The sequence below is a fragment of the Nocardia sp. NPDC055002 genome (assembly GCF_053608825.1).
This window is the reverse complement of sequence record NZ_JBSGWE010000003.1, coordinates 508,506-566,176: the sequence shown is the minus strand read 5'-3', so window position 1 is coordinate 566,176 and position 57,671 is coordinate 508,506. Positions and strand designations below refer to the sequence as shown.

At 68.5% G+C, this 57,671-nt stretch carries 43 protein-coding genes, 1 tRNA gene and 1 pseudogene (2 of these 45 cut by a window edge); 21 read left to right on the top strand and 24 right to left on the bottom strand.

The features are described from left to right. Positions 1–95 carry the 3' end of an aldo/keto reductase gene (locus tag ACWF99_RS14760; RefSeq protein WP_452536279.1) on the top strand. It extends 760 nt beyond the left edge of the window, so the window shows 95 of its 855 coding nt (coding positions 761–855); its start codon lies beyond the left edge, outside the window; the stop codon is at positions 93–95. Here the strand turns inward: ACWF99_RS14760 and ACWF99_RS14755 are convergent. Further along, positions 76–1,257 (bottom strand): NAD(P)-binding domain-containing protein, encoded by a 1,182-nt coding sequence (locus tag ACWF99_RS14755; protein ID WP_452536277.1) that lies wholly within the window; start codon positions 1,255–1,257, stop codon positions 76–78. The two genes, ACWF99_RS14760 and ACWF99_RS14755, sit on opposite strands and share 20 nt — an antisense overlap. Before the next feature lie 32 nt (positions 1,258–1,289). Between ACWF99_RS14755 and ACWF99_RS14750 the strand changes: the two genes are divergently transcribed. Next, positions 1,290–2,018, top strand: a complete 729-nt coding sequence (locus ACWF99_RS14750) for an enoyl-CoA hydratase (RefSeq protein WP_378632040.1) — start codon at positions 1,290–1,292, stop codon at positions 2,016–2,018. Then, a complete protein-coding gene (locus tag ACWF99_RS14745; RefSeq protein ID WP_452536274.1) occupies positions 2,018–3,151 on the top strand; it encodes an MBL fold metallo-hydrolase in 1,134 nt (377 codons plus the stop codon). The genes ACWF99_RS14750 and ACWF99_RS14745 overlap by 1 nt, the downstream gene beginning before the upstream one ends. Before the next feature lie 34 nt (positions 3,152–3,185). Here the strand turns inward: ACWF99_RS14745 and tnpB are convergent, their stop codons facing one another. Further along, a complete protein-coding gene (tnpB, locus tag ACWF99_RS14740; RefSeq protein ID WP_452536272.1) occupies positions 3,186–4,655 on the bottom strand; it encodes an IS607 family element RNA-guided endonuclease TnpB in 1,470 nt (489 codons plus the stop codon). Positions 4,656–4,810: 155 nt separating this feature from the next. Here tnpB and ACWF99_RS14735 point away from each other — a divergent pair, with 155 nt between their 5' ends. The 3 genes from ACWF99_RS14735 to ACWF99_RS14725 all read left to right on the top strand — a co-directional run bounded on the left by ACWF99_RS14735 (position 4,811) and on the right by ACWF99_RS14725 (position 7,638). Further along, positions 4,811–5,056, top strand: a complete 246-nt coding sequence (locus ACWF99_RS14735) for an antitoxin (RefSeq protein ID WP_301904870.1) — start codon at positions 4,811–4,813, stop codon at positions 5,054–5,056. A 48-nt stretch (positions 5,057–5,104) separates the two neighbouring features. After that, positions 5,105–7,390 (top strand): ATP-dependent DNA ligase, encoded by a 2,286-nt coding sequence (locus tag ACWF99_RS14730; RefSeq protein ID WP_452536270.1) that lies wholly within the window; start codon positions 5,105–5,107, stop codon positions 7,388–7,390. 74 nt (positions 7,391–7,464) lie between these two features. Continuing rightward, entirely contained in the window at positions 7,465–7,638 is a 174-nt protein-coding gene (locus ACWF99_RS14725; protein WP_101464487.1) for an antitoxin, read from the top strand. Between the two features lie 139 nt (positions 7,639–7,777). Here ACWF99_RS14725 and ACWF99_RS14720 read toward each other — a convergent pair whose 3' ends face one another. From ACWF99_RS14720 to ACWF99_RS14700, 5 genes are all read right to left on the bottom strand, one after another. After that, positions 7,778–8,419, bottom strand: coding sequence for an isochorismatase family cysteine hydrolase (locus tag ACWF99_RS14720; protein WP_452536268.1), 642 nt, complete (start codon positions 8,417–8,419; stop codon positions 7,778–7,780). A gap of 51 nt (positions 8,420–8,470) precedes the next feature. After that, positions 8,471–9,112: an ammonium transporter gene (locus ACWF99_RS14715; RefSeq protein WP_378632050.1), complete on the bottom strand. Its 642-nt coding sequence runs from the start codon at positions 9,110–9,112 to the stop codon at positions 8,471–8,473. A gap of 173 nt (positions 9,113–9,285) precedes the next feature. Continuing rightward, entirely contained in the window at positions 9,286–10,026 is a 741-nt protein-coding gene (locus tag ACWF99_RS14710; RefSeq protein ID WP_452536265.1) for an energy-coupling factor transporter transmembrane component T family protein, read from the bottom strand. Next, positions 10,023–12,152: an ATP-binding cassette domain-containing protein gene (locus ACWF99_RS14705; protein ID WP_452536263.1), complete on the bottom strand. Its 2,130-nt coding sequence runs from the start codon at positions 12,150–12,152 to the stop codon at positions 10,023–10,025. Before ACWF99_RS14705 ends, ACWF99_RS14710 begins: the two co-directional genes overlap by 4 nt. A gap of 80 nt (positions 12,153–12,232) precedes the next feature. Then, entirely contained in the window at positions 12,233–13,153 is a 921-nt protein-coding gene (locus tag ACWF99_RS14700; protein ID WP_452536261.1) for a DMT family transporter, read from the bottom strand. Between the two features lie 84 nt (positions 13,154–13,237). On the opposite strand from ACWF99_RS14700, the gene ACWF99_RS14695 reads away from it, so the two are divergent. Then, positions 13,238–14,185, top strand: a complete 948-nt coding sequence (locus tag ACWF99_RS14695; protein ID WP_452536259.1) for a LysR family transcriptional regulator — start codon at positions 13,238–13,240, stop codon at positions 14,183–14,185. Here the strand turns inward: ACWF99_RS14695 and ACWF99_RS14690 are convergent. Continuing rightward, the gene (locus ACWF99_RS14690) at positions 14,131–14,910 is read right to left on the bottom strand and encodes a metallophosphoesterase (protein WP_452536257.1); all 780 of its coding nucleotides are present in this window, start codon (positions 14,908–14,910) and stop codon (positions 14,131–14,133) included. The two genes, ACWF99_RS14695 and ACWF99_RS14690, sit on opposite strands and share 55 nt — an antisense overlap. A 151-nt stretch (positions 14,911–15,061) precedes the next feature. After that, a complete protein-coding gene (locus tag ACWF99_RS14685) occupies positions 15,062–15,505 on the bottom strand; it encodes a MarR family winged helix-turn-helix transcriptional regulator (protein WP_452536255.1) in 444 nt (147 codons plus the stop codon). Positions 15,506–15,578: 73 nt separating this feature from the next. On the opposite strand from ACWF99_RS14685, the gene ACWF99_RS14680 reads away from it, so the two are divergent. After that, the gene (locus ACWF99_RS14680) at positions 15,579–16,187 is read left to right on the top strand and encodes a TIGR03086 family metal-binding protein (RefSeq protein ID WP_452536253.1); all 609 of its coding nucleotides are present in this window, start codon (positions 15,579–15,581) and stop codon (positions 16,185–16,187) included. A 9-nt stretch (positions 16,188–16,196) separates the two neighbouring features. On the opposite strand, the gene ACWF99_RS14675 is transcribed toward ACWF99_RS14680, so the two are convergent. Together ACWF99_RS14675 and ACWF99_RS14670 are read right to left on the bottom strand one after the other, a co-directional pair. Further along, complete coding sequence (locus tag ACWF99_RS14675; RefSeq protein WP_378632069.1) at positions 16,197–16,964, bottom strand: RluA family pseudouridine synthase; 768 nt, start codon at positions 16,962–16,964, stop codon at positions 16,197–16,199. 97 nt (positions 16,965–17,061) lie between these two features. After that, positions 17,062–18,048, bottom strand: a complete 987-nt coding sequence (locus tag ACWF99_RS14670) for an adenylate/guanylate cyclase domain-containing protein (protein ID WP_452536250.1) — start codon at positions 18,046–18,048, stop codon at positions 17,062–17,064. Positions 18,049–18,126: 78 nt separating this feature from the next. On the opposite strand from ACWF99_RS14670, the gene ACWF99_RS14665 reads away from it, so the two are divergent. Next, a complete protein-coding gene (locus ACWF99_RS14665; protein WP_452536248.1) occupies positions 18,127–19,170 on the top strand; it encodes an NAD(P)-dependent oxidoreductase in 1,044 nt (347 codons plus the stop codon). On the opposite strand, the gene ACWF99_RS14660 is transcribed toward ACWF99_RS14665, so the two are convergent. Further along, entirely contained in the window at positions 19,152–19,616 is a 465-nt protein-coding gene (locus tag ACWF99_RS14660) for a hypothetical protein (protein ID WP_378632076.1), read from the bottom strand. The genes ACWF99_RS14665 and ACWF99_RS14660 overlap by 19 nt on opposite strands. Before the next feature lie 128 nt (positions 19,617–19,744). On the opposite strand from ACWF99_RS14660, the gene ACWF99_RS14655 reads away from it, so the two are divergent. From ACWF99_RS14655 to ACWF99_RS14640, 4 genes are all read left to right on the top strand, one after another. Beyond that, on the top strand, positions 19,745–20,569 hold the full coding sequence (locus ACWF99_RS14655) for a helix-turn-helix transcriptional regulator (RefSeq protein WP_452536246.1): 825 nt from the start codon (positions 19,745–19,747) through the stop codon (positions 20,567–20,569). A gap of 56 nt (positions 20,570–20,625) precedes the next feature. Further along, positions 20,626–21,063 (top strand): DUF6194 family protein, encoded by a 438-nt coding sequence (locus ACWF99_RS14650; RefSeq protein ID WP_452536244.1) that lies wholly within the window; start codon positions 20,626–20,628, stop codon positions 21,061–21,063. Between the two features lie 138 nt (positions 21,064–21,201). Continuing rightward, a complete protein-coding gene (locus tag ACWF99_RS14645; protein WP_452536242.1) occupies positions 21,202–21,450 on the top strand; it encodes a hypothetical protein in 249 nt (82 codons plus the stop codon). Positions 21,451–21,516: 66 nt separating this feature from the next. Then, on the top strand, positions 21,517–21,684 hold the full coding sequence (locus ACWF99_RS14640; RefSeq protein WP_084472559.1) for a DUF4236 domain-containing protein: 168 nt from the start codon (positions 21,517–21,519) through the stop codon (positions 21,682–21,684). An 87-nt stretch (positions 21,685–21,771) separates the two neighbouring features. Here the strand turns inward: ACWF99_RS14640 and ACWF99_RS14635 are convergent, their stop codons facing one another. Further along, complete coding sequence (locus tag ACWF99_RS14635; protein WP_452536240.1) at positions 21,772–22,311, bottom strand: chloramphenicol phosphotransferase CPT family protein; 540 nt, start codon at positions 22,309–22,311, stop codon at positions 21,772–21,774. 181 nt (positions 22,312–22,492) lie between these two features. Here ACWF99_RS14635 and ACWF99_RS14630 point away from each other — a divergent pair, with 181 nt between their 5' ends. Continuing rightward, on the top strand, positions 22,493–23,068 hold the full coding sequence (locus tag ACWF99_RS14630; protein ID WP_378990454.1) for a dihydrofolate reductase family protein: 576 nt from the start codon (positions 22,493–22,495) through the stop codon (positions 23,066–23,068). Here ACWF99_RS14630 and ACWF99_RS14625 read toward each other — a convergent pair. Genes ACWF99_RS14625 through ACWF99_RS14615 form a run of 3 tightly spaced genes read right to left on the bottom strand, consistent with a single transcriptional unit; the run spans position 23,050 to position 24,751 of the window. Then, positions 23,050–23,760: a helix-turn-helix domain-containing protein gene (locus ACWF99_RS14625; RefSeq protein ID WP_452536238.1), complete on the bottom strand. Its 711-nt coding sequence runs from the start codon at positions 23,758–23,760 to the stop codon at positions 23,050–23,052. The genes ACWF99_RS14630 and ACWF99_RS14625 overlap by 19 nt on opposite strands. A gap of 59 nt (positions 23,761–23,819) precedes the next feature. Further along, on the bottom strand, positions 23,820–24,245 hold the full coding sequence (locus ACWF99_RS14620; RefSeq protein ID WP_452536236.1) for a hypothetical protein: 426 nt from the start codon (positions 24,243–24,245) through the stop codon (positions 23,820–23,822). A gap of 38 nt (positions 24,246–24,283) precedes the next feature. After that, the gene (locus ACWF99_RS14615; protein ID WP_378632098.1) at positions 24,284–24,751 is read right to left on the bottom strand and encodes a DUF4232 domain-containing protein; all 468 of its coding nucleotides are present in this window, start codon (positions 24,749–24,751) and stop codon (positions 24,284–24,286) included. 374 nt (positions 24,752–25,125) lie between these two features. On the opposite strand from ACWF99_RS14615, the gene ACWF99_RS14610 reads away from it, so the two are divergent. Continuing rightward, on the top strand, positions 25,126–26,268 hold the full coding sequence (locus tag ACWF99_RS14610; protein ID WP_452536234.1) for a serine hydrolase domain-containing protein: 1,143 nt from the start codon (positions 25,126–25,128) through the stop codon (positions 26,266–26,268). Between the two features lie 20 nt (positions 26,269–26,288). Here ACWF99_RS14610 and ACWF99_RS14605 read toward each other — a convergent pair whose 3' ends face one another. From ACWF99_RS14605 to ACWF99_RS14580, 6 genes are all read right to left on the bottom strand, one after another. Continuing rightward, on the bottom strand, positions 26,289–26,573 hold the full coding sequence (locus tag ACWF99_RS14605) for a hypothetical protein (RefSeq protein WP_452536232.1): 285 nt from the start codon (positions 26,571–26,573) through the stop codon (positions 26,289–26,291). Then, positions 26,570–30,196, bottom strand: a complete 3,627-nt coding sequence (locus tag ACWF99_RS14600) for an nSTAND1 domain-containing NTPase (protein ID WP_452536230.1) — start codon at positions 30,194–30,196, stop codon at positions 26,570–26,572. The genes ACWF99_RS14605 and ACWF99_RS14600 overlap by 4 nt, the downstream gene beginning before the upstream one ends. Further along, positions 30,193–31,563 (bottom strand): toll/interleukin-1 receptor domain-containing protein, encoded by a 1,371-nt coding sequence (locus tag ACWF99_RS14595; RefSeq protein ID WP_378632110.1) that lies wholly within the window; start codon positions 31,561–31,563, stop codon positions 30,193–30,195. Before ACWF99_RS14595 ends, ACWF99_RS14600 begins: the two co-directional genes overlap by 4 nt. 258 nt (positions 31,564–31,821) lie before the next feature. Further along, positions 31,822–31,897 (bottom strand) — tRNA-Arg (locus tag ACWF99_RS14590). A gap of 73 nt (positions 31,898–31,970) precedes the next feature. Continuing rightward, the gene (locus ACWF99_RS14585; RefSeq protein WP_378632113.1) at positions 31,971–32,747 is read right to left on the bottom strand and encodes a DUF1542 domain-containing protein; all 777 of its coding nucleotides are present in this window, start codon (positions 32,745–32,747) and stop codon (positions 31,971–31,973) included. 94 nt (positions 32,748–32,841) lie between these two features. Further along, complete coding sequence (locus ACWF99_RS14580; RefSeq protein WP_452536227.1) at positions 32,842–33,984, bottom strand: acyl-CoA dehydrogenase family protein; 1,143 nt, start codon at positions 33,982–33,984, stop codon at positions 32,842–32,844. A 72-nt stretch (positions 33,985–34,056) separates the two neighbouring features. Here ACWF99_RS14580 and ACWF99_RS14575 point away from each other — a divergent pair, with 72 nt between their 5' ends. Then, positions 34,057–34,434, top strand: coding sequence for an ArsR/SmtB family transcription factor (locus ACWF99_RS14575; RefSeq protein ID WP_378632118.1), 378 nt, complete (start codon positions 34,057–34,059; stop codon positions 34,432–34,434). 114 nt (positions 34,435–34,548) lie between these two features. Next, entirely contained in the window at positions 34,549–36,183 is a 1,635-nt protein-coding gene (locus ACWF99_RS14570) for a long-chain fatty acid--CoA ligase (protein ID WP_378632120.1), read from the top strand. Positions 36,184–36,235: 52 nt separating this feature from the next. On the opposite strand, the gene ACWF99_RS14565 is transcribed toward ACWF99_RS14570, so the two are convergent. After that, positions 36,236–36,628 (bottom strand): SCO5389 family protein, encoded by a 393-nt coding sequence (locus ACWF99_RS14565; RefSeq protein ID WP_378632123.1) that lies wholly within the window; start codon positions 36,626–36,628, stop codon positions 36,236–36,238. A 69-nt stretch (positions 36,629–36,697) separates the two neighbouring features. Then, positions 36,698–37,744 (bottom strand): NAD(P)H-dependent flavin oxidoreductase, encoded by a 1,047-nt coding sequence (locus tag ACWF99_RS14560; protein ID WP_379316103.1) that lies wholly within the window; start codon positions 37,742–37,744, stop codon positions 36,698–36,700. Positions 37,745–38,010: 266 nt separating this feature from the next. On the opposite strand from ACWF99_RS14560, the gene ACWF99_RS14555 reads away from it, so the two are divergent. From ACWF99_RS14555 to ACWF99_RS14540, 4 genes and pseudogenes are all read left to right on the top strand, one after another. Beyond that, on the top strand, positions 38,011–38,877 hold the full coding sequence (locus ACWF99_RS14555) for a M23 family metallopeptidase (protein ID WP_378632128.1): 867 nt from the start codon (positions 38,011–38,013) through the stop codon (positions 38,875–38,877). A gap of 269 nt (positions 38,878–39,146) precedes the next feature. Further along, positions 39,147–46,439, top strand: coding sequence for an amino acid adenylation domain-containing protein (locus tag ACWF99_RS14550; RefSeq protein ID WP_452536224.1), 7,293 nt, complete (start codon positions 39,147–39,149; stop codon positions 46,437–46,439). Positions 46,440–46,534: 95 nt separating this feature from the next. Beyond that, positions 46,535–52,351, top strand: a pseudogene (locus ACWF99_RS14545) (amino acid adenylation domain-containing protein); the annotation flags it as partial. A gap of 141 nt (positions 52,352–52,492) precedes the next feature. Further along, on the top strand, positions 52,493–57,671 hold the 5' portion of the coding sequence (locus ACWF99_RS14540) for an amino acid adenylation domain-containing protein (RefSeq protein ID WP_452536222.1). It continues 2,336 nt past the right edge of the window; the window shows 5,179 of its 7,515 coding nt (coding positions 1–5,179); it begins with the start codon at positions 52,493–52,495; the stop codon falls past the right edge of the window.

The window sequence follows — 57,671 nt, the reverse complement described above, 5'->3', positions numbered from 1 at the left end:
AACTCGACGCCGATGCGATGGAGTCGATCAGCCGCCTCGACTCGGGCAAGCGGGTCGGCGCCGATCCGTCGACGTTCAGTGCCGGTCTGGACTGAGCCCTAGGAAGCCGGTCAGCTCGCGGGCTGCCGCCCGGCCCGCCCGGTTGGCGCCGATCGTGCTGGCCGAGGGCCCGTAGCCGATGAGATGGATGCGCGGGTCGACGGCCACCTGCGTCGCCAACCGCCCGGTCATGGTGATCCCGCCGCCGGGTCCGCGCAGCCGCAAGGGCGCCAGGTGATCCAGTGAGCTTCGGAAACCGGTGGCCCACAGGATCACGTCGGCCGCCTGGAAACTGCCGTCGGCCCAGCGCACACCGGTGGGCTCGATCCGCTCGAACATCGGCAGCCGTCGCAGCACACCCCGCTCGCGGGCGGCTCGCAAGCGGTTGTCGAGCGGCAGTCCGGTCACCGAGACGACCGATCCCGGCGGCAGGCCCGCCCGGACGCGGTCCTCCACCAGTGCCACCGCGTCGCGCCCGTCCTGCTCGGCGAACGGCGTTTCCCGCCAGCGCGGCTCCGACCTGGTGACCCATGTGGTGGAGGTCACGAGCGAGATTTCGTCGAGTAACTGCACCGCCGAGATGCCCCCGCCGACGATGACGACATGTTTGCCCGCGAACTCGTCGGCCGTGCGGTAGTCGCGGGTGTGCAACTGTCGGCCCGCGAAGGTGCCGGCGCCCGGATATCGGGGGACGAACGGGTGCTCCCAGGTGCCGGTGCCGTTGATCAGACCTCGCGTGCGAAGAGTGCCCGCGCCCTCGGTTTCGACCTGTAGTACCTCGCCTCGGCCCGCGCAGCTCTGCCCGTCGGCGGTCCGATCGCAGACGACTTTCACCGTCACCTGCCGTTGAACCTGCAGTTCGAAGCGCTTTTCGTAGAGCTCGTAGTAGTGCGGCACCGCGCTGGCGGCTCGCGCCGACTCCGATCCCGCCGGCAGTGTCTCGGCGAAGGACATCCCCGGCAGGTCGTGCACCCGGTTCACGGTGGTCAGGGTCAGCGACGGCCACCGGAACTGCCAGGCGCCACCGGGGCCCGGTGCGTGGTCGACGATGCGGAAATCGCGTTCGGGCACCAGCCCGAGCTTGCGCAGGTGATAACCGGCGGAAAGCCCAGCCTGACCCGCGCCGATCACCAGGATGCCGAAATCCGTCCTCGCCACAGCCGTCGATGCTATCGCCTTGCCCGGCGTTGCCGACGGGCTGTGGCAGAGTGTGAACATCCACGAAATCTGGGAGATTCTGGGGAGGATGCATGCTCGGCGTGACCCGCGATGGTGATGTGATCACCATCGAATTGCAGCGCGAGGAACGGCGCAACGCGCTCAACGAGGACCTGGTCGGGCAACTGCGCGCCGCCGTGCTCGACGCGGTGGCACAGGGTGCGCGTGCCATCGTGCTCACCGGCCGCGGGCCGATCTTCAGCGCGGGCGCCGATCTGTCGGGGGTGTACTCCGAGTCGTTCCTGAGCGGTCTGCTCGACATGCTGCACACGATCGAATCCGTGCCGGTCCCGGTGATCTCGGCGATCAACGGTGGTGCGCTCGGTGCGGGCGTGCAGCTGGCGCTGGCCTCGGACCTGCGGGTGATCGAGCCCGACGCCTACATCGCGGTGCCGGCCGCCAAGCTCGGCATCTCAGTCGATCGCTGGACGGTGTCGCGGCTGGCGGCCCTGATCGGTGGCGGCCCGGCCCGGACGATCCTGCTCGGCGCCGAATCCGTCTCCGCCGCAGACGCGTACGCCTACGGCTTCGCCAACAAGCTCGGCACCCTCGCCGACGCCAAGGACTGGGCCAAGTCCATCGCCGCGCTGGCGCCGCTGTCGCTGCAAGCGATGAAACTGATGCTCAACGACGACGGCACCGGCGATCCGGCGAGCGCGCAGCAGCAGGCCGCGCTGGCGGCCGCGTGGAGCAGCGACGACGCGAAAGAGGGCCGCCTGGCCCGGCAGGAGAAGCGCCCGGCGAAGTTCGTGGGGCGCTGATGCGGATCACACGTCTGGCAGGTTCGCTGGCGAGCACCTTCGGTCTCGCCTGGATGGCCCGCGCGGTGTGGGGCCTGCCCACCTCGATCGGTGCGGGCCCGTCGGCGATCGCGCCGACCGCGATCGGCAAGTCCTCCTATCGCGACGGCCGTTTCCACAACACCGAGCCGAGCTCGATGCTCGCCGCCGGTGCCGCGCCGTCGCTGATCTGGTCGGGGCTCACCAAGGGACGCCTCGGCCGCCCTGCCAATCCCGTCCCGCTGGTCACCCCCGCGGTTCCCGAGCAGGCCGCCGAGCTCGCGGTGACCTGGTACGGGCACGCCAGCGCGCTGGTGGAACTCGACGGTTACCGAGTGCTGGCAGACCCGGTGTGGAGCGAACGGGTCTCCCCGTCCCCGGTGGTCGGCCCGGCCCGCCTGCACCCGGTCCCCGGCGAGCTGGCGCAGGTGCCGCAGGTCGACGCCGTAATCATCTCCCACGATCACTACGACCACCTCGACAAGGCCACCGTCGACGGACTCGTCCGCACCCAGCTCGCGCCGTTCGTCGTGCCCACCGGCATCGGCGCGCACCTGCGCCAGTGGGGCGTGCCCGAATACCGGATCATCGAGCTCGACTGGGGTGGCTCGGTCTCGCTCGGACGCGACGCCGAGGACCGCGGCCTCACCATCACCTGCGCCGAGGCCAGGCACTTCTCCGGCCGCGGGCTCGTCCGCAACACCACGCTGTGGGCGTCGTGGGCGCTGTCCGGCCCGACCAAGCGGGTCTACTTCGGCGGCGACACCGGCTACACCAAGGCGTTCTCCCAGGCGGGCGCGGTGCTCGGCCCCTTCGACCTCACGCTGCTGCCCATCGGCGCCTACGACGAGCGCTGGACCGATGTGCACATGAATCCCGAAGAGGCGGTGCGTGCCCACGCCGACCTGTGCCTCGGCGACGCAAGCTACGGCCTGCTGGTCCCGATCCACTGGGCAACGTTCAACCTGGCCTTCCACGGTTGGTCCGAACCCGTCCGGCGCCTGGTGTCGGCGGCCGCGGATGCGGGTACTCCGGTCGTAGTGCCCAAGCCGGGCCAGAGGGTGGTTCCGAATGACCTCCCACCACGGGATTCGTGGTGGGAAGATGTGGAGTGACCGTTGCCGTGGTGCGCGAATGTCAGACGCTCCATCAGGCAGCCTCACCTTGCGGTGATGCGGTCCCCGTCGAACCCAGCTCACGCTGCGACGGGGTAGACGTTTCACAGCCTCCTGCCTCGCCCGCTCGCGCGGGCTCGGACTTGCGGATGGCTCCACGTCCTGGCACCGACCCACTGTCGGCACAACCCTGTTCACCCACCTTGGACAGGCGGGTCTCGCCGAGTCGGGCGAGGTTGATCGCGGCATTACGGTCACGATCAATCGACAAACCACAGAACTCACAGCGATAGACGCGGTCGGCGAGGGTCAGGTTTGGCTTTCGCCCACCACACCCCGAACAGGTCTTCGAGCTCGGAAACCACCGATCAGCTTCCACCAACACCGACCCGTACCAGCGAGTTTTGTACGCCAGCAGTTGTCGGATTTGGGCCAGCGCCGCGTCAGCGAGCGCTCGGTTCAGCCCTTTCTTCCGGACGCCACCGGCAGACCGCATCCCGGCTGCGTTCAGTGTTTCCACTGTGATCACCTGGTACTGCTGGGCCAGGTGGGTGGTGGTCTTGTGTAAAACGTCACGGCGGATCGCGGCAGCCTGTCCGCGCGTTCGGCAGATCCGAGCGGTGGTGGTCTGCCACCGCTTCGACGGCCGCCGCCGGGCTTTCGCAACCGGGTCATACGGACCCTGCTGACGCGCCGCCCGCCGTTGCAATACCCGCAACCGGGCATGTGCGGCAGTCAAGGGTTTCGGTGCCTGAACACGGGCTACCTCACAGCCGTCGGGGGTCGCGATCACCAGAAGCGCGTCGGCTTTGACCCCGACATCGACCCCGGCCACCGGGCGCGGTGACCGGTGGACATGCCCGGGACGGGTTTTAGCGGCGACAAGTGTTTGGAATGAGACGTACCAGCGGTCACGCGAGTCCTGGGCGAGTGTCGCGGAGAGGATGCGAGCGGTTCCCGCCTCGACTCGGCGCGCGAGTTTGCGGGTCGACTCATGTGTCTTGATCCGCCCGACCCGCGGGAGGACGATGTGATGGCGATCGGGCTCGACCCGGATCGCCCCCGTCGTGAACCGAACGCACCGCCGAGCCCGACCCGCGGTTTTGAATCTCGGGAACCCGGCCGGTTTACCGGCTCTCAGACCGGTCCGGGATGTAGCCCAGTTTTCCAGCGACCGGGCGAGGGCATCGAGTCCGGAGTTGTAGGCCTCCTTCGAGTTCTGCGCCCACCACGGCGCGTGTTCGTGTTTGCGCTGGTTCCAGACCTTGCGGAGTCCGGGTAGCGACCAACCGACCGGCGGGGTCAGTTCGGTCTCGGAGATCTCGTAGCTGCGTTCCGCGGTGCGTTGATCCATCACAGCTTTGATCAAGGCGAGCATGTGATTGAACGCGAACCTGGATGCACCGCAATGCGATCGGAGCACCGGTTGTTGCTGCGAGGTGGGGTCGAGCGCGAATCGGTAGGCTTGCATCGTCCATCCGTCCGGGATGTCGAACCTCGCCATCCGCGATCAACTCCTTTCTTCTGGGTCTCGTTGCTGCTCGCCAACAGCGGTTACGATGCCATAGCGGTGAGACATATTTCGGTCCATGCCAGCGCTCGGGCCGCGACAGTGGTGATGTGTGCCCAGTACCTTCCTCTCGAAAGGAACACGGTCAGATGAGTCTCGTGGATACGCTCAAGGGCTTGCTCGGTAAGGGCAAGGTAGCGGTCGAACAGAACGCCGACAAGATCAATGAGGCGGTCGACAAGGCCGGCACCTTCATCGATGACAAGACCAAGGGCAAGTACAGCGACAAGATCGAGAAGGGCAAGGACGCGGCCAAGAAGGTCGTGCCCCCGCAGGCAGGCCCCGGCACTGCCCCCGGCGGCCCCGCTCCGACAGATCCGGGGCCCAAGGCCTGATTCGGTGCGCGGGGACCGGTAGACGGTCCCCGCCGTCCGATCGCGTCGATGGTCCGCCGGGAATTTCGGGGCGCGCCGGGTGAACCGGACATCGAGGTTGAGCTCAGCAACCTCGACAAAGTGCTGTACCCGGAGACCGGCACGACGAAAGGCGAAGTGATCGCCTACTATTCGGCGATCACCGAGGCGGCACTGCCCCATCTCGCCGGCCGCCCGGTCACCAGGAAGCGGTGGCCGAACGGGGTCGACCATTCCGATTTCTTCGAGAAGAACCTGCCCGAGCACGCGCCCGCGTGGATCCGCCGGTCCGCGATCGAGCATTCCAGCCGCCGGGTGGTCTACCCACTGATCGATTCCGAGGCCGGAATGGCCTGGCTCGCGCAGCAGGCGGCGCTGGAAATCCATGTGCCGCAATGGCGTTTCGACGCGGACGAGCGCGGCCCGGCCACCAGGATCGTGTTCGATCTCGACCCCGGCCCCGGCGCGGGTCTGGCGGACTGCGCGCGAGTGGCGCTCGCGGTGCGCGACATGGTCGCCGACATCGGCATGCGGGCATTCCCGGTCACCAGTGGCAGCAAGGGAATTCACGTCTATGTGCCGCTGGATCGGCCGGTGAGTTCACGGGGCGCGTCCACTGTCGCCAAGCAGGTGGCCACCAATCTCGAAGCGCTGCACCCGGATCTGGTGACGGCGACCATGGCGAAGGCGGCCCGCAAGGGCAAGGTGTTCCTGGACTGGAGTCAGAACAACGCCGCCAAGACCACCATCGCCCCCTATTCGCTGCGCGGTCGCGCCGAACCCAATGCCGCCGCCCCACGATCCTGGGCTGAGATCGAGGACTCGAACACGCTGCGCCAGTTACGTTTCGACGAGGTGCTCGCCCGCTGGAAGGCTGACGGCGACCTGCTGGCCGAACTCGATCCGCCGCTTCCCACCGACTCCGAGGCCGGTCGGCCGACTACCCGCCACGATTCCCTGACCAAGTACCGCAGCATGCGCGACCCGCAGCGGACCCCCGAGCCCGTCCCCGAGGCGACCCCTGAGCCCGGACCCGGCAACCGCTTCGTCATCCAGGAACATCACGCGCGCCGCCTGCACTGGGACGTGCGGCTCGAGCACGACGGCGTCCTCGCCTCCTGGGCGGTGCCCAAAGGTCCGCCGACCGAGCCGAAACACAATCGCCTGGCGGTGCGCACCGAGGATCATCCCCTCGAATACCTGCACTTCCACGGCACCATTCCCCAGGGCGAATACGGTGCGGGGGAGATGACGATCTGGGATTCGGGCACTTACGTCATCGAGAAATGGCGCTCCGACGAGGTGATCGTCGAACTCGACGGCGAGCGGGTGTCCGGCCGCTACGCCCTCATCCAGACCAAGGGCGACCAGTGGCTGATGCACTACATGCGCGACCAGACCCGTCGAGAACCCTTGGTGGACAGCGGTTTCCCGAGCGGACTGTCGCCCATGCTGGCCACCGCGGGCGAAGTCGAATCGCTGTCCCCCGTGGACTGGGGCTTCGAAACCAAGTGGGACGGCTTCCGGGTGATCGTCGAGATCCACGACGGCACCGTCACCGTCCGCAGCCGCGCCGGCAACACGGTGACCGCCCGCTATCCGCGCCTGGCCGCCCTCGGCGAAGAGCTGGCCGGGCATCAGGTGGTCCTGGACGGCGAAGCGGTGGTCCTCGACGACGCGGGGCTCTCGGATATCTCGGCGCTGCAGTCGGATTCGGCCCGCGCAGTGTTCATCGCCTTCGACGTGCTCTACCTCGACGGCACCTCGCTGCTGCGCAAGAAGTACACCGACCGCCGGGCGGTGCTCGAGGCGCTGGGCAGATTGTCGCCGTCGATGAATGTCACCGCGCTGCTGGATGGTTCGGGCGCCGAGGCGATGAAGGCCAGTCGCGAGCAGGGGCAGGAGGGGGTCGTGGCCAAGCGGCTGGAATCGGTGTATCAGCCGGGCAAACGCAGCCAGACCTGGCTCAAGCAGCGCAACTGGCGCTCGCGCGAAGTGGTGGTCGGCGGGTGGCGGCGCAGCGACAAACGACCGTTCAAGTCGCTGCTGCTCGGCATGCCGCACGAAGACGGCCTCATCTACGTCGGGCGGGTGGGTACCGGATTCGGAGACGAACAGTCGCGTCGGATCGCGGCCGAGCTCGACGGATTGCGGCGCGAGACGTCCCCGTTCACCAACGAGATGACCGCCGACGAACGCCACGACGCGCAATGGGTTACCCCGAAGCTCACCGGCACCGTCCGGTTCCAGGCGTGGACCGACACCGGACGGCTCTGGCATCCCGTGTGGGACGGTGTGACGAGCTCGCCACGATGATGCCCACCGTGAAAGCTGCGATGTTGCTACGGTAATCGCGTTGTACCCGGTGTCGAATCAACGAGGAGTGCGCGGTGGATTTCAAGAACCTGGCGGGCAAGGCGATGGACCTGGCTGCCCAGCATGCGGACAAGGTCGACGGCGTCATCGACAAGGCGGGTGACGTGGTCGACGAGAAGACCGGCGGCAAGTTCAGCGGCCAGGTCGACTCCGCCCAGGACGCCGCCAAGAACGCCATCCGAGACTGAGTCTTCTGGCGGCTGGCGCCGCGGGGTTTTCGGCCCTGTGGGCCTCGAATCCGAGGGACGATACTGCGCCTTCGGCGTTCCGTCTCGTCCCTCGGATCCGAGGCGGCCGAAAATCCAGTGCTGAGAGATTGCCGGGTTGTCAGTTTCCGGTCATCAGGGCGGAGATCGTCTCGACATCGGTGACCAGCGCATTGCCCTGGAACGCGAAGTCGTCGTAGGCGCGCGCCATCGCTTCCTTGTCGCGGCCGCCGCAGGCGTCACCGATCACCACGGGCACGAAACCCAGGTCGGTGGAGTGGGCCACGGTGGGCGCGATCCCGATTTCGAGTGCCACACCGGCGATGGCGTAGGAGCCGATCCGCAGATCACGCAGCAGAGTGGCGAGGGGTGTGCCCTCGAAGGCCGACATCGACATCTTGTCGAAGACCAACTCGTCTTCGCGTGGCACCAGTTCGGGCACCAGCTCGAACGAGGGCGTATCGCGTTGCAGAATGAAGGCCACGTCGTCGACGGATTCGGCGTTCTGCCAGCTCATCAGCAGCCGCATCCCGTACACACCGGTCAGTCGCCGTGGCGGGAAGAAGTGCCGGAGGAAGATCACCGGAAAGCCGCCGCGCCGGGCGGCGTCGACCACCCGCACGACGCGTTCGGTGATCTCCTGGCCGTCGGGCAGCTGGCCGAGAACCCCGACCTGCATGTCGTAGACGATCAGCGCCATCCGGTCGGGCGCGCACAGATCGCCGAGGCTATCGGGAATGTCGAGTCCGTTTCCTTGTCGCACCGACGCCAGTGTAGGCGCCGGCGCGAGGGAGGAATCGAACTGTGGCGCAGACTATTTGGTCTGCTGGGCCCACTGCGTGGTACCTGCCGGCGCCTGGAGGGTGTTGATCAGATCCATGCCCGCGATGACCAGCGCGGGTCCACCGACAATGATCGTGCCGATGATGCCGCCGACGCTGGCACCGGTGACGAAGCCCGGAATCGCGCCGACACCGGGAATGAGGACACCGCCGACGATCAGGCCGATCACCGCGCCGAGGCCCATGCCGACGAAGCTGCCGACGGCGGTGGCCAGGCCGAAGGTGGAAGCGAAGTTCGCCTGTGCCGCATAGTTTTCGGCGGGTGAGGCGACCGGCGTGAGGTTGGGCTTGGCCGCGGCGACGTCCTTGACCGCGGTCAGCTCGAGTACGTGGCCGTCGTCGCGAACCGCGTGCGGCAGCGGGTACTCGAACTTGCCGTCGCGGACCGAGAGTGGCATCGACACCAGGGTGGCGCCTGCTTCGTCGCGGATCTCGACCGCACCGCCGGTGACGGCGAAGGTGCCGTGGGTGAGGGTGGTGATGAGGGTGTTGCCGACGACCTCGGTGCGGTAATCGACATTCGGCGTCACCGGGTCGGCCCCGGCGACTCCGGTTCCCATCAGCGCGACGGCGAGCACCGGGACAGCGGCCGCGGCGATTTTGCGGATGATCATGTGAACATTTCCCATCTGGATTTCATCAGGTGTGAGTTGCTCGAACAGGCGCCGTGGTGATGACTTCCCCCGAGAAAGTTTCGTGACCGGCGCGTGAAGCTGCCTAGCTCGATTTCTGTGACGAACCATAGCTTGCACCAGGGTTTCGGGACAGTGAATTCGGGGTATTGCGCTCAGCCGATAAAGTTGCTCAGCGCCACGGCGCCCGCGCAGACCACGACGACCACGCCGAGTGCGATGGCGTCGCGGCGGTGCGGCGCGCTCGGATGCGCTGTGAGCATGCCGGTGCCGCCACGGGCGGTGATCGCCTCGCCGAGTTCGCCCGCGCGCCGCGACGATACCGCCATGCACGCGGTGAGGATGTCGATGAGCGGGTTGTCGGCGGCACGGTGCATCAGGTTGTCCTTGGGGCGCAGTCGGCGTGCGGCGCGCAGCACCCGGATCTCGTCGAACAGCAGCGGCAATCCGCGCAGGGTGAGCGCCACGACCACGGCCCATTCGTCGACCGGCAGACGCAACTTACGCAGCGGCGCACCGAGTTTCGCGAGGGCAGGGGCGATCTCGCCCATCGGCGTGGTGAAGGCGATCAGGAACGAGGCGGCCACCAGGACCATTCCGAAGACGAAGATCTGGGTGTAGCCGAGCACCGCCTTCATTCCGATCGGCGCGTTGATCAGGCCGCCGAGCACGACGAGTCCCCAGAACCACCACGGCAGCCGGGGGATCGCACCGAGTGGCAGCCGCGCGAGTACCCAGATCAGGACCAGAAAGGCGGTGATCACGCCGAGCACCGGCCAGGACGGCAGGAACATCAGCAGCAGGCTGATCAGGAACGCGGCGATCATCTTCGTGCCTGCCCACAGGCGGTGCACGACACTGTCGACCGGGACTTCACGCAGCAGCACTGTGCTCATGGGGTGGTGCCTTTCGGTGCGCTGGTGTGTGCCGTCGCGCCCTCGTCACCGCGACGGCCGAGGGGCAGGCCGGCGACGAAGGCCGGCTTGTCGAGTGCGCGTTCGGTTCTCGGGATCGCGTGGCCGTCGGCCGAGACCACCACACCGTCGTCCAGGTGCACCGTGCGGTCGCAGACCATCGCCATCTCCGCGACATCGTGGGAGATGATGATCAACGTCAGCCCCGAATCCCGCAGCCGGGCGAGCAGTTCCACGATCTCGGCGCGGCCCTGTGGATCCAGGCCCGCCAGCGGTTCGTCGAGGACGACAACCTGCGGCCTGCTCGCCACCATCGCGGCGAGGACCACCCGCTTGGCCTGTCCGCCACTGAGTTCCTCCACCGAACGGGCGGCGAGGCGGCGGTCGAGCCCCACCGCGTCCAGCGCTTGCCCGACCGCGCCGGACCCGGTCGCCCGCCCACCCCAGTCGGCGATCTCCGCGCCGACTGTCTGCTTCTGTAGTTGCAAGCGGGAATGCTGGAAGGCCAGCGCCACCCCGCCGACCTGCTTGTCGACCGCGGTGCCGCGCAGTTCGCAGCGTCCCGAGCTCGGCGCGATCAGTCCGGCGATGATCCAGGCGAGCGTCGATTTGCCCGATCCGTTGCCACCGACGATCAGCAGCGCCTCGCCCTTGCGGACCGACAGGTCGACACCGTGCAGGGCCGGTGCTTCCCACGGTGTGCCGCGGTTGTAGGTGTGGCGCACGTCGGCGAGTTCGAGGACGGGGGCGCCCATCGCCCTGCGGCGCTGGTCGCGGGCCGGGTGGGGCCAGCTCGCGAGGTGGTCGACCATCCGGCCGTCGGCGAGGTGGATCACCCGGTCGGCGGCGGTCGCGTCGGCTTCGTGGTGGGTCACCAGGACCACGGCGGTGCCGTGCCGGCGCGGGAGTTCGGCCAGGAGGGCGACGAGCTCGCGACGGCCGTCGGGGTCGATCATCGAGGTGGCTTCGTCGGCGATGAGCAGCGCCGGGCGGCGGGCGAGCGCGGCTGCCACGGCGAGGCGCTGTTGCTGGCCGCCGGAGAGGGTGGCGGTCTCACGGGCGCCCATGTCGGCGAGGCCGACCTCGGCGAGGAGCGCGTCGACGTCGACCGCGGCGGCGGATTCCGCCGACAGGCCCCACACCACATCGTCGGCGACCGAGACGCCGAGAGTTTGGCTCTCGGGTCGCTGCAGGACCAGCGCCGTCCCGCCGAGCGCGCCCAAGCCCGCGGAACCGGGACGGTCCACCGCACCCGTCGTCGGCGGCCTGCCTGCCAGGACCCGGGTGAGGGTCGACTTGCCGGAGCCGTTGTGGCCGACGACGGCGACGAACTCGCCCGGGCGAATGGTGAGGTCGATGTCGGCCAGCGCGTCGATATTCGTGCCCTCGTAGCGATAGCCGACTCCGTGCAGGGATACCGGCAGCGGCCCGACCGGCCGATCGTCGAGCGGCGCGTCGAGTCGATCGCTGCCCGGCAACCACGCGAGGCGATCGAGTACCGCCCCGAGCACGAACCAGGAGATCACCGTGCTGACCAGCACGCCGAGCGCCACCGTGCCGCCGACGTAGATCCACCACCAGCGCAGCACCACATCGACGGCGTCGGCGGCCATCCGGCCGAGCGGTTCCAGCGCGGGCAACCGGCCCGCCAGATTCTCGATGCCCTTCGCGGTATTGCGGATCGCGTCGAAGAACAGGTCGCGTGTTCGTGAGAAGACCAGCAGGCTGCCGACGGAGAACAGGCCCCAGCCCACGCCGGCGACGATTCCGAGCGCGAACACCGTGGGGAATCCGCCGCCTCGGCGCTTCACCGTCCCGATGATTCCCGCCAGGGTGGCCGCGCCCATGACGCCGAGTGCGGGCATCACACCGGCGGCCACGAAGGTGACCAGCGTGGCCGCGACAGTCGCCGTGACCAGTGCTCGTAACCGGTACCGCTGGGCGAGCAGGCCCAACGGCACTGCTGCGACGAGCTGCAACGCGGCCGCCATGGGAACCAGTGAGCCGACGGTGATGAGGCCGACGGTGAGTCCGGCCATCACCGCGCCGCTCGCCAGTTCGATCGGGCGCAGGGGACCGCTGGGCAGACCCGCGGGCTTGTCTCTCACGTGTCCAGTCTGCCAGGGGCCGGGTGTGTGGGTGTGGGGCTGATGTGGAGGTTGTGTGGGGTTGCCTGCGGGCGTGTCGGCTACCGGAGCGCCGGGGCGGCGCCGTCCTGGTGCACGGGGGCGGACTGTGGGCGTCGATGGAACATGCTCGGCCGCAAGCGCGCGATCGCGACGCCGGTCAGGCACAGGGTGCCGCCGAGGAGTGCGGTGGCGGTGGGGACCTCGGCGAGGAAGATCCAGGACATGACGATGGCGAGGGCTGGAACGGCGTAGCTCGAGGACGCGGTGACTCCCGCGGGGGTGTGGGCCAGGGCGTAGGCCCACAGCAGGAAGGCGAGTGCGGTCGAGACCACGCCCAGGTATACGACGCCGATAGTGGCGGAGAGCGGGGCTTCGGCCAGCTCGTGTGCCATTTTCGGTGCCCACGGCAGGAGGATGACGGCTCCGGCGACCGCGCCGAGGGCGGTCGCGGTCAGCGGGTCGGTGGACCGCAGCACCAGCTTTTGCGCCACCACGCTGATGCCGTAGAGCAGGGCGGCCGCCACTGCGAGCAGCACGCCGATGCGGTCGCGCTGTCCTGGTCCGGTGAACGCGATGATCGCGGCGCCGGTGAAGCTGACCGCGATGCCGGCGACCAGCAGCGGCGGGAAGCCCTCGTTCAGGAACAACCCGGCCAGCACGGCGACCACGATGGGCGCGATGTTCACCAGCAGGGCGGTGGTGCCCGCGTCGAGATGCTGTTCGGCGGCGTTCACCAGCACGGTGTAGAGCCCGAACCAGAGTGCGCCGTAGGCCATCGTGAGCCACAGCGCCGTGCCGCGCGGCATCCGGCCGCCGCGAAACGCCAGCACCAGCACCAGCACGACGGCGCCGACGAGCAGCCGCCCGGATGCCATCGCCGCGGGCGAGACGTAGGGCGCGATGCCGCGGATGATCACGAACGACGATGCCCAGGCGAGCATCACGGCGACCAGGGCGAGAGCGGGCAGACGTGACTTCATGCCTCTACGGTGGACCCGTGAAGAGGTAAGCACAAGCGGGTATTCGCCATCTAATATTCAGTAGAACTGAATCGAGGAGTTCGCATGATCGACACGCACCGCTTGATGATCTTCCGATCCGTGGTCGCCACCGGCTCGGTGGCCGCGGCGGCCTCGACCCTCGGCTACTCACCGTCGGCGATCTCCCAGCACCTGACCGCACTCCAGCGCGAGACCGGCTTGCAGCTGCTGGAACGGGTCGGTCGCGGCGTGGTGCCGACCCCGGCGGGCCGGGTGATCGCCGGGGAGGCCGCCAAGGTGCTCGACGAGTTGACCGCGCTCGGGTCGACGGTGTCGGACCTGCGCGCGGGCAAGGCCACCCGGATCACGATCAACTCGTTCAGCTCGGCGGGCACCAACTGGATGCCCGACGTGGTCGCCACCCTCACCCACGAATTCCCCGACACCAGGGTTCGCCTGCGCATCGTCGACGCACTGGCCGCGGTGTCGGGCAACCGTCCCGACATCGCCCTCACGGTGCGCTTGGGCAAACCGGCCCAGATCTCCGGCTACACCCACCGCGACCTGATGACCGAGCCCTACGTAGCCGTCGTCCCCGCCGACCACGAACTCGCGACACGCACCACCGTCGACGTCGCCGAACTCGAGCGATACCGCTGGATCGACAACGACACCAGCCACGGCCCCTGCCGGCAGGCAATGCTGAACGCTTGCACCGCAGCGGGTTTCACTCCCCGATTCGTGGTGGAGACCACCGACTACCCGTCGGCCCTGCGATTCGTGGCGCGCGGAGTCGGCATCACCGTCGTCCCCCGCCTCGGCGCGACGGACCTGCCGCCCGGTTCGCGGGCGCTGGAGCTGACCAACCCGACGCCGCGCCGCACGATCTGCGCGCACATCAAGGACTCCGAGTCGTACAACCCGGTCGTCACCCGGACGATGGAGTTGCTGCGGGCGGCCGCGGATCGGCCGGGCGGTCAGGCGGGTGGGGGTTCGGACAGCCAGCCGCCCATCGCGACTGTGCGGAAATGAGTTGTCAGGCCGAAGTTCTCGTCGATGACATGCAGCGCGATGGCCGGGTCGGGTGCGTAGTCCATGACGCGGTGGGGTGGCGTCACTTCCCATTCGCCGCCGAGGACGGAAGCCGTACTGGGACCGGTGATCATGGGTTTGCCCGCGAAGATCGTCGCGATGGGGGCGTGAGCGTGGCCGGTGAGAATGCCGACGATGCGTGGATCGCCCGCCACCACGGCGGCCAGCCGGCCGGGATCGGCGAGCGCGATGACATCGACCACGGGACTGAACACGTGCTTGGGCGGATGGTGCAGGGCCACCAGGATCGGTCCGTCCGGCGCCTCGGCGAGCGTCGCGCGCAGCCAGTCGAAGGTGTCCTCGCCCAGCAGGCCCGCGGGTTCACCGGGGATGCTCGAGTCGAGCATGACGACGGTGAGCGCCCCGACGCGGTGGACGCTGTTGACGGGAGTGGTCGAGGCCGGCTCGCCCAGCAGTGCGGTGCGGAAGTTCGCGCGGTCGTCGTGGTTACCGGGCAGCAGGTACACGGGGATGTCCGCTCGCAGGGCAAGGCGCGCTTGCGCGTACTGCTCCGGCGTACCGGAATCGGTGATGTCGCCGGTCACCAGGATGACGTCGGGCCTGCGTGGCAGGTCCGCCAGGTAGCCCATCACCGCCTCCACCCGTTCGGTGTTGCGCGCGCTGAGGTCGAAGTGGGTATCGCTGAGCTGAGCCGCCAGGATCATCGGCAGTCGCTTTCTTCTCTGGGATCGCTCCGTTGCGTCAGAGTGCGCCGGTATGACTCATCGGCACCTCTCCAGGCTAGATGACCTGCGCTTATTCGTCTTCATGAGCCGTGCCACGGACCGAAACCCACGAGGTGGTCTGTGTCGCCGCTCACCCGGGTGATTCCGCGGTTCGGGTGCGGTCGGCGAGCAGCTGTAGTACGCGCAGGAAGGCATGGCGATCGGCGGCGGGTAGGTCGGCCAGTAGTCGCTTCTCCTGTTCCTGGATGTCGTGCTGGGCGCGGTCGCGCAGCTTCGCGCCGTCGGCGGTGAGCCGGACCAGGTTGACGCGCCGGTCGGCCGGATCGGGCTCGCGCAGGATCAGGCCGCGCTGCTGGAGGTCGTCGAGGACCGGGATGATCCGGGTCTTGTCCGCCCGGATCGTCTTGGCGAGCGCGGCCTGGGTGTGGACGGGCCCTTCGTCGAGTCCGAGCAGTACCACGTAGGCCCACATGGTGAGCCCGTGCCGGTCGAGGACGGGCCGCTCCGCCTCCGTCAGCGCACGGCCGAGCGGGACGAGCATGGCCGCGAGATCCGGCCGGGTCGCTTTCGGCATGGTCGAAATCTACCGCCGGACGGTTCGGTCGATAACCCTTGGCATATCGTAAGCATGAGCGTACGGTCAGCATATGCGTACTATCTCCGAGGGAGATCGACTTCTCCTGGTCCGGCACGAGCGCGCGGTGCGGCTGAGCATCGACGCGGTCGAGGCGGCGTCCGATGCCGCACTGTCGAACGAAACACCTTGTGCGAGTTGGGATCTGCGCGCTCTGCTGGACCACATGGGCACCCAGAATCGTGGTTTCGCCGCAGCCGCTCGCGGTGCGAACGACCCGGCGGTCTGGGCGGTGCGCCCCGCAACCGATCCGATCGGCGACTATGTCCGGTCCGCCCACGACGTCGTCGCGGCCTTCGCCGCCTGCCAGGCCCGCACCCTGTTTCTGCCCGAAATCCCACCGGGCGAGTTCCCGGTCGCGACCGCCCTCGGCTTCCATCTCATCGACAGCGTCGTCCATGCCTGGGATGTCGCCCGGTCGGTAGGCCGAGCGATCGACCTGGACCCCGACCTGGCCCCGACCGCCCTGCGTATCGCCGAAGCGGTCCCCACCGGCACGGCTCGCCATCGTCCCGGCGCCGCGTTCGGCCCGTCGCTCGAGGTCACGGACACGACCGCGACTCTGGACCGCATCTTGCGCGTTCTCGGCCGCGCACCCGAGTGGTTGCCGAGCCGGGTATGAGGGTGACAGTCAGCCGGAAATCAGTTGTGCGGCGGTGTGGAGAAGTCGCGCGCTCTCGTCCGGGTCGGACGTGAACGGCTCCCAGAAATCGGGTCCGGGGGTGGCCTCCAGATCGAGGAGCGGCGGGGTGAGCCAGTCGGCGTCGAGGCCGAGTCGCCAGGAGTGCAGGTGGGTGCGGGGCAGCGCGGCGCTGCGGTCGAACAGCGGGTCGCCCAGGATCGGATGGCCGATCCAGGCCAGCTGCACGCGGATCTGATGGCGACGCCCGGTCACCGGCCGCAGGGCCAGCAGTGCGTGCTCGCCGTGCCTGGCGACCGTGCTGAACAAGGTGCGCGACGGATAGTTCTTCGCGGGCAGCAGATCCGCCTCGTCGACGAACCACCGGTCACCCTCGCGCTTGATCGCCTCGCGTGGCGCCGCGATCCGCACCCGATTCTTGCGTCCCACACTCAACGGCAGATCGAGCTCACCGCCATCGGGCAGGTCGGCGCCCGACACGATCGCCAGATACGCCTTACGTGCGGTTTGATTGTTGAACTGCCTGGTCAACGGTCCGTGCGCGGCCAGATCGGTAGCCAGCAGCACCAGTCCCGAGGTCACCTTGTCGATGCGGTGCACCGGATACAGCTGCGTCCCCGCCGCCTGTGCCAACTCCACCAGATCGGTGTCGTGTCGCTCCCCGGTCACCGAGATCCCCGACGGTTTGTTCAACGCGAGGACCGCGTCATCGGCGAACACGGTGTACTCCTCGCGCACGCTGCGCCAATCCAAGTCCACTACAACACCCTAGGCAACGGTGTGCCGACGCCGCTCGACGGCTGGTCAGCGGGCCGCCGCGCCGGAGCTGTGCACTTCGAAGCTGTGCACGCCGCGATCATGCCTGCCGCAGGCGGTGGGGGCGTAGGCGGTTGAAACCGCGAACGCGGACGCTGCGCAGGTGGCGGATGGCGAATTCGGGGTTGTCGTCGAGGGCCGAGGCCGCGGCGTCGTCGATGAGGATGTTGCCCGGCCGGGCGACGCCGGTCAGGCGGGCGGCGATATTGACCACCGAGCCGTAGAGGTCGCCGAAGCGTTGCAGCACCTCGCCGTAGGCGAACGCCACGCGCAGTTCCGGCGTGCCGCCGACGAGCATGGTCGACTCCTGGATGGCCAGCGCGATGCGGGCGGCCGCGGCCGCGGTCTCGGCGGCGAACATCACCTCGTCGCCGACGTTCTTGATCACCCAGCCGCCGTTGTCGGTGATCGCCGAGGTAGTGGTCGACTCGAAAGCTTCGAGGAGCGTGGACAGTTCGTCGGGGTGCAGGTGCCTGGTGAGCCGGGTGAAACCGACCATGTCGGCGAATCCCACCGCCAGCGTCCGCATCGAACCTTCGCCCTGCGCCTCGCTCGACCTGGCGACCGCGGCCGCCAGGTGCCTGCGCCACACATACGACTGCAACTGGTCGATGCTCGCCATGGTGGATTCCGTTGCGGCACCGATCCGTTCCGCCAGCGGAATCGCGGGATCGGCCGCGGCGACGCGCGCCTTGATCTCGGCCAGCACCAGGTCGGCCTGCCACTCCGCCAGCCGCGCCATGCCCTGGCCGATCGTCCGCGCGGCCGCGGCCTGTTGCCGAATATCGGACGAGGCAACAACTCTCATACTCCGAAAGTTGGTGACCGCGGTGATATCGGTCTGCGTGAAGTCGACCTCGTCGTCCTCATTGGCCGGAAAGCCCAGCGCTGTCCACAGCCGCCGCGACTCCGACTCCGGCACCCCCGACTGCTCGGCCACCTGCGTGCGCGTATATCGACGCGGCCCACCGAGCAGCGCTTCCTCGACACTGCGCTGCACCAATTCGGTCATCTCGGGCTCCGACATACTCAGACTCTACGACTGTGCCGCGCGAGTGACAGGCATCCTCGTCTCCACATTGGCAACGTTCATAAATCCGGGCCGGTGACACCTGGCACAGCGCCGTCATGCCTGGTAACCCGTGACCTGGTTGCTTACCTGCCGGTGCGCAACGGATGGCGCAAGTGCGTACTTGTCCGCGTGCGGACCCGAATCGACACTCGGTCCAGGCAGGTCGTCCGATCGACCTCGTGGACAGGAGTGGACATGATCGAGAAATCGGTGACGGTGCTCGGCACCGGGTCGATGGGCAGCGCGCTGGCCGCCGCCTTCCTCGCCGCGGGCTACCGCACCCAGGTGTGGAACCGCAGCCACGAACGAACGACGGCCCTGGTGGACGCGGGCGCGACCGCGCACGCCGACATCGCCGATGCCGTCGCCGCGAGCCCGGTGATCATCTCCTGCCTCACCACCTTCGCCGCTAACCGCGAGAGCCTGCTCGGCGTCGACGCGCTGGCGGGCCGCGACCTCATCACCCTGAACAGCGGAACACCCGACCAGGCAAGGGAATTCGCGCACTTCGCGCACTGCTCGGGTGCGCGCTTTCTCGGCGGTGCGATCAAGAATGTGCCCGCGGCCGTGGGTGATCCGCGGACGCTGCTGTATTTCGGTGGCGATCGCGAGGTGTTCGACACGCACGCCGCTACCCTGCGGGTACTGGGTGGCGATCTCGAATTCCTCGGTGCCGAAACGGATCTGGCCGCGCTCTACGAATCCGCCGTCGGCGCGACCCTGCTCCCCGCGCTGCTCGGCTTCCTCGAAGGCGCGGCGGTATTGGCCTCGCGCGGACTGCCCGCGTCGACGATGGTGCCCTATTCGGTGAAGTGGTTGCAGATGATCGAGTCGCTGCTCCCGGTGCTGGCGGGCGAGATCGACGACAGGGACTACACCCGCCTCGGCTCCTCGGTCGAGCTGTTCCACACCGCCGTCGCCGACGATGTGCGGCTCGGCGCCGAAACGGGCGTCGACCTGTCCTGGCACGCCCCGATGCACGAGCTACTGGACCGCGCGGTCACCGCGGGGCACGGCGCGCAGAGCATCACCGCGGTGATCGAGCTGCTGAAGGCGCGTCAGCGCAGCACGCTGTAGGTGGCCGACAGGGTGAAGCCGTGCTCGCCGACCTCGCAGCTCACCGTCCCCTGATAGCCGATGCCGCAGGTGGTGTTCTCCCGCGTGATCCGGTGACCTTCGGGGAGCACCTTCGCGGCCGGGTGGGTGAAGATCGGGCTGTCGGCGTCGACGAAGTGCGCCGCTTCGAGGATCCCGACCCGGAGCTGGTCGGTGCCCGCGGGCGCGTCGATCGGGACCGCGTCACACCCGGCCGGGCCGTTGTTCCAGTAGATGGCGCAGTGCCGTCCATCAGGGGTGGTGAAGAAGACGCTGCCCGCGTATTCGGGTTCGGGAACCTGGTAGTCGACGGGGTCGACCGGCGTGTAATCACCGAGTCCCGACTGCGCGGCGGCCGGTCCCGCGGCCAGGAAACCGGCGGCCAGCGCGGCCCCGGACAGAACGGTGAGTGCGGATCGGATCAACATGGACGTCCTCCCTCGACTTGTTGTACCCGGTATTTCGCCGCCCCGACGCACCTCGTTAACCAACCGAACAATTCCCTTCGCATGATGCGATGCACGCGTACCCGCCGCTACCTTCTACGCTGGCTGCCATGTCGTCACCCGCTCTCGGCGAGTTCCTTCGCACCCGGCGCGCCCGCATCCAACCCGCCGCCGTCGGACTGAGCGAATACGGTCGCCGCAGGATGGTCGGATTGCGTCGCGAGGAAGTGGCGCAGCTGGCCGGCATGAGTGTGGATTACTACACCCGGTTGGAGCGGGGGCGCGATGAGGATTACCCCGATTCGGTGCTCGACTCCGTTGCCCGCGCCCTGCGTCTCGACGCCGCCGAGCGCGACCACTTCTACACGCTGGTCCGTCCCGCCGACCCCGACTACAACTACGCTCCGACCATTCGCCCCGGCACCCGGCTGCTGCTCCACTCGATCACGACGCCCGCGTTCGTGCTCGGGCGCCACATGGAAGTGCTGGCCTGGAACGACATGGGCGACAAGGTCTTCGGCTTCGACGCGGTCACCGACTCCGAACGTAACCTGGCCCGCTTCACGGTGCTGAACCCCGCGGCGGGCGTGTTCTATCCCGACTGGGAACCCGTTGCCGCGGAGACCGCCGCCTATCTCCGTCGCCAGGTGGACCGCTGCCCGCGCGATCGCAGGCTGACCTCACTCATCGACGAACTCACCGTCGGCAACCCGGTGTTCCATCGCATCTGGTCGATCCACACCTCGGCGGGCAATACGCACGGCGACCGGCTGATCCAGCATCCGGTGGTCGGCCGGATCGAATTCGGTTACGAGACATTGGCTTTGCCGGGCGATCTGGATCAGCTGCTGGTGGTGTACACCGTGCACCCGGATTCGGCGGCGAGCCAGGCGGTTGCCGCGTTGGGTAGGCGGGAACTGGTCGGCGCTCGCTGACCGGACAGTTCACACCGGGGTTGGAACAGCTCGCATGCGGATGAGACGCTCGAAGCATGACGATCGATGAAGTAACCGACTACGTGACCGGCCTCGGTGGAGTGCTGGTGCTGCGGCCGACCGAGGGGAGTGAGGCTCCCGAGATCAGCTGGGGCGACACCTTCTTCTACTACGCCCCCGACGGCGTCGTGCCCGCCGGTCAGCCCTTCGCCACCATCGTGACCAAGGACTACCCCGGCGACGAGACATCCGACCTGAACCGCCCCGGCAGCTTTCGCGTCAATATCGCCGTGAGCAAGACGACCTTCGCCGCAGCGGCCGCCCCGACCGACGCGAGCATCGAGGACACCGTTGTCGCCCACCCCCTCTACGCGGCCGCGAACTGGCTCGCGGTGGTGAATCCGTCGACTGCCACCGAAACGACGGTCCGCGAGTTGTTGCGCGAGGCCCACGACCGGGCACGCACCCGATCCGAGCGACGCGCGGCCGAATAGCCCGACTCGGCAGTCGCTCTTCGTTTGCTGGCGACATGGCGGCGACGGCCCGGTCGCGTGGTCGCGGTTTATTCCGTCCGGCGCGGTACCTTTCAGATACCAACGAAAGGGGAGGTCATGTCAGTACATTCCCGGCCTGTGCGTTCGTTATCCAGCGCCAGGCTCGGACCCGTCGAATGGATCACCGGCGGATTGCTGTCGACAGCCGCGGCGCTGACGATGGTCGGCCCCCTGATCGCCGCCCTGCTGATCCGCCGCAGCGGCGCGGGCCGAACCGACCCCACCGCCCCCCTGATCCTGCTGACCCTCGCCATCAGCCTCGCGATCGCCGCCGCCCTCACCATGTTCGCCATCGCTCGTCGTCGCCGACGTTCCGGTTCGTCCTAGCGACCTGCGGAAACCGGTGGGGCGTAACCGGATCGGCTATCCTGGTGGCGATCAGGGAGGCTGCTCATGCCCATCAAGTTCCGTCAGCGCAAATCCTTCGGACCGCTGAAGTTCAATTTCACCCAATCGGGCCTGTCGTCCTGGGGCATCAAGATCGGCCCCTGGTCCTGGAACTCCCGCACTCGCAAGAACAGCGTCGACCTCCCCGGCCCCCTGAGCTGGCGCCAACGCTGATCGGGCGCCACCCGCCGCAACGCTGTTCACCCACAGCGCGCGCAGGTCTAGGGCTAGGCGCCTCCGGCGTCGGGTCGCACACGCATATCAAATCGCCGGTTCGGCGCGAAGGCGATCGAATGCTCGGTGTGTAGGGGCACGGTCGAGAAACGCGGTGATCTGAGCCGAGCAGTTCTCGACGGTGTCGGTGCTGGTGTCGAGTTCCAAATCGTAGATTCTGTGGGCATGGACCGAGTGGATCTGGCCGGCCGCGGTGCCGAGGGGACGGTCGCCGCGTTGCTGTTCTCGGCGTTGCAGTTCGACGAGTGAACAGTGCACGCCGACGAAGACGACGTCGATGCCGTGCATGACCGTCAGACAATCGCGCAGCCGCCACGGCTCGCTCAGGACGTGGTCCATGACGATGTCGTTGCCCGCCGAGGCCATCGCGGCGACGGCGCGGTGGAACCCCGCTCGGGTCCGTCGCAGGACATCGGCGAGTTCGGCTGGATCCAGCTCATGGGTCCGCGATTCCGACCGCATCGCGCCGATCATGTCGACGCCCATGTGAAAGAAGGGCCGTTCGAGGTCGGCCAGCAACTGCCGCGCGATGCTCGACTTGCCCGAACTGACCGGGCTGCTGCGCACGACCCCATGAATCCCGCATCCATCCAGCCAAGCAGAACGGCACAGGAAACTGGCGACTTCGTCGGCCTCGCGCCGGTTAGGCCCTCCGGACGCACGTGTCGGTTTCGTCCAAGACAGTGTGGGGAGCGTTCCCTAGGCTGGCCGCAGGCAGTTTCCGACGCTCGTACTCAGGAGGATTGTGATGGCACGCGAACTGGTTTACACGGGATTCATGTCGCTCGACGGCGTGGTGGACTCGCCCGGTGGGAAGGTCGAGGGGCATCGCAGTGGCGGGTGGGTGATGGAGACCGAGTTCGTGCCGGAGGCGTATTCGCTCAAGGGTGAGGAACTCGCCGACACCACCGCGCTGATGTTCGGCCGCCGCAGCTACGAGGCGTTCGCCCCGATCTGGCGCGATTCCGAGGATCACGCTGCCTACAAGGAGCTGCCCAAATATGTTGTCTCCTCCTCGCTTACCGACGACGCGCTGATCGAGGGCTGGGGCGAGATCACCATCCTGCGCTCGACCGAGGACATCGAGAAGCTGAAGCAGACCGACGGCGGCCCGATCTACATCCACGGCAGCGCCGAACTGGCACAGCGGCTTTCGGACGCCGACCTGATCGATCGATACAATCTGCTCGTTTTCCCGGTGCTGCTCGGCGCGGGCAAGAGCCTGTTCGGCCGGGCCGACCGGCCCAAACAGCAGCTGCGCCTGCGCGACTCGGCGACCTACTCCAACGGCGTCGCCAAGATGGTCTACGACGTGGTGCGCTGAGTGAGGTCGAGCGCGATCGCACCACTGGCACCCTCGCGCAGCTGCCCCGCCGTCCGGCCGACGAACCGGCGCAGAGCGCGGGCGAGGTGGGGCTCGTCGTAATAGCCGAGCTTGTCGATGACATCGCCCGGCGCCTCGCCCGCGCTCAGCAGCACCGCCGCGGTGCGGGCCCGCTCGATCTGACGGACCGCGCCCTGGGTGAGGCCCGTCGCCGCCCGGAAGCGACGCTCGAGCGTGCGCTCGGTGATCGCGGGCGTCAGCCCACGCAGGGTGTCGGCGACCAGGGCATCGCGTACCACGACGCCCTGGCCGACCAGCCGCTCGACCAGCGCTTCCGCGTCGTCGACGCGCGGTGTTTCCCATCGGTCGCCGTCCAGCCAGAACCCCCGTGCGGTCACATCGGGCAGGACGATCCCACTGTCGACCAGGGTTGTCGCGGTCACCGCGCGCAGCGAGGTGCCGACCGCGAACTGGATGCCGACGAAGTCGGCCCCCTCGGGAACGGGTGCGGTGCTGGTGGCGACTTCCGGCCCGGTGACCGCCGCGAACGGCACACCCCGCTGCTCCCAGAACACCAATCCCCAGGTCTCGGTCGCCACGGATGTCATCTCCGCGACCTGCTCACTGCGGCAGGTCCAGACCGACTCCACCCATGGCGAGTCCGATAGTCGGGTCTCGAACACCAATCCCACCGTAGCGATCCTAATCGCGCGGGTTGCCGGATTCGGGGGAGTCGGCCCGGCCTGTGGTTCTACCGGAGCGGCAGGCAGGAGCTCCCGGTGTTCAGACCGCGGCCTACGACCTCGACCGTGATGTAGTCCGTAGAGGTGTATTGCCCCGGCTTGAACTGCTGGGCGACAAGATTTTGACGACCGGTGTACTCGGGTGTCCAGTCGAAGGTCGCGGTGCCGTTCTCCGGATGGTAGACGGCGACCCCGAGCTGCTTGCCGTTCCCGGGCACCGAACCACCGCTGATGCCGATGGTCACCTCCCCGGCCTCGGAAACCGGTGCGTCGACACCGACTGTGACCGTGTAAGCGCAGCCGGTGCGCAGGCCCTCGGCAGGCTGCTCCACACTCACTCCGGTCACGGCCGCGGTCGCATTCGGTGCGGTGAGCACGGCGGGCACGGCGCCGAGCATCACAGCGAAGCCGAATCGGCGAATTGGAAGATTCATCGGATTTCCCTTCTGCGCGTGGTTCAACATTCGCATGATCAGGCCGGCCGCAGTGGGCCGATGAAGGTACCCGCGTGGGTGGCGGCGTCTTGACGGGCGACGCTGCCGACCTGAGGCCACGGCACCTGCAACTGGGTGGTGGTGTCGGGTGGGGTCAGGACGATCGTGGTGGGTGTCCAGCCTTCGGGTCCGTCCGAGAGATAAGTGAGTTCGCTGCTCACGGCCGCGCCGGGGGCGACTGTCACGGGGGCGAAACCGGTTTCCTGGCGTGGCAGCGAGTAGTTCGGCCCGTAGGTCGGATGGTGGGGCCCGGCCAGGTCGACGCCCGGGTAGCCCTGGACCAGGCAGCTCTGCTGGGACGTGTTGGTGAGCACGATCCGCAGGGTGTTCTGCTGGGTCGAGGGCGCCGAGTCGTGCTGGGTGGTCGCGGTCAACATCTCGGCCGAACAGATCGGCAGCTGTGCGGAACTGACGGCCGGGACCATGAACATCGCCGGAACTGCCACTGCCACAACCGCTATCGCTCGCTTCGTTCTCACCGTGAAGTTTCCTTTCGTGCAGATTTCGATTCGGGACGTGGGTAGATCGAGACGTCGAGCTTGTCCGTTAACCTCGCTAACGATGTTCCCTGTACGCGGTGTGGACAACCCGGAGTGTGACTCGGTCATACACCGAATCCGCCGTCACTCAGGTGTGTCAGCGATGTGCGGATAGCGACGATGCGGACCGGACGTCGCCAATCTCGCCGACGCGCGCGCCGTGACTCGACCGGCGCGCGAATGCCGAGTCGATACCGCGGGGTGAGTGCGTTGCCGTACCGCAGTGGGATGTCGAGGGGTGTTCGGCATCGATAGGTTCCCGGTGATGCGAAAGGGGAACGATGCGATACACGATCCTGGCCGCGGTGCTCGCGCTGGCCTCGACGGTCTGCGGGTGCGACGCCGAACCCCGCGCGGACACTCTGCGACGGGACGTCGACGTGATCGCGGCACTGGGAACCACGGGAGTACAGGCCAGGGTCGTGGGCGTCGGGACCGATCGGACAGCGGTAGCGGGTCACTCGGATGCTGTTGCTCTGAATGAGGTTTCGCCCGATGGGTATTTCCGGATCGGGAGCTTGACCAAGACGATGGTCGCCACGGTGGTCCTCATGCTGGTCGGCGAAGGTCGGCTCTCGTTGGAGGACACCGTTCAGCGCCGGCTGCCGGATATGGTGCGCGGTAACGGAAATGACGGGGCGGGAATCACCGTCCGGCAACTACTTCAGCACACCAGCGGTATTCACGAAAATCCGCCCGAAATGGCCACTGCCGAGGACTACTACCGGCTCCGCTATGAAGTGCGCGATCCGCGCGAAACAGTGGCGACCGCCATGCGGCATGCACCAGATTTCGCGCCGGGCGCGGGGTGGTCGTACTCCAATGTCGGCTATGTCCTGCTCGGCCTGATCATCGAGCAGGTGGCAAACCGGCCCTGGTACGACGAGATCTCCGCACGGATCCTCGAACCACTCGGACTGCGTGACACTCGCTGGCCCGGCGACGCGCCGACGCTGCCCGACCCGCACGCGAACGGGTATCAGCAATTCGAGGCCGACGGTCCGCTGATCGACGTCACCGAACTGGTGGACGCCGACGCCTCCGCCGGCTACCTCTCCACCACCGCCGATATCGGCATCTTCTACCGAAGCCTGCTCGGCGGACAACTGTTGCGACCCGAAGAGCTGGCCCAGATGCGTACCACGGTGCCGGTCGACGGCGTCACCGGACTGGTCTGGCCCGGCGCGAGCTACGGCCTCGGCCTGTTCGCGGTGCCGCTGTCCTGCGGCGGCACCTATTGGATGCACAACGGCGGTCAGACGGGATTCCTCACCAACGCCGGAGTGACCGATGACGGCGGCCGAAGCGCCGTCGTCTCACTGTCGGCCGCTCTCGCTGTCGGTGAGGATGTCACGCAGAGCAAAGGATTCGCGCAACTGCGGACGGTCGGCGAGCTGGTGGACCACGCGCTCTGCGAGAAATAGACCGGCCGCCTTCTGGCCGATTATCCGGCCGTGCAGGGCACCGGGCGAGAGTGTTGCGGATCGAGGGCGTCGAGCACGTAGGCTGCGCGGGGATCGGCGACGATGCCGAGGTGATCGGCGATGGCTTGCGAACAGCCTTCTTGCAGAACGATATTCGTCACCCCGGTCATCCCGCCGAGCGCCGAAACCTGCCATGGCAGGTCCAGCGCGCCGTAGGTCGGCGCGGAGACGCAGTAGCCTTCGTTCACCAGCAGCGGAACGAGGGTGCCCCCATTGGTTTGGGCGCAGCGTGGAATCAGGATCATGCCTGGGGTTTGCCCCAGCACAGCTCGGCGGTCGGTAGGTCGTCCGAAACCCAGTTCTTCCATTGCTCGTCGCTGGGATTCGAGGTGAGTTTGTCGCAGAGCGCGTCTCGCCACGCGGCGGGCGCCGGAAGCTGCCAGATCCCGCCGCCCACGAACGGAGGCTTGCCGTCCAAGGAGACCCCCTGGGCAACAATGAAAACGCGACGACCGTCCTTGCTGAATTCAAGAAGCGGGGTTTGGCCGACCGGGGCGGTGACGATCGGTTGTCCGATCTGACCTCCGGTGTAGGCGTCCCAGAACCGCAGCGTGTGGTCTGTCGAGGCGGAGACGAGATACTTGCCGTCGGGGCTGTAACCGACGGAATCGATGGGATCGTCGTGGCCTTTGAACGGCTCGCCGACGGCGTCACCGCTTTCGGCGTTCCATTGGCGGATCGTCTCGTCGTCTGCGACCGCGATGCGCCGGCCGTCATGACTGAGCGTCATGCCCGTGAAGAAGTCGCTCTCCATTGCTTTACCGACCGGTTGCCTTGTGGCGGTATCCCAGATACGGACGGAATCGCTGCTGAGGGAATACAGGCGACGGCCGTCCTGGCTGAATGCGATTTTGTGGACGAAGTTTTTGTGACCTGTCAATGGTTCGCCGATCTGCCGCCCCTCGGCCCAGTCCCAGAGTCGAACCGTATTGTCACTGCTTCCAGTTGCGAGTGTCTTCCCGTCCGGGCTGAACTCCACTGTGTTCAACGTGTCGTTGTGCCCTTTCATCGGCGCGCCACGCTGCCGCCCATTCGCTACGTCCAGGACTCGGATATCGTTGTCCCGGCCTACAACCGCGAGCCAGCGTTCATCCGGGCTGAACGAGATCTGGGTTCCTCCTCGGAGTGCCTCGGAATCGATCACGTTCCCGATCTGTTCACCGGTGTCGACGTCCAGCCGTCGCAGTACATCATCACGAAGGACGAGAATTCGCGGACGATCCGTGCGGCTGTCCACGCCGTGCCTGGTATCCACCGACACCGGCCCGATCGCCGTGCTACCGCCTACCTTGGTGGTCAACGCCGCAGCGGGATCGGCGTGAAATACTTGGCCGGTATCGTCGGCCACCGCGACGATCCGGTCGCCGTCACGGGTGAAGGCGACGTGCCGGACGGCCGCATTGAGTCCGAGCGGATTGCCCACCGGCTGACCGGTTTTCGAGTCCCACAGTCGTACGGCCTTGTCGCTGCCGCCTGTGACGATCCGGCCGCCGTCCGGACTGAATGCCACCGATTGGACGTTGCCGAAATTGCCCGTGACCGGGTTCCCGACTGCGGCGCCGGTATCGGCGTTCCAGATCCGCAACGGTGTGCCCGCGCCCAGCAATGTACCGAGGCCGATGGTGTTACCGCCGGCGGCGATGAAGTGTCCATCGGGACTGAAGCTCAGACTCCGTATCGCTTCGCTGCGGCTGATGCGCGGGTCGCCGGCAGCTACCGTTTCGCCGAGTGCCGAACCGCTGCGCGCATCCCAGAGCTTTACCGTCTTCTCGGTACCTGCTGAAGCCAGGCGATTCCCATCGGGGCTGAACGCCAGCGCCAGCACCTGTGTGGCGCGCCCACCCAGCGATGGTCCTATCCTGCGCCCGGTCCGGGCGTCCCACAGACCTGTGTGATCGCCGTAGCTCGCGGCGACCCGGTTACCGTCAGGGCTGACGGCAGCGGCTCGCAGTGAGTTCTTGCCGCCCGTCACCGGCGGCCCGATCGGCTCGCCCGTGGCCGAGTCCCATACTCGAATGATGTCGTCCCCGTGACTCAGCGCGAGATACCGCCCGTCCGGGCTTGTCGCCACGAGCGTGCCGTCGATATCGAGCGGCTCACCGAGCGGCTTCGCCGTCTCCGTGTCCACCAGCTTGATTCCGGACGGTGTGCGCGTGGCAATCCGCCGGCCGTCGGCACTGAGCACACCACCTTGCGCGGCCAGGTCGATGACCTTGTGCAAGCGCGCCTCGTTCCGCAACGTCGTCCCCAGCGCGCCGAGGTCCGGGTTCGTCGAGATATCTTGCGCTGCAAGCAATTTATCGAGTGCCTCCAATTTGCCACCGGGCCGGTCGCCGGCCAGCATCGCCTGCGCCTGCGAGGTCAGGCGCCCGGCGAAAACCTCTCTGCTTCGGGCCGCGGCATCCTCGCGGGCGACGTCGGCCGATCGCCAATTGATCGCGGCCAAGACCGCGAGCACGACCGATACGACGCACACCATTGCCAGGACAGTCGACAGCCGCCTGAGTCGCCGTCCCGCCCGCCGCTCATCGTCGAGTTCGGCCTCACGCCGGGCGGCAGCGTCGAGCAGGGCTTGCTTCTCCTTTTCCGCATGGGCCGCCTGCGCCGCGCGCACTTCCTCCGCGCGTCGCCGGTCGCGGTGGTCGCGTACGACGCCCGTGAGCACATCGTGGGTCAGTTCGATCCGTTGCGCCCCGTGGTATTCCTCGAGCCGCACCAGGCGCGAGCCGATCAGCCGGGCGAGTTCGTCGTCGGTCAGCCGTGACGGCACCGCGTCCTCACGGGCGTAGCTGTCGCGAAAACCCTTCTCGGTGATCAGTTCCGACTCGATGAACGCCGCGACTCGCGGGGACAGATCACGCACGCACGACGCGTAGTAGTTCGACAGGATGTCGCGCTTGGCATCCTCGACCAGCTGCTCGTCGAAGCGCGCCCGCCCACGCCGTTTCCGCTCTTCGTTGAGCTCGCGGCAGAACAGGCTCAGCAGCGCGGGCTCCACGTCCGAGGCCGTCAGATTGTCATCGACGTCGACCCATGAGGCATCCCGGCCGAGGTGGAGGTCTTCGCCGGCGATGATGCTCACCACCCGGTGCGCGAGCGCATCGTCGATCAGGTGCCCGGCCGGCTTGTAGACCGCGTCGAACGCCGCGTCGGCACGAAAGGGAAGCAGCCGCATCCGTGAGCGTCCCAGTGCGGGAATGAGCGGGCACCATTCCTCGAGGTTGGGCAGAAAGTCCTCCCGCAACGTGATCAGCAACTTGAAATTCTGCGACCGGAGCCGGAACCGGCCTGCCTCGGCCTCGTCGCTGTCGATCCGCGCGGCCACCTCGTCGGAGATCCGGTTCTCGGCAAGGTCGCCGAGGTCGTGCATGAATTCCCGGACGAGATCTGGAACGCGCTCACCGAGGGTGAACAGTTCCTCGAACTGGTCGAGAACGATCACCGGTGTGAGCGGGTAGTTCTGTGCGCTCCAGAGTTCGAAGTCCTTGCGATGCAGGTACTCCCACAGCGATTCGTCGTCGGCGGGCAACATTGCGTCGGGCGCCTCGGTCCGGATCGAGTCGCGCACCGATCGGTGTAGCTGGCGAGACAGTGCCGTCGCATTCTGCGTGAGATCCAAGCGTATGTAGATCGGCAGGAAGTGTTCGTCGCGCAGTGCGGGAAAGAGGCCGGCTCGCAGCAGCGAGGTCTTCCCGAGGCCGGACCGCCCGTACAAGATCGTGACCGGAGCATCGCGTACGTGGTTCAGTAAGGACTCCGCTTCACGGTCGCGCCCGAAGAAGAACGCCTGCCCGTTCTCCTCGAAGGATTCCAGGCCCGGCCACGGGTTCTCGCTGTCGAGTTGCCCGGCTCGCGTGATGGTAGTCATGCCGCTGTCCGCCGCATCGCACGGATCTCGTCCTTCAGCATCGCGATGAGCCCCGGATCCGGCTCACCGCCGGGTGCCCTGCCGAAGTGCAAGCGCCCGAAGCTGTCCGGCATCTGCCGGTAACGGCTCGGGCTGCGATCGTCGTTGTCGTCGATAACCACGGGCACGATGAAACGGCGGCTCGGGATGGAACGTGCGCGATCTGCCGCCTCGTACCATTCTTTGAAAACGTAACCTTCCTCCGCGTGCTCGGTGTTCGCGGAGATGATCGGGACGAACAAACGGACGGTTCGGCGGATACTGCTCAGAATCTCGTGTTCCCACGCATCTCCCGGGCTGAGCCGCCGCTCGTCGAGCCACACGTCACCGCCGAGACTCGTGATGGCGTCGCAGACCCGCCTGGCCGCGTCGGCGTCCTCGCGCATGTAGCTGATGAAGATCGTCGGAGCGTCCGGCAGCGGACGAACGGCGCCGCCCACCGCGTCATGGCGCCTCGGAGCGGTCTGCTGCACCCAGCGCGCGCGTAATTCCGCGACAAAGGTCGCCGGGTCGATGTCGAGTTGCTGGACCAGCGTCTTGCGGCAGTACGTCGCGAAAAAGCTCGAGAGGGATGGTTCTCGTGACGTCGAGCAGCCTGCGATAAAAAATGGAATACGTTCCAGCGAAAGCCGGGTATTGCTGGACATCCGCAGGAGGAACCGTCCGAGCCAGTCGGGGATCTCGCAGCCGATGAAGAGCAGGGGATGTTCCTTCAGTTGATAACTGACCCAGTCGGGAAGGCTCGCCTTTTCGCTGAGTAATGCGTGCAGCCACTCCAGCCGGTCCTCCTCGTGGATCGCGTATTGAGGCGTGGAGGCTGCTTGACCGTACAAATTCAGAATGACGGTATCGGTGGCCGTGGCCGGTTGGGCATTTCGCGACTGTTCGCTGGTGGACTGATTGGGAGAGAACGAAATCTCTCGTGCCCCTTGCCTTCCCTGGAAACGGACGGCGTTCACCGCTTTCGCGAGCACTCGGTCGGGCGTCGTGCTCACGAACAAACGCAGGTCATCGATCGCGGCGAGGTCACGGAGTGCGTCACCGGGCTCTGGATCGACCTCCACGATGATGTCGTTGATGACGCGATACAACCGCTCTATCTCGTCTTGGCCGCGCTCGCGCACGAACGCCGCCACCGCCGCATCCATGGTGGTTTGTCCGGGCGGCACGGAGAGGTTCCAGCGTTCGGCCAGGCGTTGGCCGATGAGTGTGGTGAATGATTGATCGGCGTCGCCGATATCGACCCTGGTTACGTCGGGCCCCACAACCGGCACCAGAACCCGCTGCCGGATATGCGCGAGAAGATCGTCCCAGAAATCGTCGTTCATGCCCAAACACTCGATCCGGATTGCGCCACACAATGCTCGGCCACGCTGGGGTGGCGCAGCACCAGTGTGGAATGACCCGAGAAGGCGTCCAGTACCGAATCAACAATAGGGTCCGGCGTAGTCGCGGCGTAGAGTAGTCGACTACTCGAACTTCGCCGATCAGCTCGGCATATCGCGCAATCAGCCGGCTCGGAAGTAGGGGAATTGCGACAGCGCTCGCTCGAAGCGGGGGCAGCTGATTCCGGTACTCAGCCGCTGTGGTGCCCTCGGCAGGATTCGAACCTGCGACCTACCCTTTAGGAGAGGGTTGCTCTATCCCCTGAGCTACGAAGGCGTGGCCAGGCTGGGCTGGCCGAGCTGAGTATAGCGTGGGGTCGGGTTCGGTGGCAGAGGCCCGTTGGGCGGGGTCAGAAGGCGCCGAAATCGCCGCCGCCACCGCTGTCGAAACCTCCGCCGGTGTCATAACCCCCGCTGCCGCCGAAGTCGCCGCCGGTGTCGCCGGGGTCGAATCCGCCCTGGTCGTTGCCGGGATCGACGGCCGCTTCGCCGGTGCCGTCCTCGAAGGCTTGCGCGCCGTAGCCGACCCCGCCCATTCCGGCGAACATCGTCGTGAACAACAGCGCCGAGCCCGCGCCCCAGGCTCCGGCGATGAGCGCGGGCTTCCACCACGGCTCGGAATACCAACCGGCGGGGACGGGGCGACCTGCCACGCGGCCGCCGGGGAAGTAGTTCGGTGTGCCCGCGGAGGGGGCGGGGGAGGCGGTGATCGAGCGGCCGTTGTGGGCGATGGTGCGCTGCTCGTCGACCTGACCGGCGATGTCCTGGCCATCGATGGCCGGGATCGCAGGACCGGGGTCCATGTCCATCGCGGTGCGGGCGGCGCGAATGTAATAGAGGCCCTCCAGCGCGGACTGCTTGGCCAGCCGGGCCTGGGCGGGGGAGCCGGCGCGGTCGATCTGACCGCCTGCGGCGTTGTAGCGTTCGGACGCGTCGGCCAGGGCCTGTCGTGCGGCTTCGTTGCGCGGAGTCAGCTGGTAGACCTGTCCGCCGAGCCGCTCGATGGTCACTCGCGCGTCGGCCTGCGCCTCCTCGAGCTCGCGCGCGTTGCGCTTGTTCTGTTCGGCACGCAGGTACAGCAGAGCACCGACGCACACGATCACGATCACGATCAGCCACCACAGCATCGCGCGCCTCATTTCGTCGAGGTGTCGAGATGCCGTCCAGTTTACTGATCGGTTGCCCGAACGCGCTGACCGCTGTTGATCAGCGCGTTGCCTATTAGCTACCGGCGAGGTGGCGGGCGATGACCAGGCGCTGGATCTGGTTGGTTCCCTCGAAGATCTGCATGACCTTCGCTTCGCGCATGTAGCGCTCGACGGGGAAGTCCTGGGTGTAGCCGTAGCCACCGAAGACCTGGACCGCGTCGGTGGTCACCTTCATGGCCGCGTCGGTGGCGACCAGTTTGGCGACCGAAGCCTGGCGCGAATACGGCAGGCCCGCGTCGCGGCGGCGGGCGGCGTCGAGGTAGGTGGCGCGGGCGGTGTCGACGGCGGCGGCCATGTCGGCCAGGACGAACCCGAGGCCCTGGTGGTCGATGATCTTGCGGCCGAAGGCTTCTCGTTCCTTGGCGTAGGCGACGGCCTCGTCGAGCGCGCGCTGGGCGACGCCGGTGGCGACGGCGGCGATGCCGAGGCGGCCCGCGTCGAGCGCGCTGAACGCGATCGAAAGTCCTTGCCCCTCTTCGCCGATGCGGCGTTCGGCGGGCAGGAACGCGTCGTCGTAGGCGGCGGTGGTGGTGGGGATGCCGCGCAGGCCCATCTTCTCCTCGGGCTTGCCGAAGCTCAGGCCCTCGGTGCCCGCGGGGACGAGGAAGCAGGAGATGCCGCGCGAACCCTCGCCGGTGCGGGCGAACAGGGTGTAGAAGTCGGCGCGGCCGCCGTTGGTGATCCAGGCCTTGGTGCCGTTGAGGTTGTAGCCGCCGTCGACGGGGGTGGCCCGGCATCGCAGGGCGGCCGCGTCGGAACCGGCGTGCGCCTCGGAAAGGCTGTAGGCGCCGATGGTTTCGCCCGACAGCATGCCCTCGAGCCACTGCTGTTTCTGCTCGTCGGTGCCGTAGGTGAACAGCGGATGGCACGACAGGCCGTGCACGCTCACGGCGACGGCGACGGCGGCCCAGCGGCTCGCGATCTCCTCGAGGACCTGGAGATACACCTCGTAGGGCTGTGCGCCGCCGCCGAATTCCTCCGGGTACGGCAGGCTGAGCAACCCGGCCGCGCCGAGCGCGGGGAAGACGCCGTCGGGGAAGACCCCGGTCCTCTCGCTCTCGGCGACCCTCGGCTCCAGCACCTTGTCGGCGATATCGCGGGTCAGTTCGATCAGGTCGCGCGCCTCGTCGGTGGGCAGCATCCGGTCAACAGCCATGCTCGTCACAGTATCCGCCGTTCACTTCGTCGACCCTGGCGAGGCGAGCCCGCGTGGCTCTATTATCTGCGCATGAATGCAGATGCTCGTTCACCCCTGGCCGAGGATCAGGTGGGGTTGGTGGTCGAGGTGTTCCGAATGCTGGCCGACCCGACGAGGGTTCAGGTCCTCTGGGCGCTGGCCGATCAAGAACTCTCGGTGAACGAATTGGCGAGCCGGGTCGGCAAGCCGGGGCCCTCGGTGTCCCAGCATCTGGCGAAACTGCGGATGGCCAGGCTCGTGCGCACCCGTCGCGAGGGGACCACCATCTACTACAGCCTCGACAACGACCACGTCCGCAGCCTGGTCGTCGACGCGGTACACAACGCCGAACATGCCGGCCCTGGAGTGCCGTCGCACCATAGGGGTCCCGATGGTCAGCCGCCGCACGCGCGGCCGCCCGGTGTGTGACGACGAGCCGACCTGCAGGAATGTTGTCGGAGGAAACGATTGCGAGCCCCAAACCTTTCGGTAGCATCCGTTGTGACGTGGCTCATGCCACGGCAGGGACTTGAAGGAGCACCGATGCTGAGCACCATGCAGGACGACCAGCTCTCGCTGGCCAAACTGCTCAACTATGCCGCAACTTTCCAGGGCGATTCGACTGTGTCCACATGGACCGGTGACGGTGTTCGCACCATGACCTACCGTGAGCTCGGCGCCGATTCGGCCCGGCTGGCCAACGCGCTGCGGGGTCTCGGCATCGAAGAGGGTGACCGCGTCGGCACCTTCATGTGGAACAACAACGAGCACATGGTCGCTTACATCGCGGTGCCCGCGATGGGCTCGGTGCTGCACGCGCTCAACATCCGGCTGTTCCCCGAGCAGTTGGTCTTCGTCGCCAACCACGCCGAGGACAAGGTCGTGCTCGTCGACGGCACGCTGGTGCCGCTGTTCGCGCAGTACCTACCGAACCTGAAGACCGTGCAGCACGTGATCGTCGTCAACGGCGATCCGGCCGCGCTCACCGCGCCCGAGGGTGTCACCGTGCACTCCTACCGCGAGCTGCTCGATGCCCAGTCCGCCGACTTCGACTTCCCGGTCGTCGACGAACGGTCCGCCGCGGCGATGTGTTACACCTCCGGCACCACCGGCGACCCGAAGGGCGTCGTCTACTCGCACCGCTCCAACTGGCTGCACGCGATGCAGGTGAACTCGCCCAACGGCATGGGTTTCCAGGGCTCGGACTACGTGCTGGCGATCGTGCCGCTGTTCCACGCCAACGCCTGGGGCCTGCCGTACGCGGCACTGATGTCGGGCGCCAACGTCCTGATGCCGGACCGCTTCCTGCAGCCCGGCCCGCTGCTGGAGATGATGGCGGCCGAGAAGCCGACCTTCGCCGCCGCGGTGCCCACCATCTGGGGCGGCGTGCTGGCCGCGCTGGCCGCCGCGCCGCAGGACATCTCGCACCTGCGTACCGCGGTCGTCGGTGGCTCCGCGGTACCGCCCGCGATGATGCGCGCGTTCGAGGAGAAGCACGGCGTGCGCATCCTGCACGCGTGGGGCATGACCGAGACCTCCCCGCTGGGCAGCGTCGCGCACGCGCCCGCGGGCGTCAGCGATGACGATGCCTGGGAGTACCGCTACACGCAGGGTCGCTTCCCGGCCAACGTCGAGGCCCGGCTGGTCGGCGACGACGGCAAGGTCGTCCCGAACGACGGTGAGTCGCTCGGCGAGCTCGAGGTCCGCGGCGCGTGGATCACCGGCTCCTACTACTCGCCCACCGGCGCGGAGATCGACCCGGACAAGTTCGACGACGGCTGGCTGCGTACCGGTGATGTCGGCAAGATCAGCGCCAACGGCTACCTCACCCTGGTGGACCGCTCCAAGGACGTCATCAAGTCCGGCGGTGAGTGGATCTCCTCGGTGGATCTGGAGAACGCGGTGATGGGCCACGCGGCCGTCGCCGAGGCCGCGGTCATCGGTGTGCCCGACGAGAAGTGGGACGAGCGCCCGCTGGTCGCCATCGTGCTGGCCGAGGGCGCTGCCGCCGAGGCGGGCGAGCTGCGCGACTACCTGGCCGACAAGTTCGCCAAGTGGCAGCTGCCCGAGCGCTGGACCTTCATCGCCGAGGTGCCGAAGACCAGCGTCGGCAAGTTCGACAAGAAGCGCCTGCGCGCCCAGTACGCCGAGGGCGAGCTGGACGTCGTCACGGTGTAGACGAACGACAAGGCGGGCGTGGAATTGCTTCCACGCCCGCCTTTTTCGTCGATCAGCAGTTGCGCAGCTCGGGGCTCTGGTTCAACAGCTGAGCACGCGGGCTGATGTAGGTGGTGTAGGTCTCCCCGCCGACGGCCGACAGCGGGAACGCCGCGACCCGATGGCAGTTCTGGAAGGCCAGCTTCACACCGAAATGCCGTTCCAGGCCGCCGCGGATGGCGTCGGAGGCCAGGGCGCGCAGCAGCTGCCCGCGCGCCACCTCGTCCGGCGGCGGGATCCGGTTGTCGGCGTATTCGTCGGTGCCGGTGCGCAGGTCTTCGGCCACCCGGCTCACCACCTCCCACGCGTAAGGCAGTGAGGTACGGACACATTCGACGAATTCGGCGTCGTCGATATTGCCTTGTTCTGCGCGTTCGAGTAATGCGGCGGGAACATCGAGGGACATGGCTCTCCTCCTGCTTGGGGGTGGTCGGCGGGACGCGATGCCAGGTCCGAGTCTAAACGAAATCCGTTGTCAATAACCCTGGATTCGTTCCGAAAGTGCTTTCCGGAGTGCGCTTTTCGCGTCGGCGGCGAGGTCGGTGACCAGTTCGCTTGCCGGTTGCCCGGTGCTCAGCGAGTGCGCTTGCCCCGCCCACAGATTCACTTCGTCGGTGTTGCCGCCCGCCCGCGCGGCGGCCCGCAAGGGGGCGGTGGCGTAATGGATTTCGGGGTAGGCGGCGGGCGCGTCGGCGGTGTGGTCGACGAGGAAACGGTTGCGGATCCCGCGAGCGCGACGTCCGGTGAACGCGCGCGTGAGCATCGTCGGTTCCGGCGTCCCGATCGCACCCCGATGCACGGCGTTGGTGCCGGCTTCCGGGCAGCGCAGCAGCGCGGTGCCGATCTGCGCCGCCGACGCACCGGCCGCCAGCACCCCGGCCACGCCGGCGCCGGTGGCGATCCCGCCCGCCGCGACGAGCGGACGGGAGGTGACGGCGGTGAGCAGCTGGATCAGGGTCAGCAGGCCGGGTGGGTCGATCGGGTCGTCGGCGGGATCGTCGAGGAAGCTCGCGCGGTGCCCACCGGCCTCGGCGCCCTGGGCGATCAATACGTCGGCCCCCGCTTCGACGGCGATCAGTGCCTCGGCGGGGGAGGTGACCGTGACCCACACCTCCGAGCCGACCGCGTGCAGCCGGTCCACCTCCACCGCGCTGGGGCAGCCGAAGGTCGTCGAGACCACGGCGACCGGATCGGCCACCAGCAGATCGAGCTTGTCGTCCCATCCGTCGGTGTCGTGCTCAGGGGTGCCGATCGGGAATTCGGCGCCGAGTTCGGCGAGGTAGGTGGCGTAGCCGGCCGGATCGGCCACCACGCCGGGCGCGAACAGGTTCACCCCGAACGGCGCCGTGGTGGCGGCTCTCGTCGCCTCGATCTGCGCTGCCACCGCCTCGGTGCCGAGGTATCCGGCGGCGAGCTGGCCGAAACCGCCCGCGGCCGCGACGGCGACCACCAACTCGGGTGTGGACGGGCCGCCCGCCATGGGCGCGGCGACGATGGGGACGGTCAAGGTCTCGATCACCATGGGTCGAGTCTGGTCGGTCGGGACCGTGTTCAGGCCCGGTGACAGCGCGTGTGGTGGATCGGACACTGTGATCGTTACTGTGCGGCACGTCATTTACCTGCGATTTCGTGACAGAAGGTTGCGGAATGGTCACGGCCGAGTAGAGTTCGCGTCACAACGTATGCCGAACCGTTACACATAGTTCGGCATCGGAGAACACCCAGGTGGTCTCCGGGCCGGTCGCAGACCGGTTTCGTTTCCTTGTTGTCGGACGCTAGGACGAGATCTTGTCGCAGCACCGTGTGGGTCCCGAATCCATCTCCGTGCAGGCCCTGCTTGCGCACGCGGATGGCCGGAGCCCGAGCAGGAGCAGGCACCGCGCCGAGGCGTCGCGTTCCGATCGAGTCCGGGTCGCCGCCAGTGCCGCGGTCGCCGCGGGCGCGTTGGTCGGCGTCACCGCTCAGATCGCCCCGGCCCTGGCCTTCGCCGCGCCGCTGCTGCCGACCCACGACGACAGCGTCGAGGAATCGGTCGTTCCCGAGTCGGCCCGCCAGGATGTCGACCTCGTCGCCGCGCAGGAAGTCGCCGCGCACGTCGAGACCCCCGCGCCGGTGACCGCGGTCGCCGCGCCGATCGCCGCCCCCGTGGCCGCGCCCTTCGGAATCGGCAACCTGCCCCCCGAGATCTCCGGCCCGCTGTCGCAGGTCGAGGACATCCTTCAGGGCATCCAGCACCAGGTCGCGCCGCCGCAGGCCACCCGCCCGGTCGCGGGCCCGATCAGCTCCGGCTTCGGCTCGCGCTGGGGTGCCATGCACTACGGCCTCGACTTCGCCGACTCGATCGGCGCCCCGATCAAGTCCGTGTCCAACGGCACCGTCATCGAGGCGGGCCCGGCGTCGGGCTTCGGCCTGTGGGTGCGGGTGCTGCACGACGACGGCACGACCGGCGTCTACGGCCACGTCAACGAAATGCTGGTCAGCGAAGGCCAGCGGGTCAACGCGGGCCAGGTCATCGCGACCGTCGGCAACCGTGGCCAGTCCACCGGCCCGCACCTGCACCTCGAGATCTGGGATCAGGGCGGCGCCAAGATGGACCCGATTCCGTATCTCGCTTCCAAGGGCGTGCCGCTGGAATGGGGCCCTTCCGCGCACTGAGTTTCTGGAGCGCTGGCGCGCCCCTCCCTAAGGGGCGGTGTACGCGTTGTGCTTTGACAGCGTTAGCGAGTGACGGTGGTTCTTATGAGCCCCGTCACTTTGCCGTTCGTGGGGGCAACACGTTCCAGGGCCGGGCCGATAGTCCTCTGGGCCCCGAGCACCGGGGGCACGCTGACTCGGACATTGTGTGACCGGTCTATATGATGACTCGATCTGCACGGTGCGGGGCAGCCGCACGTGCAGACGCGATGAGAGGTGAATGAACTCGAATGGAAACTGCCCGTCGTTCTGCCCGCGGTAATCGCCGTCGCCGGTCGAGCAGTCCGACATTCGGGCAGTTGCTGACGGGAGCGGTCGAATCGGCCGCCGATCGGGTCGCGGTCCGGTTCAACCCGTCCGGTGACCCGGCCGACCAGCGTCAGCTCACCTACTCCGAGTTCGATCAGCGGTCCTCGCAGCTGGCTCGCACGCTCATCGCTCGTGGCATCGGCCCCGGCGACGTCGTCGCCATCGGCATCGCCCGGTCGATCGACTCCGTGCTCGCGGTGTGGGCGATCGCCAAGACCGGCGCCGCCTACGTCCCGGTGGACCCGAACTACCCGGCCGACCGAATCGCGCACATCGTGTCCGACTCCGGCGCGGTGCTCGGACTCACCACCGCCGCGCATCGCGACGTGCTCGGTACGGCGCTGACCTGGCTCGAGCTCGACGACGCCGAGACGGCCACCACGATCGCGGCCCAGCCCGCGCACCCGATCTCCTACACCGACCGGATCCGCACCCTCGACGAGCGGCACCCGGCCTACGTGATCTACACCTCGGGCTCCACCGGCAAGCCCAAGGGCGTCGTGGTGACCCACACCGGTCTGGCCGGTCTGGTCGCCGCCGAGCGCGCGCACTACCGCGTCGCCGCCGACTCGCGCGTGCTGCACGTGTGTTCGCCGAACTTCGACGTGTCGGTGCTCGAACTGCTGCTCACCTTCTCCGCGGGCGCCACCCTGGTGATCGCGCCGCCCGGTGTGTTCGGTGGTTTCGAGCTCGCGGAACTGCTGCGTCGCGAACAGGTTTCGCACATGCTCATCACCCCGGGCGCGCTGGAATCGGTGGATCCGGCGGACCTGGACGACCTGCGCGTAGTGGTCGTCGCCGGTGACAAGTTCGGTCCGGAACTGGTCGGTCGCTGGGCCGTGGGCGAGCGTGAGTTCTACAACGGCTACGGCCCCACCGAGGCCACCATCCTGGCCACCAGCACCGCGCCGATGGATCCGGCCGCGCCGGTGACGATCGGTGCCGCGATCGCCGGTGTCGGTGCGTTCGTGCTGGATTCGCGGCTGCGGCCGGTGCCCGCGGGTGTGATCGGCGAGCTGTATCTGTCGGGTCCCGCGCTGGCACAGGGTTACCTGAACCGCCCCGCGCTGACCGCTGAACGTTTCGTCGCCAGCCCGTTCGGCGCCGAATCCGGTGACGCGAACGCCCGCCTGTACCGCACCGGAGACCTGGTGCGGCGCAGCGAATCCGGTGACGGCGTCATCGAATACATGGGCCGCTCGGACTTCCAGGTGAAGATCCGCGGTTTCCGGATCGAGCTCGGTGAGATCGACAACGCGCTCACCGCGCACCCCGACATCGACTTCGCGGCCACGCTCGGCAAGACGCTGCCTTCCGGTGTGACAGCTTTGGTTTCGTACGTGATGCCCCGCTCCGGCGCCACGGTCGAGGTGACCGCGCTCGACGCGTTCCTCGCGGAATCGTTGCCCGGCTACATGATTCCGGCCGCGATCATGGTGCTGGACCGGATCCCGCTGACGCCGGTGGGCAAGCTGGACCGAAAGGCGTTGCCCGAGCCCGTTTTCGCGGTGCGTGAGTTCCGCGCGCCGGTGACTCCGGTGCAGCAGGTGGTGGCCGACATCTTCGCCGAACTGCTCACCGCCGGTGCGCCGGACGAGATCCGGGTCGGTGCCGACGACGACTTCTTCGAGCTCGGCGGCAACTCGCTGCTGGCCGCGCAGGCCGCCACGCGCATCGGCGCCGCGCTCGACACCAGGATTCCGGTGCAGGTGCTGTTCGAGGTCAGCACGGTCTCGGGGCTGGCCGAACGCGTCGAACGTCATATCGGCACCGGTTCCGGCCAGGAGCTGGTCGCGCAGCAGCGCCCCGACTCGATCCCGCTGTCGTTCGCCCAGCAGCGGATGTGGTTCCTCAACCAGTTCGATCCGGCCAGCGCTGTGAACAACATGCCGATCGCGGTGCGCCTGTCGGGCGCGCTCGATGTCGACGCGTTGCGTGTCGCGGTCACCGACCTGGTGGCCCGCCACGAGGTGCTGCGCACGATGTATCCGCCGGTCGACGGGGTCGGCACGCAGCTGGTGCTGCCGCTGTCGGACCCGCGCGCAGTGCCCGCTCTGGCGGCCGACGAGGCAGGCGAGGACGCGATCGCGGCCCTGGTCACCGAGACCGTCAGCGCGGGCTTCGATGTCACCGTGGCTCCGCCGCTGCGCCTGCGGCTGCTGCGACTGAGCGCGACCGAGCACGTACTGGTCTGCGTGATGCACCACATCGCCGGTGACGGTGTGTCGATGGGCCCGCTCACCCGCGACCTGATGACCGCCTACGTTCAGCGCAGCGCGGGTAACGCGCCGGGCTGGCCCGAATTGGCCGTCCAGTACGCCGATTTCACGCTCTGGCAGCGGGCCGTGCTCGGGACCGAGGACGACCCGGAGTCGATCCTGACCCAGCAGATCGACTTCTGGCGCACCCAGCTCGCCGGTGTGCCCGACCAGCTCGAATTGCCCACCGATCGGCCGCGGCCCGCCACCGCCTCCTACCGGGGTGCGAGCCTGGACTTCCGCATCCCGGCCGAGGTCCACGCCGGGCTGGATCAGATTGCGCGCGCACACAATTCGACGTTGTTCATGGTGGTGCACGCCGCGCTGTCGGCGCTGCTGGCCCGGCTGTCGGGCAGCAGCGACATCGCCATCGGCACCCCCGTCGCGGGTCGTGGCGACGCCGCCCTCGACGACCTGATCGGCATGTTCGTCAACACCCTGGTGCTGCGCACTGAGGTCGACCCGGCGGACAGCTTCGAAGAACTGCTCGCCTCGACCCGTGCGGTCGACGTCGCGGCCTTCGGTCACGCCGATGTGCCGTTCGAGCGATTGGTCGAGCTGCTCGACCCGGCCCGTTCGACCGCGCGGCACCCGCTGTTCCAGGTGATGCTCGCCTTCCAGAACATGGCGCGCACGGCACTGGAGCTGCCCGGTCTGACCGTCGCGGGCGTCGAGATGACCATTCCGTTCGCCAAGTTCGACCTGCAGTTCGAGATGGTGGAGGACACCGATCGCCACGGTGCGCCGCACGGCATCGCGGTCGGGCTCACCTACGCCACCGATCTGTTCGACGCCGAGACCGTCGCCGGGTTCGCCGATCGGTTCCAGCGATTGCTGGCCGCGATCGTCGCCGCGCCCGCCGGGCCGCTCGGTGCGATCGAGCTCTTGGAGCCCGCCGAGCTGGACCGGATCCTGGTGCAGTGGAACGACACTCGCCATGACCTCGCGCCGGAATTGTTGCTCGACGGCTATCGACGTGCGGTGGCCGCGCACCCCGATGCTGTCGCTGTCGTGTACGAGGGCGCCGAGCTGACCTATCGGGAGTTCGACGAGCGGGTCAACCGCCTCGCCCGGCTGCTGGTGACGCACGGTGTCGGTCCCGAATCCCTGGTCGGCCTCGCCGTTCGGCGCTCGCTCGATCTGGTGGTCGGGATGTACGCGATCGTGACCGCCGGCGGTGCGTATGTGCCGATCGACCCGGACCATCCGGCCGATCGCATCGCCCACATTCTCGACACCGCCGCGCCCGCCGCGGTGCTGAGCACCACCGCGGATGCGATCGAGGTGCCCGCGAATGTGCCGGTGATCCTGGTGGATTCCGTTGCGCTCGAGGAGTTCTCGGCTGCCCCTGTCGAGCTGGCTCGGCCGGTCCGGCCCGAGAACCCGGCCTATGTCATCTTCACCTCCGGTTCCACCGGGCGCCCCAAGGGTGTGGCGGTGTCGCACGCGGCGATCGTCAACCAGATGGTCTACATGGGCGCCGAGTACGGGATCGGCCCGTCGGATGTGTATCTGCAGAAGACGCCCGCCACGTTCGATGTGTCGCTGTGGGGCTACTTCCTGCCGCTGCGGACCGGCGCGAAGCTGGTCGTGTCGACCCACGACGGACATCGCGACCCGCTGTATCTCGCCGAAACGATCGCGGCACAGGGCGTGACGCTCACCGACTTCGTGCCGTCGATGCTGTCGGTCTTCGCCGCGCACACCACCGCCGGTGCGATTCCCAGTCTGCGTGCGGTGTTCGCCGCCGGTGAGGCGCTGCCCACCGAGACCGTGGCCGACGTGGCCCGCGTGTCCACGGCGGCGGTGCACAACCTGTACGGGCCCACCGAGGCTGCTGTCACCGTGACGCGATGGCCCGCGAGCGATTCCGACCGCGGTTCGGTGCCGATGGGCGTGCCGGAGTGGAACACCCGTGTCTACGTGCTGGATTCACGCCTGCGCGCGGTGCCTGCCGGAGTGGTCGGCGAGCTGTACCTCGCCGGCGACCAGCTCGCGCGCGGCTATGTCGCCCGTCCCGGTCTGACCGCGGATCGGTTCGTGGCCAACCCCTTCGAGCCCGGCGCGCGGATGTACCGCTCCGGCGACCTCGTCCGCTGGGGTGGATCCTCGGCCGAGCCCGCGCTGGAATACCTGGGCCGCACCGACTTCCAGGTGAAGTTCCGCGGTCAGCGCATCGAGCTCGGTGAGATCGAGACCGCCCTGCTCGCACAGGAGGCGATCAGCCAGGCCGTGGCCCTGGTACTCGACACCGCGTCCGGCCAGCACCTGGTGGCGTATGTGGTGGCGCGGCCCGGCGCGGAGCCCGACCCCGCGGCGCTGCGTACGGCCGTGGCGGACTCGCTGCCCACCTACATGGTTCCGACCGTCGTCACGGTGCTGGACGGCTTCCCGCTGAATCCGAGCGGCAAGCTCGACCGCAAGGCGCTGCCCGCCCCCGCGTTCACCGCCGGCGAATTCCGCGCTCCCACCAGTCCCGCCGAGGAGATCGTCGCCGGGGTCTTCGCGGAACTGCTCGGCATGGCCCGCGTCGGCGCCGACGACGACTACTTCGCGCTCGGCGGCAACTCGCTGCTCGCCACCCGGGCGATCGCCCGCATCAACGAGGCGCTCGACGCCCACCTGGCCATTCGCGACCTGTTCGAGACGCCCACCGTGTCGGCTCTGGCCGCGCGCGTCGGTGGTGCGAGCGGTGCCGCCGCCCGCCCGCCGCTGGTCGCCGCCGAACGGCCGCAGCGCATTCCGCTGTCGCTGGCTCAGCAGCGCATGTGGGTGGTCAACCAGGTCGACCCCGCCTCGGGCTCCTACAACATCCCCTTCGCGATCCGCCTCACCGGCGAGCTCGACATCGCCGCGCTCGGCGCCGCTGTCACCGACGTGCTCGGCAGACACGAATCGCTGCGCACCTTCTTCCCGGTGTCCGACGGCAGTCCCTTCCAGGAGATCCTCTCCGTGGCCGATGTGCTGCCCGAGGGGCTCCAGGTCGAGACGACCACCGATATCCTCACTCGTGCAGGCGAATTGGCCGGCGCCGGCTTCGATGTGACGCGGGAGGTTCCGCTGCGTGCGCGGTTGCTCACCGACGGGACTTCGGCCGAGTGGCTGCTTGTTGTCGTGGTGCACCATATTTCGGCCGACGGCGCGTCCTTGGCCCCGCTCGCTCGCGATCTGATGACCGCTTACGTGGCGCGTGCCGCGCACCAGAGCCCGGCGTGGACGCCGCTGGAAGTGCAGTACGCGGACTTCGCGCTGTGGCAGCGGGCGGTCGTCGGCGACGACGAGCAGCCGGAATCCCTGGCCGCCGCCCAGCTCGACTACTGGCGCACCCAGCTGGCCGACGTGCCACCGCTGCTGGAGCTGCCGCAGGACCGCCCGCGGCCGTCGGTACCGACTCTGCGCGGCGCCACGTCCGAGCTGCGGTTGCCGGCCGAGGTGCACGCCGCCCTCAATCACTTGGCGCGCGAGCACAAGTCGTCGCTGTTCATGGTCGTGCACGCGGCGCTGGCTGTGCTGCTCGGCCGCTTGTCGGGCACCTCCGACATAGCCATCGGCACCGCTGTCGCCGGGCGCGGTGAGCGAGCGCTCGACGAGCTGGTCGGCATGTTCGTCAACACCTTGACCCTGCGCACCGTTCTCGATCCGGCCGGTTCCTTCGACGAGGCCGTGGACGTGGCGCGGGAGACCGACCTCGGCGCGTTCGCCAATGCCGACCTGCCGTTCGAGCGGGTCGCCGAGGTCGTCGCACCGGGCCGGGGCAGTGCGCAGAGCCCGCTGTTCCAGGTGGCGCTCACCTTCAGCAACAACGAGGCGGCCGCGCTCGAACTGCCCGGCCTCACCGTGAACGCGCTGGACACCGCGATCGCCGCCAAGTTCGACCTGCAGGTGGACGTCGAACCGCGCTTCACCGCCGCCGGTGACCCCGACGAGCTGGTCACGCTGTTCAACTACGCCACCGACCTGTTCGACGAGGCCACCGTGCGCAGCATCGGCGCCCGCTTCGCCCGCATCCTGACCGCCGTCGCCGCCGACCCGCAGATCCGTATCGGCGACATCGACATCCTCGACGAGTCCGAACGCACCCGGCTGCTCGCCGGCGCGGCCAAGGCGCCCGCGCCGAGCACCCCGTCGGGCGGCACCACTCTGGCGCAGGCTTTCACCGCCGCCGCCGAGGACGACCCCGACGGCCCCGCGCTGGTCTGGGGCGACGACGCGCTGACCTTCGAGCAGCTCGACGCCCGCTCCGCCCGCCTGGCCCGCCTGCTGATCGGGCGCGGCTTCGGGCCAGGAGACGGTGTGGCCGTTGATCTTCCGCGTGGCGTCGACTGGGCCGTCGCGGTCTGGGCGATCCTCAAGGCAGGCGCGGCCGTGGTCCCGGTGACCGACACCGAGTCGCCCGCCGAACCCGCCGCGAAACTGAGTATCACCGTCGGCGAACCTCGCGGTGTCGACTGGATCTCGCTCGACGACCCGGCGATCAAGACCGAACTGTCCACTCAGTCGGCGCGTCCGGTCACCTATGCCGACCGGACCCGAGCCCTGCGCGGCGGTGACCCGGCCTTCGTCGGCGCCGACGGCACCCGCAGTTACGACGAACTCGCCACGGCGGGTGCGCAGGTACGCGCCGGCACCGACCTGACCTTCGAAGCCCGCACCTTCGGCTACGGCTCGGCCGACAGCTTCACTGCTCTGGTCGAGCCGGTGGCCGCGGGCGTTGCGGGCGCATCGATGGTGCTGGTGCCCGGCGTCGCGGACACCGGGGTAGCCAACGGATTGTCGGCGTCACTGGCCGAGGAGTGGGTGACCCACTTGTTCGGTGACCGGGTGGGGATCGAGGCGCTCGATACCGCCGAGCTCGGTGATCTGCGGGCGCTGATCGCCGACGATGCCGCACCCGGCAATCCGGGAGCGGCCGAGGCAGTGCTGGTACTCGGAGATCTGCGCGCCCCGGTGGCGTGAGCGGCGCTCGCGGCGCGGGGCTCCGCTGCGGGACAACAAGTTTCGGTGATGGGTGAGGTGGAACAGCTATGACACGACCGGCAAGAACCCGACCGGTTCGTACGCGTCGCCCGCGCGTCACCGCGTTGGCACAGCTGCTGGCCACCGCGGTCGAGACCAACCCCGACGGTCTCGCGGTCGTCCTCGCCGACGCCGCCCGCACCCTCGGCAGCCTCACCTACGCCGAACTCGACGAGCGTTCGAACCGCATCGCCCGCTTCCTGATCGGTCGTGGCATCGGCGCGGGCGACCTGGTCGCCATCGGAATCCCGCGCTCCATCGAATCGGTCCTCGCCGTGTGGGCCGTCACCAAGACCGGAGCGGGCTTCGTCCCCGTCGACCCGAACTACCCACCGGACCGGGTGGCGCACATGGTCACCGACTCCGGCGCGGTCTTCGGGCTGACCGTCGCGGCTGTGGCTGCCGGACTTCCCGCGCAGGTGCAATGGCTCCCACTCGACGGCGGCGACCAGGCGGATCCCTTCGACGACCTCTCCGGCGAGGCGATCACCTCCGCCGACCGGCTTCGTCCGGTGCGGGCCGAGGATCTCGCGTACCTCATCTACACCTCCGGCTCCACCGGCCTGCCGAAGGGCGTCGCGGTGACGCAGGCCGGGCTCGCGGGGTTCAGCGAGGAGCAGCGTCGCCATTACGGTGTCGAATCCACCTCGCGCACGCTGCATTTTGCGTCGCCGTCCTTCGATGCCTCGCTGCTGGAGCTGCTGCTGGCGATCGGCGCGGGCGCCACGATGGTGATCGTCGACCCGAGTGTGTACGGCGGCGACGATCTGGCCGCGCTGCTGCGGCGGGAACGGGTGAGCCACGCGTTCATCACTCCGGCCGCGCTGGCCTCGATCGACCCGGACGGGCTCGACGACTTCCGGGTGGTGGCGGTGGGTGGCGAGGCTGTTGCACCGGATCTGATGCGGCGCTGGGCGATTCCGCTCGCCGACGGCACCCTGCGCGAATTCCACAACGTGTACGGGCCCACCGAGACGACCATCGTCACCAACATCAGTGTGCCGCTGAAACCGGGCGACCCGATGACCATCGGCGGCCCGATCAACGGGGTCGCCGAATACGTCCTCGACGACCGGCTCGGCCCCGTTCCGCCCGGCGTCACCGGCGAGCTCTACATCACCGGCGCCCAGCTGACCCGCGGCTACCACGCCCGCCCGGGCCTGACCGCCTCGCGCTATGTCGCGAATCCGTTCGACCCGGCCGGTTCTCGCCTCTACCGCACCGGTGATCTGGTCCGCTGGACAGCCGATGGCGCGTTGGATTATGTGGGCCGCAACGACTTCCAGGTCAAGATCCGTGGTTTCCGCATCGAGCTCGGTGAGATCGACGCGGTGCTCTCGGCCCACGAGAGCCTCGACTTCGCCGCCACCATCGGTCACGAACTCGACAGCGGCGCCACCATTCTGGTGTCCTACGTGCACGCGGCTCCGGGTGCGACCGTCGACACCGCCGCGCTCACCGCCTTCGCCGAGCGCAGTCTGCCCGCGCACATGGTGCCGACCGTGCTGATGGAGCTCGACACCATCCCGCTCACCCCGGTCGGCAAGCTCGACCGAAGGGCGCTGCCCGCACCGATCCTCGAACACGCCGAATTCCGTGCTCCCACCACGGCGGTCGAGGAGATCGTGGCAGGCACCTTCGTTCAGGTGCTCGACCTCGGCGACACGCAGCTCGGCCTCGACGACGACTTCTTCGCCCTCGGCGGCAACTCACTGATGGCCACCCAGGTCGCCGCCCGCCTCGGCGCCGCGCTGGACACCGCGTTTCCGGTCCGGCTGCTGTTCGAGGCGTCGACGGTGGAAACGCTGGCCCGGCGACTCGCCGAATCCGCCGGTGCGGGTGCACGTCCCGCGCTGACCGCGGGGGAGCGGCCCGCACGGATTCCGCTGTCGCTGGCCCAGCAGCGGATGTGGTTCCTCAATCAGTTCGACCCGGGTTCGGTCGCCTACAACATTCCGATGGCGGTGCGGCTGCACGGGGCCATCGATGTCGAAGCCCTGCGCGCCGCCGTCGCCGACCTCGTCGCCCGGCACGAAACCTTGCGCACGATCTACCCCGAGACCGACGACGGGCCGATCCAGCAGATCCTGACCGGCACCGAGGCGACGCCGAGGCTCGAGGTGCGCTCGATCGCGCCCGAGCAGCTCACCGCCGCCATGCGCGAGTTCGGTTCGTCGGGGTTCGATGTGCGCGGCCAGGTGCCGTTGCGGGTCGCGTTGTTCGAGCTCGGTGGCGACGAAGCGGTGCTCGCGGTGGTCGTGCACCACATCGCCGGTGACGGGTCCTCACTCGCCCCGCTCACCAGGGATCTCATGCTCGCCTACGCGGCCCGCTCGGCGGGTGACGCGCCGGAGTGGGCGCCGCTGGCCGTGCAGTACGCCGACTACGCCTTGTGGCAGCGGGCCCTGCTCGGCAGCGAGGACGACCCGCGGTCGCTGGCCTCGGCCCAGCTCGCCTACTGGCGTGACGCGCTGGCCGGGCTGCCCGACCAGCTCGACCTGCCCGCCGACCGGCCGCGTCCCGCCGTGCAGTCCTTCGCCGGTGGTCGCGTCCCGATCGAGGTCGACGCCGAAACCCATCGTGCCCTGCTGGCTGTGGCGCGCGATCAGGGCGCGACGCTGTTCATGGTCGTGCACACCGCCCTCGCGGTGACGCTGGCCAGGCTCGCGGGCACCGACGATCTGGCGGTCGGTACCCCCGTCGCGGGTCGTGGCGAGGCCGCGCTCGACGACCTGATCGGCATGTTCGTCAACACCCTGGTCTTTCGCACCACGCTGCGAACCGGTGAGTCGTTCACCGAACTGCTCGCCCGCCAGCGCGATACCGACCTCCAGGTCTTCGCGAACGCGGACCTGCCGTTCGAGCGGCTGGTCGAGGCGATCAACCCCGCCCGCTCCACTGCCCGCCACCCGCTGTTCCAGGTCGGCCTGTCCTTCCAGAACCTCAGCCGCTCCGGCCTGGAACTCGGCGAGACCGCGGTCGAGGGCGTCGACGTGGACCTCGCGGTGTCCCAGTTCGATCTGCACGCCATCGTCGCCGACGGCTACGACAGTGACGGCGTGGCGCAGGGGATCAGCGGCGTGTTCACCTACGCCACGGACCTTTTCGACGAGTCGACCGCACAGTCCTACGCGGATCGCTTCGCGCGAGTGCTCACCGCGATCGCCGCCGCGCCGGGCAGCGCCGTCGACGAGATCGACCTGCTCTCCGATGCCGAGCGTGCGCGAATCCTGCACGACTGGAACGCGACCGGCCACACCACCCCGGCCACGACGCTCGCCGCCCTGTTCGCCGACACCGCGGCCGCGAACCCGGACGGTGTGGCGCTCGTCGACGCCGACGGCGCCACGCTCACCTATCGCGGCTTCGCGGCGCGCGTGAATCAGCTGGCGCGACACCTCATCGCGCAGGGTGTCGGCGTCGAGGACCGGGTCGCCTTGGCGATGCGACGCTCGACCGAGCTGGTCGTCGCCATGTACGCGGTGACGCAGGCGGGCGCCGCCTACGTTCCCGTCGATCCCGGCCAGCCCGCCGATCGGGTATCGCATGTGCTCGCGACCGCTGCCCCGACCTGCGTACTGAGCACCACGCGCGACGGTTTCACCGCCGGCGTCGACGCGACACGGGGTGCGCCGGTGATCGCCGTCGACACCCTGGACCTGTCGGCGGTATCAGCCGACCCGATCGCGGCGAGCGAGCGCATCGGGGTGTTGCGGTCCGGGAACACCGCCTACGTCATCTTCACCTCCGGCTCGACCGGCAAGCCGAAGGGCGTCGCCGTCTCGCACGCCGCCATCGTCAACCAGCTGCGGTGGAAGACAGAAGCGTTCGGCCTCGGCCGCGACGACTCGGTCCTGTTGAAGACCGCCGCCACCTTCGACCTGTCGGTCTGGGAATTCTGGTCGGCCGCGATCTGCGGTGGGCGCCTGGTGATCACCGCTCCAGAAGGCCATCGCGACCCCGCCTACCTGCTCCGCGTGCTCGCCGCGCACTCGGTGACCACCCTGCACGCGGTGCCGTCGATGCTCGATGCGCTGCTCACCGAATCCGCCGGTGCCCTGCCGAAGTCGCTGCGGCGCGTGCTCGCCATCGGCGAGGCGCTGCCCGCCGCCACCGCCCAGCGGTTCCTGGCGACGAACCCGGCGGCGCTGCACAACCTGTACGGCCCGACCGAGGCCGCGGTCTCCATCACCGACCACCGCGTCACCACCGCCGATCGCACCACGGTCCCGATCGGCCGGCCCGAACGGAACAGCCGGGTCTACGTCCTCGACGCCCGTCTGCGTCCGGTCCCGGTAGGTGTCGCGGGAGAGCTGTATCTGGCGGGCGCGCAGCTCGCCCGCGGGTATTTCGGCCGACCCGACCTCACCGCGGACCGCTTCGTCGCCGACCCGTTCTCCGAGCTCGGCGCCCGCATGTATCGCACCGGTGATCTCGTCGCCTGGACCGCTGACGGCGAACTCGACTACCGCGGTCGCACCGACTTCCAGGTCAAGATCCGCGGATTCCGCATCGAACTCGGCGAGATCGAAGCAGCCCTGCTCGCCGCACCGCGGATCGCCCAGGCAGCGGTCGTCGCCACGACCGACCCGCAACTCGGTGACCGGCTGGTTGCCTATGTCGTCCCCGCGCCCGGCGGGGCGCTCACCACCGCGCAGGCCAAAGCCGCGGTGGCGCAGGTACTCCCGTCCTACATGGTCCCCTCGGCCTTCGTCGTGCTCGACCGCCTCCCGCTGAACGCGAACGGCAAGCTCGACCGGCCCGCCCTTCCGGCGCCGGTGCTCGAACCCCGCCGCTACCGCGCCCCCGAGACCGAGCACGAGATCGCCGTAGCCGCCGTCTTCACCGAGGTCCTCGGCGCGCGGAACCCCGGCCTCGACGACGACTTCTTCGCTCTCGGCGGCAACTCACTGCTGGCCACCCGCGTCGTGCACCACCTGCGCGAACACACCGGCGTGGAGCTCACCGTCGCCGGGTTCTTCGCCGACCCGACCGTCGCCGGCCTCGCTACCAGAATCAGCGACGGCCCCGCGGACGCGGCCGACCTCGAAGCAGCACTCGCGGTCGTGCTGCCGATCGCCCGCCGTGGCACCCGCCCGCCGCTGATCTGTGTGCACCCCGTCTCGGGTCTGGCCTGGGCCTACGCGAGCCTGGTGCCGCACCTGCCCGAGGATCAGCCCGTGGTCGGCATCCAGTCGCCGGCACTGGGCGATCCGGAATTCCGGCCCGCCTCAGCCGAGGAGCTGGTCGACCGCTACCTGGCCGAAATCCGCGGCGTCCAGCCCCATGGCCCCTATCAGCTGCTCGGCTGGTCCCTCGGCGGCGTGCTGGCGCAGGCCGTGGCGACCCGCCTGCAAGCTGAGGGCGAGACGGTGGCGTCGTTGACGATGCTCGACAGCCTCCCCGGCGCCGCACTCGCCGACTTCGCCACCGAATTGCGGCACGTGCTCACCGAACTCGGCATACCCGAGCGGCAACTGCCCAGCCAACTCACCGAACTCGGCGACGAGGCACTGGAATCACTGCACACAACACTCGCCGCGGACACGCCGATCTCGCGCGCGCAGTTCGTGGGCATGTACCGCGGCGCACTGCGCTCGGTGGCGCTTCTCACCGAACTCGAACCCGCACGATTCGACGGAGATCTGACCTATTTCACCGCCCTGCGGACCCCCCAAAAGCTGGGGGACGGGGCCTCGCGATGGCGCCCGTACGTCAGCGGGATCATTGCTGACCACCCGGTCGAGGCCACCCACCAGGAGATGCTCTCCGCTGTGGCGGTAGCCACGTCCGGACCGGCAATTGCGCAGGTCGTCGCGGGTGCGGACAGATCCGGCGATACACGTCCGTAACGGACTACATGGGCATTACGATTCCGTTGCGATAGAGTTGGTGTGTCGTGGCGCACACCTCGGCGACGGTCGGCAGCGGCTATGTAGGTGTGGCTATGCTGTGTCCGACTCGGCCGCCGGACGCGAGAGGTGTATTGGTCTGTGGAAACCCCCCGCCGCACGGGCCGTGCCGGTCGCCGACGTGCTACCGGCGCACCGTTGTTCGGTCAGCTGCTCACGGCCGCCGTTGAATCCGCGGCCGATTCGATCGCGCTGCGCTACAACCCCACCGGGATGCCCGGCGCGGAACAGCACCTCACATATCGTGAGCTGGACGAGCGATCCTCGCGCCTGGCGCGCGAACTCGTCGACCGGGGGATGGGCGCGGGCGATGTCGTCGCCATCGCGATCGCCCGCTCGATCGAGTCCGTGCTCGCGGTGTGGGCCATCGCCAAGACCGGCGCCGCGTACGTGCCGGTCGACCCGGCCTACCCGGCCGATCGGATCGCCCACATCGTCGCCGACTCCGGCGCGACCATCGGCCTGACCACCGCGGCCCATCGCGCCTGCCTCGGCACCACCGCGTACTGGATCGAACTCGATGACCCGGTGGTCGCCGAGCGCATCGCCGTGCGGCCGGGCCACGCGGTGAGTTACGCCGACCGGGTCCGCCCGATCGACGAAGGCCACCCCGCCTACGTCATCTACACCTCCGGCTCCACCGGTAAGCCGAAGGGCGTCGTGGTGACGCACACGGGGCTCGCCACCCTGGTCGCCGCCGAGCGCGAACACTTCGGCGTACAACCGGATTCGCGGGTGCTGCATGTTTGCTCGCCGAACTTCGACGTGTCGGTACTCGAGTTGCTGCTCGCCTTCAGCACCGGTGCGACCCTGGTGGTTTCGCCGCCGCGGGTGTTCGGCGGTTTCGAACTGTCGGACCTGCTGCGCCGCGAACGCATCACCCACCTGCTGATCACCCCCGGCGCGCTCGAGTCCGTCGACCCGGCCGGGCTGCCGGACCTGTCGACCGTGATCGTCGCGGGCGACCGGTTCGGCCCGGAACTGGTCGGCCGCTGGGCAACCGGTGGGCGCGCGTTCTACAACGGGTACGGCCCCACCGAGGCGACCATCCTCGCCACCAGCACCGCGCCACTGCGGGCGCACGCGCCGATCACCATCGGCCACGCGGTGCCCGGCATGGGCTTGTACGTGCTCGACGCGCGGCTGCGGCCGGTGCCCGCCGGAGTCGTCGGCGAGCTGTACCTCTCCGGCCCCGCGCTCGCACAGGGGTATCTGGGCAGGCCGGGGCTCACCGCGGAACGTTTCGTCGCCTCGCCGTTCGGGCCGGGCAGGCTGTACCGCACCGGTGATCTGGTGCGCCGGTTCGAACACGACGGCACGCTGGAATACCTGGGCCGCACCGACTTCCAGGTGAAGGTGCGCGGCTTCCGGATCGAACTCGGCGAGATCGACAACGCGCTCACCGCGCACCCCGACCTCGACTACGCCGTGACGCTGGGTAAGACGATGCCCTCGGGCGCGACCGCGCTGGTCGCCTACGTGCTGCCGCGCGCCGGCTGCACGATCGACACCGGGGCGCTGGCGGAATTCCTCGCGGAATCGTTGCCCGCGTACATGATTCCGTCGGTCATCATGGTCCTCGACGAGCTGCCGCTGACCTCGGTCGGCAAGCTCGACCGCGCCGCGCTGCCGACGCCGGTGTTCACCGCGCGCGGCTTCCGCGCGCCCGCCACCCCGGCCGAACAGGTGGTGGCCGACGTGTTCGCCGCGCTGTTGCTGCGAGACGGCGCGGGCCGGGTCGGCGCCGACGACGACTTCTTCGAACTGGGTGGCGACTCGCTGCTCGCCGCGCAGGCGGTGGCCCGCATCGGCGCCGCGCTGGACGTGCGGGTGCCGGTGCAGGCGGTGTTCGAAGCCCCGACCGTCGCCGCCCTCGCCAATCGAGCCGAGCAGCACCGTGTTACGGCACACGCGCTCCCGCTCACGCCGCGTCCGCGCCCCGAGCGGGTCCCGCTGTCCTACGCCCAGCAGCGGATGTGGTTCCTCAACCGCTTCGACCCCGCGTCGGCCGTGGACAACATCCCGGTCGCGGTCCGCCTTTCCGGCCGCCTCGACCTGCCCGCCCTGCGCGCCGCCATCGCCGATCTGATCGCGCGCCACGAAGTTCTGCGCACGGTCTACCCGGTGTCCGACGGTATCGGCGCCGAGGGCCACGGCGCGGTCCTCGACGGCGAAGGTCACCAGCTGGTGCTGGCGGCGGGCGACCCTGCCGCGGTGCCCGAGTTCGAGATCGTCGAGGTGGCGGAGGAAGACCTGACCGAGGCGATCGGCGCTGCCGCGCTGACCGGCTTCGACGTCACCGCCGGGCCGCCGGTGCGGGTGCGGGTGCTCGCGATCTCGGACAACGAGCACGTCGTCGTCTGCGTGGTGCACCACATCGCCGCCGACGGCTTCTCGTTCGCGCCGCTGACCAGGGATCTGCTCACCGCCTACGCCGAACGGCGCGGTGGCGGCGCGCCGCAATGGCCGCCGCTGCCGGTGCAGTACGTCGACTACACGCTGTGGCAGCGTGAACTGCTCGGCGCCGAGCACGACCCGGATTCGCTGCTCGCCGCGCAACTGGCCTTCTGGCGAAAGACACTGTCCGGCTTGCCCGAACAGCTCGAACTACCCACCGACCGGCCGCGTCCCGCCGTGTCGAGCCGGGCGGGCGGGTCGCTGAGCGTCCAGGTCCCCGCCTCGGTGCACGCCGGTCTGTCCGCGCTGGCCCGCGAGCACAACGCCACGCTGTTCATGGTGGTGCACACCGCGCTGGCCATGCTGCTGGCCAGGCTCTCCGGCACCCGCGACATCGCGATCGGCACCCCGGTGGCCGGTCGTGGCGAGCAGGCGCTCGACGAGCTGATCGGCATGTTCGTCAACACCCTGGTCCTGCGCACCGAGGTGAATCCGGCGACGGACTTCGGCGGGCTGCTCGCCGAGGTCAGAGCACGCGATCTGGCCGCCTTCGGGCATGCCGACGTGCCGTTCGAGCGGCTCGTCGAGCTGCTGGAGCCGGTGCGTTCGACCGCGCGGCACCCGCTGTTCCAGGTGATGCTGACCTTCCAGAACCTGGCCCGCACCGGCCTCGCGCTGCCCGGCCTCGCCGTCTCCGCCGCCGACTTCACGGTGCCGCTGGCGAAGTTCGATCTGCAGGTGGAACTCGCCGAACACATCGGCGTCGACGGCGCGCCGCAGGGCATGGCGGCCACCTTCGTCTATGCCACCGACCTCTTCGACCGTGCCACGGTCGCCGACTTCGCCGACCGCTGGACGCGGGTGCTCGCCGCGGTGGTGGCCGACCCGGCCAAGCCGGTCGGCGATATCGACGTGCTCGCCCCTGGTGAGCGTGAACTCGTCCTGCGCGAAGGCTATTCGCCCGGCATCACCGTTCCCGAGGTCACTCTCACCGACCTGATCACCGCCCAGGCGCAACAGCGTCCCGAGGCGATCGCGATCAGGGCGGGGGAGCGGTCCCTCACCTTCGACGGCCTCCTCGGTAGGGCATCGGCGCTCGCGCGCGCGCTCATCGTGCAGGGCGCGGGCCCGGAAACCCTGGTGGCCGTGGCCGTTCCGCGCACCGAGGAGCTGCCGGTCGCGCTGCTCGCGGTGCTGCTGTCGGGCGCGGGTTACCTGCCGATCGACTCCGGATACCCCGCGCAGCGGCTGGCCTACATCGTCGGCGACGCGAAACCCGCTGTCCTGCTGACCACCTCGGCCGAGCGCGGACTGCTGACGGCGCTCGCGGATCTGCCCGTGGTGTTGCTCGACGAGCCGCCCGTCTACAGCGACGCTCCCCTGCATCCCGATGAACGCCGTGCCCCGCTGCGCCCGGATCATCTCGCGTACGTCATCTACACCTCGGGTTCCACCGGCCTGCCCAAGGGCGTCGGTGTCACCCACCGCAATGTGCTCGAGCTGTTCGCCAACACCCAGCTGCTGTTCGCCTTCGACGAGGACGACGTGTGGACGGTGTTCCACTCCTTCGCCTTCGACTTCTCCGTGTGGGAACTGTGGTGCGCGCTGGCAGGCGGCTCGTCGGTGGTCGTCGTCGACCACCTGACCTCCCGGTCGCCGATCGAATTCCGCGAACTGCTGGCCCGTGAACACGTGACGGTGCTGAGCCAGACGCCCACCGCCTTCGCCCAGCTCGACGAAGCCGACCGGGCCGCGCAGGCCGCGGGCGCCATCGCGCTGCCGTTGCGGTACGTGGTCTTCGGTGGTGAGGCGTTGGATCCCCGCAAGCTCAGCCGCTGGTACGACCGCTACGGAAACGGGCCGGGCGCACCGGAACTCGTCAACATGTACGGCATCACCGAGACCACCGTCCATGTCTCGCACCAGGTCCTGACCGCGCGGACCGCGGACATCGTTGCCGACCGGGCGCCGGCCGACGCCGACCACATCGGCGGATCCGCCGTCGACCTGCCCGGCAGCCTCATCGGCCGTGCGCTGCCCGGACTGTCGGTGGTCGTCCTCGACGACCGTCTGCGCCCGGTGCCGTTCGGTGTGGCGGGCGAGCTCTACATCGCGGGCCACCAGCTCTCGCGCGGCTACCTCGGCAAGCCGGGTCTCACCGCCACCCGCTTCGTCGCCGACCCGTTCGGTGAACCGGGCGCCCGGCGCTACCGCTCCGGTGACCTCGGCCGCTGGATCGGATTCCGTGGCACTCCCACCCTCGAATACGGCGGCCGCGGCGACCAGCAGGTGCAGTTGCGTGGTTTCCGTATCGAACCGGGCGAGATCGAGGCAGCCCTGCTGCGGGTGCCCGGTGTCGGGCAGTCCGCGGTCATCGTGCGCGCCGACGAGCACGCCGGAGACCGGCTGATCGCCTACGTCGTCCCGGCGACAGATGTCCCCGATCCGAACGACGCGCCCACGACCGTACTTCCGAAGCCGCCGGTGGGCGCGCGCTTCGGACGTGGCGACAGCGGCGCGGGGCCCGACGACTACGCCGATCCCGGCGTGGTCGCGGGTCTCGACCCGGTGGAAGTGCGGGCCGCCGTAGCCGACTTCCTCACCGGATACATGGTGCCCGACGCTGTCGTGGTGGTCGCGGAACTGCCGATGACCACCAACGGCAAACTCGACCGGGCGGCACTGCCCGCGCCGGAGTTCACCGCCGCCACCACCTTCCGCGCGCCGACCACTCCGATCGAACTCAGCGTCGCCGAGGTATTCGCGACCCTGCTCGGCGTGCCCGAGATCGGCCTGGACGACAACTTCTTCGACCGCGGTGGCAACTCGCTGCTGGCCACCAGGGCCATCGCCCGCATCGACC

Coding starts and splice junctions, on each gene's coding strand:
- ACWF99_RS14585 (WP_378632113.1), bottom strand. CDS start 32,747: ATGCTGTGGTGGCTGATCGTGATCGTGATCGTGTGCGTCGGTGCTCTG.
- ACWF99_RS14695 (WP_452536259.1), top strand. CDS start 13,238: ATGATCGACACGCACCGCTTGATGATCTTCCGATCCGTGGTCGCCACC.
- ACWF99_RS14560 (WP_379316103.1), bottom strand. CDS start 37,744: ATGGTGATCGAGACCTTGACCGTCCCCATCGTCGCCGCGCCCATGGCG.
- ACWF99_RS14750 (WP_378632040.1), top strand. CDS start 1,290: ATGCTCGGCGTGACCCGCGATGGTGATGTGATCACCATCGAATTGCAG.
- ACWF99_RS14655 (WP_452536246.1), top strand. CDS start 19,745: ATGTCGTCACCCGCTCTCGGCGAGTTCCTTCGCACCCGGCGCGCCCGC.
- ACWF99_RS14690 (WP_452536257.1), bottom strand. CDS start 14,910: ATGATCCTGGCGGCTCAGCTCAGCGATACCCACTTCGACCTCAGCGCG.
- ACWF99_RS14660 (WP_378632076.1), bottom strand. CDS start 19,616: ATGTTGATCCGATCCGCACTCACCGTTCTGTCCGGGGCCGCGCTGGCC.
- ACWF99_RS14755 (WP_452536277.1), bottom strand. CDS start 1,257: ATGTTCACACTCTGCCACAGCCCGTCGGCAACGCCGGGCAAGGCGATA.
- ACWF99_RS14700 (WP_452536261.1), bottom strand. CDS start 13,153: ATGAAGTCACGTCTGCCCGCTCTCGCCCTGGTCGCCGTGATGCTCGCC.
- ACWF99_RS14630 (WP_378990454.1), top strand. CDS start 22,493: ATGGCACGCGAACTGGTTTACACGGGATTCATGTCGCTCGACGGCGTG.
- ACWF99_RS14670 (WP_452536250.1), bottom strand. CDS start 18,048: ATGTCGGAGCCCGAGATGACCGAATTGGTGCAGCGCAGTGTCGAGGAA.
- ACWF99_RS14745 (WP_452536274.1), top strand. CDS start 2,018: ATGCGGATCACACGTCTGGCAGGTTCGCTGGCGAGCACCTTCGGTCTC.
- ACWF99_RS14565 (WP_378632123.1), bottom strand. CDS start 36,628: ATGTCCCTCGATGTTCCCGCCGCATTACTCGAACGCGCAGAACAAGGC.
- ACWF99_RS14710 (WP_452536265.1), bottom strand. CDS start 10,026: ATGAGCACAGTGCTGCTGCGTGAAGTCCCGGTCGACAGTGTCGTGCAC.
- ACWF99_RS14680 (WP_452536253.1), top strand. CDS start 15,579: ATGCGTACTATCTCCGAGGGAGATCGACTTCTCCTGGTCCGGCACGAG.
- ACWF99_RS14595 (WP_378632110.1), bottom strand. CDS start 31,563: ATGAACGACGATTTCTGGGACGATCTTCTCGCGCATATCCGGCAGCGG.
- ACWF99_RS14715 (WP_378632050.1), bottom strand. CDS start 9,112: ATGATCATCCGCAAAATCGCCGCGGCCGCTGTCCCGGTGCTCGCCGTC.
- ACWF99_RS14620 (WP_452536236.1), bottom strand. CDS start 24,245: ATGAATCTTCCAATTCGCCGATTCGGCTTCGCTGTGATGCTCGGCGCC.
- ACWF99_RS14735 (WP_301904870.1), top strand. CDS start 4,811: ATGAGTCTCGTGGATACGCTCAAGGGCTTGCTCGGTAAGGGCAAGGTA.
- ACWF99_RS14640 (WP_084472559.1), top strand. CDS start 21,517: ATGCCCATCAAGTTCCGTCAGCGCAAATCCTTCGGACCGCTGAAGTTC.
- ACWF99_RS14570 (WP_378632120.1), top strand. CDS start 34,549: ATGCTGAGCACCATGCAGGACGACCAGCTCTCGCTGGCCAAACTGCTC.
- ACWF99_RS14650 (WP_452536244.1), top strand. CDS start 20,626: ATGACGATCGATGAAGTAACCGACTACGTGACCGGCCTCGGTGGAGTG.
- tnpB (WP_452536272.1), bottom strand. CDS start 4,655: ATGGCGAGGTTCGACATCCCGGACGGATGGACGATGCAAGCCTACCGA.
- ACWF99_RS14605 (WP_452536232.1), bottom strand. CDS start 26,573: ATGATCCTGATTCCACGCTGCGCCCAAACCAATGGGGGCACCCTCGTT.
- ACWF99_RS14610 (WP_452536234.1), top strand. CDS start 25,126: ATGCGATACACGATCCTGGCCGCGGTGCTCGCGCTGGCCTCGACGGTC.
- ACWF99_RS14580 (WP_452536227.1), bottom strand. CDS start 33,984: ATGGCTGTTGACCGGATGCTGCCCACCGACGAGGCGCGCGACCTGATC.
- ACWF99_RS14685 (WP_452536255.1), bottom strand. CDS start 15,505: ATGCCGAAAGCGACCCGGCCGGATCTCGCGGCCATGCTCGTCCCGCTC.
- ACWF99_RS14600 (WP_452536230.1), bottom strand. CDS start 30,196: ATGACTACCATCACGCGAGCCGGGCAACTCGACAGCGAGAACCCGTGG.
- ACWF99_RS14730 (WP_452536270.1), top strand. CDS start 5,105: ATGGTCCGCCGGGAATTTCGGGGCGCGCCGGGTGAACCGGACATCGAG.
- ACWF99_RS14575 (WP_378632118.1), top strand. CDS start 34,057: ATGAATGCAGATGCTCGTTCACCCCTGGCCGAGGATCAGGTGGGGTTG.
- ACWF99_RS14550 (WP_452536224.1), top strand. CDS start 39,147: ATGGAAACTGCCCGTCGTTCTGCCCGCGGTAATCGCCGTCGCCGGTCG.